At 40.1% G+C, this 57,671-nt stretch carries 51 protein-coding genes and 3 pseudogenes (1 of these 54 running past the window's edge); 16 read left to right on the forward strand and 38 right to left on the reverse strand.

All coding sequences use genetic code 11. The annotated features are described in order from the left end of the window. Positions 1-260 precede the first annotated feature (260 nt). Positions 261-731, forward strand: coding sequence for a tetratricopeptide repeat protein (locus A9Y75_RS19675; protein WP_071191239.1), 471 nt, complete (start codon positions 261-263; stop codon positions 729-731). A 234-nt stretch (positions 732-965) separates the two neighbouring features. Here A9Y75_RS19675 and A9Y75_RS19680 read toward each other — a convergent pair whose 3' ends face one another. After that, entirely contained in the window at positions 966-1,340 is a 375-nt protein-coding gene (locus A9Y75_RS19680; protein WP_071191240.1) for a cytochrome c, read from the reverse strand. Positions 1,341-1,548: 208 nt separating this feature from the next. Between A9Y75_RS19680 and petG the strand changes: the two genes are divergently transcribed. Beyond that, a complete protein-coding gene (gene petG / locus A9Y75_RS26820) occupies positions 1,549-1,662 on the forward strand; it encodes a cytochrome b6-f complex subunit PetG (protein WP_083389681.1) in 114 nt (37 codons plus the stop codon). Between the two features lie 82 nt (positions 1,663-1,744). Here the strand turns inward: petG and rsmD are convergent, their stop codons facing one another. Together rsmD and hisH are read right to left on the reverse strand one after the other, a co-directional pair. After that, complete coding sequence (rsmD, locus tag A9Y75_RS19685) at positions 1,745-2,305, reverse strand: 16S rRNA (guanine(966)-N(2))-methyltransferase RsmD (RefSeq protein ID WP_071191241.1); 561 nt, start codon at positions 2,303-2,305, stop codon at positions 1,745-1,747. 63 nt (positions 2,306-2,368) lie between these two features. Then, the gene (gene hisH / locus A9Y75_RS19690) at positions 2,369-3,004 is read right to left on the reverse strand and encodes an imidazole glycerol phosphate synthase subunit HisH (RefSeq protein WP_071191242.1); all 636 of its coding nucleotides are present in this window, start codon (positions 3,002-3,004) and stop codon (positions 2,369-2,371) included. 69 nt (positions 3,005-3,073) lie between these two features. On the opposite strand from hisH, the pseudogene A9Y75_RS19695 reads away from it, so the two are divergent. Beyond that, a pseudogene (locus tag A9Y75_RS19695) lies at positions 3,074-3,514 on the forward strand (peptidase C15); the annotation flags it as partial. A gap of 20 nt (positions 3,515-3,534) precedes the next feature. Here the strand turns inward: A9Y75_RS19695 and A9Y75_RS19700 are convergent. Continuing rightward, entirely contained in the window at positions 3,535-4,275 is a 741-nt protein-coding gene (locus tag A9Y75_RS19700) for an ISAs1 family transposase (RefSeq protein ID WP_236721476.1), read from the reverse strand. Continuing rightward, positions 4,244-5,251 (reverse strand): hypothetical protein, encoded by a 1,008-nt coding sequence (locus tag A9Y75_RS19705; RefSeq protein ID WP_236721477.1) that lies wholly within the window; start codon positions 5,249-5,251, stop codon positions 4,244-4,246. The genes A9Y75_RS19700 and A9Y75_RS19705 overlap by 32 nt, the downstream gene beginning before the upstream one ends. Positions 5,252-5,407: 156 nt before the next feature. On the opposite strand from A9Y75_RS19705, the pseudogene A9Y75_RS29810 reads away from it, so the two are divergent. The 3 genes and pseudogenes from A9Y75_RS29810 to A9Y75_RS19715 form a co-directional block, all read left to right on the forward strand. Next, positions 5,408-5,551: pseudogene (locus A9Y75_RS29810) on the forward strand (peptidase C15); the annotation flags it as partial. A gap of 40 nt (positions 5,552-5,591) precedes the next feature. Further along, on the forward strand, positions 5,592-6,959 hold the full coding sequence (locus A9Y75_RS19710) for a DUF3370 domain-containing protein (protein ID WP_071191243.1): 1,368 nt from the start codon (positions 5,592-5,594) through the stop codon (positions 6,957-6,959). A gap of 46 nt (positions 6,960-7,005) precedes the next feature. Next, a complete protein-coding gene (locus A9Y75_RS19715) occupies positions 7,006-7,590 on the forward strand; it encodes a Uma2 family endonuclease (RefSeq protein WP_071191244.1) in 585 nt (194 codons plus the stop codon). A gap of 26 nt (positions 7,591-7,616) precedes the next feature. Here A9Y75_RS19715 and A9Y75_RS19720 read toward each other — a convergent pair whose 3' ends face one another. From A9Y75_RS19720 to A9Y75_RS19755, 9 genes are all read right to left on the reverse strand, one after another. Continuing rightward, complete coding sequence (locus tag A9Y75_RS19720) at positions 7,617-8,510, reverse strand: ROK family protein (protein WP_071191245.1); 894 nt, start codon at positions 8,508-8,510, stop codon at positions 7,617-7,619. Between the two features lie 346 nt (positions 8,511-8,856). Further along, positions 8,857-9,018 (reverse strand): hypothetical protein, encoded by a 162-nt coding sequence (locus A9Y75_RS28755; RefSeq protein WP_177176251.1) that lies wholly within the window; start codon positions 9,016-9,018, stop codon positions 8,857-8,859. Positions 9,019-9,084: 66 nt separating this feature from the next. Then, on the reverse strand, positions 9,085-9,981 hold the full coding sequence (locus tag A9Y75_RS19725; protein WP_071191246.1) for an ABC transporter permease: 897 nt from the start codon (positions 9,979-9,981) through the stop codon (positions 9,085-9,087). Between the two features lie 303 nt (positions 9,982-10,284). Continuing rightward, on the reverse strand, positions 10,285-12,369 hold the full coding sequence (locus A9Y75_RS19730; protein WP_071191247.1) for a TonB-dependent receptor: 2,085 nt from the start codon (positions 12,367-12,369) through the stop codon (positions 10,285-10,287). A 148-nt stretch (positions 12,370-12,517) separates the two neighbouring features. After that, positions 12,518-14,077, reverse strand: a complete 1,560-nt coding sequence (locus A9Y75_RS19735; RefSeq protein WP_071191248.1) for an energy transducer TonB — start codon at positions 14,075-14,077, stop codon at positions 12,518-12,520. A gap of 267 nt (positions 14,078-14,344) precedes the next feature. Then, on the reverse strand, positions 14,345-15,262 hold the full coding sequence (locus tag A9Y75_RS19740) for a tetratricopeptide repeat protein (RefSeq protein ID WP_071191249.1): 918 nt from the start codon (positions 15,260-15,262) through the stop codon (positions 14,345-14,347). A gap of 247 nt (positions 15,263-15,509) precedes the next feature. Next, the gene (locus A9Y75_RS19745; RefSeq protein WP_071191250.1) at positions 15,510-15,842 is read right to left on the reverse strand and encodes a c-type cytochrome; all 333 of its coding nucleotides are present in this window, start codon (positions 15,840-15,842) and stop codon (positions 15,510-15,512) included. Positions 15,843-16,349: 507 nt separating this feature from the next. Then, positions 16,350-16,844 carry a GNAT family N-acetyltransferase gene (locus A9Y75_RS19750; RefSeq protein ID WP_071191251.1) on the reverse strand — a complete coding sequence of 165 codons (495 nt, stop codon included), beginning with the start codon at positions 16,842-16,844 and terminating at the stop codon, positions 16,350-16,352. A gap of 96 nt (positions 16,845-16,940) precedes the next feature. Beyond that, a complete protein-coding gene (locus A9Y75_RS19755) occupies positions 16,941-18,110 on the reverse strand; it encodes an RpoD/SigA family RNA polymerase sigma factor (protein ID WP_071191252.1) in 1,170 nt (389 codons plus the stop codon). A gap of 746 nt (positions 18,111-18,856) precedes the next feature. Between A9Y75_RS19755 and priA the strand changes: the two genes are divergently transcribed. Then, the gene (gene priA, locus A9Y75_RS19760) at positions 18,857-21,454 is read left to right on the forward strand and encodes a primosomal protein N' (RefSeq protein ID WP_071191253.1); all 2,598 of its coding nucleotides are present in this window, start codon (positions 18,857-18,859) and stop codon (positions 21,452-21,454) included. A gap of 212 nt (positions 21,455-21,666) precedes the next feature. Here priA and A9Y75_RS19765 read toward each other — a convergent pair whose 3' ends face one another. From A9Y75_RS19765 to kdpA (A9Y75_RS19785), 5 genes are all read right to left on the reverse strand, one after another. Further along, positions 21,667-22,788, reverse strand: a complete 1,122-nt coding sequence (locus A9Y75_RS19765) for a universal stress protein (RefSeq protein ID WP_071191254.1) — start codon at positions 22,786-22,788, stop codon at positions 21,667-21,669. 153 nt (positions 22,789-22,941) lie between these two features. Further along, positions 22,942-23,553: a K(+)-transporting ATPase subunit C gene (gene kdpC / locus A9Y75_RS19770; protein ID WP_071191255.1), complete on the reverse strand. Its 612-nt coding sequence runs from the start codon at positions 23,551-23,553 to the stop codon at positions 22,942-22,944. 92 nt (positions 23,554-23,645) lie between these two features. Further along, a complete protein-coding gene (gene kdpF, locus A9Y75_RS19775) occupies positions 23,646-23,867 on the reverse strand; it encodes a K(+)-transporting ATPase subunit F (protein ID WP_071191256.1) in 222 nt (73 codons plus the stop codon). 71 nt (positions 23,868-23,938) lie between these two features. Further along, on the reverse strand, positions 23,939-26,005 hold the full coding sequence (kdpB, locus tag A9Y75_RS19780) for a potassium-transporting ATPase subunit KdpB (RefSeq protein WP_071191257.1): 2,067 nt from the start codon (positions 26,003-26,005) through the stop codon (positions 23,939-23,941). A gap of 62 nt (positions 26,006-26,067) precedes the next feature. After that, positions 26,068-27,750 carry a potassium-transporting ATPase subunit KdpA gene (kdpA, locus tag A9Y75_RS19785; RefSeq protein WP_071191258.1) on the reverse strand — a complete coding sequence of 561 codons (1,683 nt, stop codon included), beginning with the start codon at positions 27,748-27,750 and terminating at the stop codon, positions 26,068-26,070. A gap of 315 nt (positions 27,751-28,065) precedes the next feature. Here kdpA (A9Y75_RS19785) and A9Y75_RS19790 point away from each other — a divergent pair, with 315 nt between their 5' ends. The 8 genes from A9Y75_RS19790 (at position 28,066) to A9Y75_RS19825 (ending at position 39,016) form a co-directional block, all read left to right on the forward strand. Next, positions 28,066-29,175, forward strand: a complete 1,110-nt coding sequence (locus A9Y75_RS19790) for a HAMP domain-containing sensor histidine kinase (protein WP_071191259.1) — start codon at positions 28,066-28,068, stop codon at positions 29,173-29,175. A gap of 10 nt (positions 29,176-29,185) precedes the next feature. Beyond that, complete coding sequence (locus tag A9Y75_RS19795; protein ID WP_071191260.1) at positions 29,186-29,857, forward strand: response regulator transcription factor; 672 nt, start codon at positions 29,186-29,188, stop codon at positions 29,855-29,857. A 520-nt stretch (positions 29,858-30,377) separates the two neighbouring features. Continuing rightward, positions 30,378-32,063 (forward strand): potassium-transporting ATPase subunit KdpA, encoded by a 1,686-nt coding sequence (gene kdpA / locus A9Y75_RS19800; RefSeq protein ID WP_071191261.1) that lies wholly within the window; start codon positions 30,378-30,380, stop codon positions 32,061-32,063. A 185-nt stretch (positions 32,064-32,248) separates the two neighbouring features. Next, positions 32,249-34,354 (forward strand): potassium-transporting ATPase subunit KdpB, encoded by a 2,106-nt coding sequence (gene kdpB / locus A9Y75_RS19805; RefSeq protein ID WP_071191262.1) that lies wholly within the window; start codon positions 32,249-32,251, stop codon positions 34,352-34,354. 110 nt (positions 34,355-34,464) lie between these two features. Continuing rightward, the gene (kdpC, locus tag A9Y75_RS19810; protein WP_071191263.1) at positions 34,465-35,067 is read left to right on the forward strand and encodes a K(+)-transporting ATPase subunit C; all 603 of its coding nucleotides are present in this window, start codon (positions 34,465-34,467) and stop codon (positions 35,065-35,067) included. A 303-nt stretch (positions 35,068-35,370) separates the two neighbouring features. Continuing rightward, on the forward strand, positions 35,371-36,546 hold the full coding sequence (locus A9Y75_RS19815) for an anhydro-N-acetylmuramic acid kinase (RefSeq protein WP_071191264.1): 1,176 nt from the start codon (positions 35,371-35,373) through the stop codon (positions 36,544-36,546). A gap of 90 nt (positions 36,547-36,636) precedes the next feature. After that, a complete protein-coding gene (locus A9Y75_RS19820; RefSeq protein ID WP_071191265.1) occupies positions 36,637-37,083 on the forward strand; it encodes a hypothetical protein in 447 nt (148 codons plus the stop codon). Between the two features lie 334 nt (positions 37,084-37,417). Continuing rightward, positions 37,418-39,016, forward strand: a complete 1,599-nt coding sequence (locus tag A9Y75_RS19825; protein ID WP_071191266.1) for a serine/threonine-protein kinase — start codon at positions 37,418-37,420, stop codon at positions 39,014-39,016. 591 nt (positions 39,017-39,607) lie between these two features. On the opposite strand, the gene A9Y75_RS19830 is transcribed toward A9Y75_RS19825, so the two are convergent. The 12 genes and pseudogenes from A9Y75_RS19830 to A9Y75_RS19885 all read right to left on the reverse strand — a co-directional run bounded on the left by A9Y75_RS19830 (position 39,608) and on the right by A9Y75_RS19885 (position 50,496). Then, on the reverse strand, positions 39,608-39,805 hold the full coding sequence (locus tag A9Y75_RS19830) for an NblA/ycf18 family protein (protein WP_071191267.1): 198 nt from the start codon (positions 39,803-39,805) through the stop codon (positions 39,608-39,610). Between the two features lie 576 nt (positions 39,806-40,381). After that, positions 40,382-41,116 (reverse strand): PP2C family serine/threonine-protein phosphatase, encoded by a 735-nt coding sequence (locus A9Y75_RS19835; protein ID WP_071191268.1) that lies wholly within the window; start codon positions 41,114-41,116, stop codon positions 40,382-40,384. Between the two features lie 18 nt (positions 41,117-41,134). Further along, a complete protein-coding gene (locus A9Y75_RS19840; protein WP_071191269.1) occupies positions 41,135-42,820 on the reverse strand; it encodes an AarF/ABC1/UbiB kinase family protein in 1,686 nt (561 codons plus the stop codon). A 174-nt stretch (positions 42,821-42,994) separates the two neighbouring features. Further along, positions 42,995-43,318, reverse strand: a complete 324-nt coding sequence (locus A9Y75_RS19845) for a DUF6825 family protein (RefSeq protein WP_071191270.1) — start codon at positions 43,316-43,318, stop codon at positions 42,995-42,997. Between the two features lie 152 nt (positions 43,319-43,470). Continuing rightward, positions 43,471-44,475, reverse strand: a complete 1,005-nt coding sequence (locus A9Y75_RS19850; RefSeq protein ID WP_071191271.1) for an aspartate carbamoyltransferase catalytic subunit — start codon at positions 44,473-44,475, stop codon at positions 43,471-43,473. A 230-nt stretch (positions 44,476-44,705) separates the two neighbouring features. Further along, positions 44,706-45,026, reverse strand: coding sequence for a thioredoxin domain-containing protein (locus tag A9Y75_RS19855; protein WP_071191272.1), 321 nt, complete (start codon positions 45,024-45,026; stop codon positions 44,706-44,708). A 220-nt stretch (positions 45,027-45,246) separates the two neighbouring features. Continuing rightward, a complete protein-coding gene (gene mgtE / locus A9Y75_RS19860; protein WP_071191273.1) occupies positions 45,247-46,596 on the reverse strand; it encodes a magnesium transporter in 1,350 nt (449 codons plus the stop codon). A 368-nt stretch (positions 46,597-46,964) separates the two neighbouring features. Next, positions 46,965-47,672 carry an acireductone synthase gene (mtnC, locus tag A9Y75_RS19865; protein WP_071191274.1) on the reverse strand — a complete coding sequence of 236 codons (708 nt, stop codon included), beginning with the start codon at positions 47,670-47,672 and terminating at the stop codon, positions 46,965-46,967. 296 nt (positions 47,673-47,968) lie between these two features. Beyond that, positions 47,969-48,613 carry a methylthioribulose 1-phosphate dehydratase gene (gene mtnB, locus A9Y75_RS19870; protein WP_071191275.1) on the reverse strand — a complete coding sequence of 215 codons (645 nt, stop codon included), beginning with the start codon at positions 48,611-48,613 and terminating at the stop codon, positions 47,969-47,971. Further along, entirely contained in the window at positions 48,610-49,200 is a 591-nt protein-coding gene (locus tag A9Y75_RS19875) for a cupin domain-containing protein (RefSeq protein ID WP_071191276.1), read from the reverse strand. The genes mtnB and A9Y75_RS19875 overlap by 4 nt, the downstream gene beginning before the upstream one ends. A gap of 185 nt (positions 49,201-49,385) precedes the next feature. Further along, a pseudogene (locus tag A9Y75_RS26835) lies at positions 49,386-49,727 on the reverse strand (magnesium transporter); the annotation flags it as partial. A 280-nt stretch (positions 49,728-50,007) separates the two neighbouring features. Then, positions 50,008-50,496 carry a hypothetical protein gene (locus A9Y75_RS19885; RefSeq protein WP_071191278.1) on the reverse strand — a complete coding sequence of 163 codons (489 nt, stop codon included), beginning with the start codon at positions 50,494-50,496 and terminating at the stop codon, positions 50,008-50,010. Positions 50,497-50,661: 165 nt separating this feature from the next. Between A9Y75_RS19885 and A9Y75_RS19890 the strand changes: the two genes are divergently transcribed. After that, positions 50,662-52,560 (forward strand): serine/threonine protein kinase, encoded by a 1,899-nt coding sequence (locus A9Y75_RS19890; RefSeq protein WP_071191279.1) that lies wholly within the window; start codon positions 50,662-50,664, stop codon positions 52,558-52,560. Positions 52,561-52,784: 224 nt separating this feature from the next. On the opposite strand, the gene A9Y75_RS19895 is transcribed toward A9Y75_RS19890, so the two are convergent. The 7 genes from A9Y75_RS19895 to A9Y75_RS19915 form a co-directional block, all read right to left on the reverse strand. Next, positions 52,785-53,438: a heterocyst differentiation related protein gene (locus A9Y75_RS19895; RefSeq protein ID WP_177176252.1), complete on the reverse strand. Its 654-nt coding sequence runs from the start codon at positions 53,436-53,438 to the stop codon at positions 52,785-52,787. 240 nt (positions 53,439-53,678) lie between these two features. Continuing rightward, on the reverse strand, positions 53,679-54,482 hold the full coding sequence (trpA, locus tag A9Y75_RS19900) for a tryptophan synthase subunit alpha (RefSeq protein ID WP_071191280.1): 804 nt from the start codon (positions 54,480-54,482) through the stop codon (positions 53,679-53,681). A gap of 3 nt (positions 54,483-54,485) precedes the next feature. Further along, positions 54,486-54,617 carry a hypothetical protein gene (locus A9Y75_RS30245; RefSeq protein ID WP_269086317.1) on the reverse strand — a complete coding sequence of 44 codons (132 nt, stop codon included), beginning with the start codon at positions 54,615-54,617 and terminating at the stop codon, positions 54,486-54,488. Between the two features lie 21 nt (positions 54,618-54,638). Further along, positions 54,639-54,938 carry a DUF3007 family protein gene (locus A9Y75_RS19905; RefSeq protein ID WP_071191281.1) on the reverse strand — a complete coding sequence of 100 codons (300 nt, stop codon included), beginning with the start codon at positions 54,936-54,938 and terminating at the stop codon, positions 54,639-54,641. A 25-nt stretch (positions 54,939-54,963) separates the two neighbouring features. Further along, the gene (gene ndhL, locus A9Y75_RS26840) at positions 54,964-55,173 is read right to left on the reverse strand and encodes an NAD(P)H-quinone oxidoreductase subunit L (RefSeq protein WP_083389684.1); all 210 of its coding nucleotides are present in this window, start codon (positions 55,171-55,173) and stop codon (positions 54,964-54,966) included. Positions 55,174-56,933: 1,760 nt separating this feature from the next. Further along, entirely contained in the window at positions 56,934-57,572 is a 639-nt protein-coding gene (locus A9Y75_RS19910; protein ID WP_071191282.1) for a hypothetical protein, read from the reverse strand. A gap of 63 nt (positions 57,573-57,635) precedes the next feature. Next, positions 57,636-57,671, reverse strand: the end of a protein-coding gene (locus A9Y75_RS19915) for a Uma2 family endonuclease (protein WP_071191283.1). Its footprint extends 546 nt past the window's final position; the window shows 36 of its 582 coding nt (coding positions 547-582); the start codon falls outside the window, past its right edge; the stop codon is at positions 57,636-57,638.

The raw sequence follows: 57,671 nt of genomic DNA on the forward strand, positions 1-57,671 counted from the left end.
CCCGCTTCACACCCGGGGGGTTTTGTTTTTTGTAAGATACTATTGCTAACAAAAGATGTAGCAGGGGATAGGTAACAGAGTGAAAAGTCTTTTGGTATCTAGGTTTGATAATAAGTTAGTGTCCTAACCACCTTGGCGATTGCTATAACATGAACAATTCTTAATTAACTTAAGAGAATTCAAGGATGACTTTACGTCCATCTTAGGAGATAATTTTGTGCAAAAGTTGTTCCTAAGATAAACTAACCTATCTGAAATTCATGGATTCTTTATCTATCAATTCACTACTTGACGACTTGAAAAATCCTGATGCTATAGTCCGTAAGCAAGCGACTCGAAAAATTTGGCGGCTCTGGTTTCAGGAAAAAGGTATATATGGACTGGAAAAAATTGACCACAGTCAAAAGTTGATTGATGCAGGTGAGATTAGTTCTGCTGAAAAATTACTAACTGAATTGATAAACATACAAGCAGATTTCGGCGAAGCGTGGAACAGAAGAGCTTTTCTTTACTATAGTATAGGTAATTATCAAAAATCTCTAGATGACTGCCAAATGGTTGTTCAGTTAAATCCAGTGCATTTTGGCGCACTTCACGGGATGGGGTTGTGTTATGCAGCACTGGGAAAGTATGGTGAAGCTATCGAAGCTTTTCAACAAGCATTAAAAATTCAACCCTATTCCTTGGTGAATCAAAAATTGATTCTGGAATGTACACTCAAACTGAGTTAAACAGATTACTGTAATTGATAAATGCAGGATAATTTAGAGTAAGGCGTAAAGGAACGCTGGTAATTGTCACCTATGCATTAACCTCCGCGCCCCTCTGCTTTCAAAAAAGTTTCAAAGCAAAGTTTTCTAATTAGACATCTCCAAAATCATAAATTCAACAAACATTCCATCTGTCAGGACTGATAGTGGTAGGAGAGCATTTTTCTGACTATCGTTGTTAATTTGTACTAACATTCAAAGACCTTCCAAATAGCTCAAAAGGTCCGCCATTTCTTGGGCGCTGGGCTGGAATTTTGGCATAGGAGGTGTTTCACCACTAATCACTTGGTGAATTAACCCATATCGAGATTTACGCTTGGGGACAGCTTGTAAACTTGGGCCTACTAGTCCATCTGCTTCTAAACCGTGACATCCAGCACAGTTGATTTGAAAGATAGCCTTTCCCTGTACTGGGTTTCCCATCAGCGATAGGACATTCTTGACATATGGATCGGAGGCTTGAGCCATCTGAACACCAAGAATGGCCAAAGGGATTACTATGAGTATCGCCAAAGCCGACAAAGCGATCCACTGAAACTTTGATTCAGGTTTGGTAAGCTGGTTATCCAAAAGGGTTGCTGTTACAGTCTAGGTGTACAAAAAACTTTTCATTTCCTACACATAGCTTAAAAGTTCTTGATTGTGTCTGCAAGTACAGATAATGATTTTTATATAGTATTTATATTCCAAAAACATTATAGGGCGCGGGATTGATGCTGGATTTGGTAAAATCAAAAACAGGAAACGAAGTTGAATAATTGCAAAGAGGAGATTTACAGTGGTTGAACCCCTGCTCTCAGGTATTGTGTTGGGTCTGATTTTCGTCACCCTTAGCGGACTGTTCTATGCTGCTTATAGGCAATATAAGCGCCCCAACGAGTTGGGAGGCTAAAACTGAGTGCTGAGTATTGAGTCCTAAGTTGTGAGTGGTGGGGAGTTAGAAAGAATTGGAATCCTATCAACCTAGCACCCCATCACTCCATCTCTTCTAATTCCATAGTTCTGTAAAAAGTTAGCGCTGTATTGCCATAAACTTTTTGATGGGAGATTTCCCAATTAGGGATTTCTGGTGCTTCCCAAGCTTGAGGACTATGTTCAACTGCTATTTCTCCATCAGCATCTAAAATTTGATAATGAGCGATCGCTTCTAAAACTGGCTCATATAACCCACTGGTATAAGGTGGGTCAAAATAGATTTTGTCAAATTGCTTACCTGATAAGTTTTTTAACTGCTGGAGTACATTTCCTCGCAATACCTCAAATTTTTGGTCGGTATTAGCTACCAGCTGCCAGTTTTGTTTGATCATTGCACAGGCTTTACTAGATTGTTCAATTCCTACGACCAATTTAGCTCCCCTACATAAAGCCTCTGCCCCCATTGAACCACTACCGGCGCACAAATCCAGCCAGCAACAACCATCAATTTGCCCTTGCCAAATATTAAAAACTGCCCCCCGTACTCGCGCACTGGTAGGTCTGGTTTCTTGCCCTGGTAAAGTTTTAAGCAGTCGATTCCCGTAAATTCTCAGACTCATTAGCTATTAGTCTTTGGTCATTGGTTGTGAGTTTTAGACAACTAATAAAATTGCAAATTTTTATTAAGCAGGAATCTTTTCGCGGACTTGAGCCACAAAATTCGATAAAACTTGCAATCCTATATTAGAGGATTTTTCGGGATGGAATTGGACTGCCATGAGGTTTTCATGAGCGATAGCAGCTGTCACAGTTTGGCTACCATGAGTAACTGTTGCCGCCAGAATTTGCGGATCAATGGGGTCAACATAGTAGGAATGGACAAAATAAACCCAAGGTTCAGAAGGTAAATGTTCCCACAAAATGCTTTTTGGCTGAGTGAGTTGTAGTTGATTCCAACCCATGTGGGGAATAGCAATACTTGGTTCTGAGCGAAATCTCCGCACTTTTCCGCGCACAATTCCTAGTCCTGGTTGAGTCCCTTCGTCGCTGTATTCAAACAAAATTTGCAGTCCTAGACAAATACCTAAGAAAGGTTTACCAGATGCGATCACATCTTTAATCGGTTGTTCTAAACCACGCGCTCGCAGGTGTTGCACTGCGGGATCAAATGCTCCCACTCCTGGCAGAACTATTGCATCTGCTTGTTCTAATTCCTTGGCAGAATAAGTTACTTTAGGAGTTGCCCCAGCTTTTTCTAAACCTTTGCAGACTGAGTGCAAATTTCCCATATCGTAATCTACGACTGCAATTACTGGCATTTACCTGCTCCTTGTAAATTTATTAGGGAGGGCATTTCATTTATATTCTAATTCTAATTAATATTTATTATGCAGAAAAAAATACTATTAACTTCTTTTGACACTTGGCTGAGTGAACAACTGTCAAATTCTTCTGATGATTTGTTACTTGAGTTAGCCAAAATGGCTTGTCTACCTCATGATTTAATTTTTTTGCGCCGACTACCTGTAGATGTTCAGCTTGCTAGTTCTCGCGTCATTGCCAAAATCAATGAACTTAAACCTGATTACGTTATTTGTTGTGGCATGGCAGCAAGTCGTACACAATTAAGTATCGAAGTCGTTGCTCGTATCTTGTCTGTACAGTCTACGGATATCTCATCTCTAGATTGTGCAGAAAGTTTTTGGCAAACAACTTTGCAAACTACTGTTAATGTTGAACAATTAGTGGAAGGAACAGAAGTTGAGATTAGTTACGACTGTGGTAAGTTCGTTTGTGAATCACTTTATTATTCAGGGTTAGCGCATCTCAAACCCTATTGACAGGGGAATTACAGTAGAGGAGAATAGTTTGCTATGGATGCTGCTAACACAGAAACCATGTACTGATCATTCATCGCAGCTCGTCTTGACTTTTGTCGAATACTACGACGAAAAGTTGTTTCTCGGTCTAAGGCATTGAGGGCAATGCGACGTAATAAAGCAAAGTTTTGTGGACTGTGCATAGAACGGATTCGAGATTCATCTTCATGGAAAGTGACATCTAATGTCCAATGAACAGAGTTTTCAATGCCCCAATGTTGTCGGATTGCACTACCAATTTTGTTAGCATCACTATCAAGACTAGTGATATAAAATTGCACCTCATGAGTAGTTTTATTCCAATGCTGAATCTTCCGAACTACCATAACTACTGTTGTTAATCCTGCCCATTGGTTTTGTTCATGAAGTGCTGGTAGTTGTGACACTGGAACAGTATAAACTGTACGATTCTCGATACGGTGATGTCCTTTTTCTACACGTTGACTAATACTGACATCAACATCTTTAAAGTTTAAGGATTGTGCCATTTCAAACCAATTTTTCACTTGTTGATGTAGCGTCGGATGATTATCTTTGAGGCTTAAAATATAATCAGCATTTCCGGCTATTATTTGTTCGGCAATGGATTTTTGCGTACCCATTGCATCAATGGTGATAATACAACCAGACAAGTTCAGAGTCTCTAATAGTGCTGGAATTGCCGTGATTTCATTTGATTTACAACTGACCTTTGTTTGCCCTAGAATCAACCTGTTCTAACATTTGTGTAGGAGGAACTTTAATTTTTATATCATGACTAGAATTGACAGTAAATTCCATCAGAGAATGAGAAAAGTTAGACAATTCATCACGCCGATGATGGATACTATACTTTTCACCTTCTTTTTTAATTACAAAAGCATCACTTCTATAAAGTCTAGAACCATCTGCTAATGTCTCTCCATAAGCCTTGAGAATTTCAACTGCTGTTTGAGCAATTTTGGCATTTTCAACTTTGAGATTATGCCGCATTTTCAACCAGTTTAAACCTAGAACCTTTTGCCAACTGGCTGCAACATCCTTCTTAATAGGAACTTCCACTTCCCGTATCCACTGCTGATTTTGAGAAGTTACTGTTGGAGATGAAACCACACCATTGTAGTTTGGTGTAAAAGCAACTTTTCTTTTTTGTGTTTCAGTTTCTTCCTCTGTTGTTCCAACAAATTTAGCTGACTTTTCTTCCCTAAAAGCATCAACTTCAGGTATTGTCTCTGTGACTGTTTCTTCAGTTTTTATTTCATTTATCGAAACTTGGTTATCAGTAAAATTATACTGATTTTCTTCTTTTGAATATCTCGTTTCAGCCATAGGTATATCCCTGGCATTATCCCATTCTGGTGAATCATCTACTGGTGGTTCTGGTAATGGAGTATCTTCATCCCAAAAGACGAAAGTTTCCTCTTCAAATGGTAAATCTAAAATAGGTGTAAATTCATTTTCTAATTCAATGTTTTCTCCAGAATTTACTGCTGCTGTTTGAGATTCAGATTCTGTAGAATTATCAACAACTTCACTCTCAATATCTTGATTTCTAAAAAGTTGACCTAGCAGTTCATCAACAATTTTTGTTAAATCTTCCTTTATCTCTCTTGTATTATCTGTGGTATTTTGACTAGGAGGTAAATAACGAATTATGGGTTCATAGACTACAGCAATAATTTCCTCAGTGTCTAAATTTTCCGTCACCCAGTTATGACGACATTTACCTTCAATATTTTGCTGGTAAACAGTTAATTTATCACCTCAGATGGGAGGTGAGCGTGGTTATGGTTGGGGTAATGTCGCAGTAAAAGAAATAAAAAAACTAACAGAATCTGAAAAATTATTTAATGCCTATACTTTTATTATTCAGTGTTGGACTACCTGAGTCAATTTCAACTCCCTATTCCTTGCATCTTTATTCATGTGCCGATTTTGAATCAAGAAAATTTGCACAGCATTCTTGCTAACTTTGTTTTAATTCTTAACAAACTGGCACTTATATAAGGTTGTCAGCGTCTCTTTAGAAAAATTTTCCTCAATATTTATGTTGCCACTCTTACTCGGTTTAACACTCGCTCAAGCAACTCAAGTCACACCACCAGTTGAAGAAGTGGTACAACCACAAGAAGTTCGTCCTTTACCAGGGCAGTTAAATAATGTGCCAGTATTTAATAGCAATAGCCCCGAATTGGTTTTAAAAGAGGGAATTTTACTTTCTACCTTTCCAGGAACTGGGAAAAAAGTACCAACGGCACATTTAAATTTTCCTTTTCGGGGACGGTTTGATATTTTTGCTCATCATGTTGCTAAAGCAGATCCACCAGAAAATTTACGTTCTCTTTACCAGGGAATAATGTTGCATAACCCTGGTTCTCAACCAGTGAAAGTCAATATATTGCAAGCAGCAAGTTATTTAAGTCAACCAGATGCACCATTTATTCAGTTAGATTCTTTTATTCCCAATAATTTGGGTACAGTTTTTGCAGGCCCTGGTAGTCGGGTGATGTCTGATGTGCTAAGAGGAAGAAGACAAGCAATTTTCCCTGCCCAAATTGTTATTCCTCCAGGGGCAAGTCAGATGTTATTAAATCTACCAATTCCCGTGCAAGGATTGACACCGCCACTGAATGGTCGCTCTACATTTATGCGCTTGTCGAGTAATGGAACTGTTTACGCAGCTAGTTTAGCTATGTTTGCTCGCACGAATGTTGATGGTAGTGAACGTGCGCCCAATTTAGCAGAGTGGCAAAATTTATTAGATAACGGTGAATTATCTACACCTAGAGATAAAGTCCCAACTCCCCTTGAAGAAACTGGTAAACCAAGGATTTATGGAAGGGTAGCAGGTGTAGCAAGTGGTTCTCAATGGCGATCGCTCTTAGTCGATAATCCTAAAGTTAATTATTTGACAATTCCTCAACCCGGTCAAGCTTTTTCTTACCCTTTAAGCACACTACATGGTGGAACTTTTGGTACCGGTCAAATTCAAAGCGCATCTATGTTAGTCCGCTATCCTGATACGGCTTATCGCGCTCATGGCAATTATGGAATTCAGTATAGTCTTAGGTTGCCTTTATACAATACAACTCAAAAACAGCAAACTGTAACTGTGTCGGTGCAAACTCCCATCAAAGAAGATCAGTTAAATAAATCAGGACTACGCTTTTTCACCACACCAGCGCGTCAAGTCTTCTTTCGAGGAACAGTGCGAGTACGTTATCAAGATGATCAAGGTAAACCAAAAACTGAGTTTGTACATTTAGTGCAAACCAGAGGTGAACAAGGGAAACCATTAGTATCATTAAATATGAAGTCAGGCGATCGCTCTTTAGTAGAAGTAGACTTTCTCTATCCTCCAGATGCTTCACCACCTCAAGTTTTAACTGTTTCAACTCAAGCTGAAAATAAGTAAAATTAACAGTGTTTAACAGCAGACAATATTAAAGAGGAGATTGTCAATGATTGCAAGTCCCAGTTATAGCTATATTTCTCCTGAAGAATATCTCCAAGCAGAAGAAACCAGTGCCATTAAGCATGAATACAGACATGGAGATGTTTATGCAATGGCAGGTGCAAGTAATACTCATGTGATTATTACTCTTAATATTGCTTCAATGCTCAGAAATCATCTGCGTGGGAGAGGCTGTCAGGCTTATATGGCAGACACGAAGGCGCATATTGAATCTATTGATACATATTACTACCCTGATGTCATAGTCAGTTGCGACGAAAGGGATAGAACCTTTAACAACTTTCTGCGTTATCCCTGTTTAATTATCGAGGTTTTATCTCCCACCACAGAAGGATTTGACAGAGGTGATAAATTTGCTGATTATCGAAATATCGAGTCACTTGAAGAATATGTGTTGGTGAGTCAAACCCGGATTAACATAGAAGTTTTTCGCCGTAACCCAGAAGGGCAATGGGTACTATATCCCTATGGAAAAGGGGATAATATACATCTAGCTAGTGTAGATTTTAAGTGTGATGTTGCAGATGTGTATGAAGATGTTACTTTTGAAGTGCCGCAAGTGACAGAGTGATATCATGTTCGCGTCAGCCCTAATTATCAGTCTTTAACCGAACACAATGTCATTGCTAATTTAGCTGCACCTGCCATTCCTGCTGAGTTACCAAGTTCTGCGGGCAAAATTTGTAAACCTAGACGCGATGTAGGTAAAACCCGCTTTTCAATTTCTGCCTGCACAGCTGGTAAAAAAAAGTCAAAACTAGCACTGATACCACCACCAATAATAATTGCTTGTGGTGTAAGTACATATATTAAACTCGTTAAACCAATTCCTAAGTCTCTGCCATATTCTTGCCAAAAACTCAAAGCTTCAGCATCTCCTGCTTGAGCAAGTGCGCCTAATTCTGCTGGTTCTTTACCAGTACGGCGACGAATAGCTGTCACTGATGCATACTGTTCTAAAGAACCTTGATTGCCACTATTACACATTGATCCGTTAGGATTTAAGGTAATTAAACCTAATTCTCCGGCTGCACCTTGATGTCCGACAAACAATTTACCATCAAGAATAATTGCACCACCAACCCCAGTCCCTAAAGTTAGCAGAATCAGATTTTGAAAGTGACGACCGGCACCTAACCAAGCTTCCCCCAACCCTGCACAGTTAGCATCATTAGCGAGGATGGTTGGTTTACCAGTTTTGGCTTCTAACCAATCTGCTAAGGGAACATCATGCCATCCAGAGAGGTTAATGGCAACTTTAGCAATGCGTCCAGTTGCGTCAGCAGGGCCAGGAGTTCCCACACCTATAGCTATGGTTTGATTATCTGGGTCAATTTGAGCTATGGCATCTACCATCTGCATCATTACCGCTGCCGGTGTTGCAGGTTGGGGAGTCGCTACCGTTAAAGATTGTAAACAAGTACCATCTGCTGTAAAACGCCCCAGCTTAATCGCTGTTCCCCCCAAATCAATACCAATTACTTGCTGCACAAGGCTTATTCCCAGATATTTATTTTAGATAAAACCAAAAAATCATACTAATCATACCAATTTTTGAATCATATTACCTACTAGGAATGGCATTGTTTAGAAGTGGGAATATAGAAGAAGCAATTAGTATTTTAAAAAAGCAACTACAAAAAGAACCGAATGCTCCTTTAACTTTATTTTATTTATCCTCAAAACTTTACTGAAGATATATTCATCAATAGTAAAAATTTATTAAACCTGCTGCAACTAGCAGGTATCAACTAAAAAGAGATATCTAAGCCAAAATACTTTACAGTTACGCAGAAAAAAGTGTAAATTGGGTTTTGTGGATGCCAATAATTCCTATTCATTTGTGGTTACTAATCATTTGCACATTAGCAACTCGGTAGGAATTATTGCTTACCTGTTCCCATTCTGTGACTGGTGTACCTCTTAAAATCCCAGAAAGGGCAACAGAAAGCATTAACCCACCAGCAGCAGCAGCAATTAAAGAAATGTTATCTTTCACACGAATCTCTCAGTTTGTTAGTTGTCTATTCTGAACATGACTAGCAAGAACCGGGTTTTTCTGCCCCTACTTGCGAATACTATTTTCTCTTCTCAGACGGGGATTGACAAATTCGTTTAACCCTTCACCAAGTAGGGATAACCCTACCACGAGGAATGTCATCGCTGAACCAGGGAAAAGAGTAGTCCACCAAATGCCTGTGGGTAGTGCTTCTAGGGCTTGTTTTAAATCGTATCCCCATTCGGGGACTTCTTCTGGTAATCCTAAACCCAAAAATCCTAAACCGCCTAAAACTAATATGGCATCTGCGGCGTTGAGAGTAAAGAGGACAGGTACGCTTTGAATGACATTAAAAAATAGATAACGGGATAATATAACCCAGGTAGAAGCGCCCATTGCTTGCGCGGCTTCGATGTAGACTTCGGTTTTGACGCTGACGGTGTGGTTGCGAACAACGCGATAATATTGGGGTATGTAGGCGATACTAATAGCGATCGCAGCATTCAAGATTCCTCTCCCTACCACAAATGCCAGTGTGACGGAAAGTAATAATCCTGGTAGGGTGTAAATGCTATCCATGAGAAACAGCAATATCTTATCTAATCTTCCACCCAGATAGCCACTCACCATCCCCAATGGTACACCAATCACCATACTTAGCGCCGTTGCCAAAATCACTACTTGCAGTGCGGCTTGGACACCAAATACAGTTCGGGAAAATACATCATAACCCAAGCGACTTGTCCCAAACCAATGTTTAGCTGAGGGTGCTTCGTGAATGGGGTTAGAGAGAAATTCTTTAGGATTTTGTAGCCATCCCCAAGCCTGAAATACAGGTGCGAAAAAGGCTAAAAAGATGAAAAACAGAGTAATTCCTAACCCAATCAGCATTAATCTCTGAGAAAGGCTAGGATTTTTGCTGAATTTGAAAAAATTAGGTAATTGGCGTTTTGTAATGGTCACGTCGCTTCCTACTAAAACCAGCCTATCGATTAGCAGATACTTTAGCAGATTTTGACAACGCTACATTAAATAATCAGATACCTGACTTGTCTAAAAATTCGGGTAGCTGCTGCTTTGGATGGAGGAGAAATTGTAAGTATTCAGGATAGAGAATACAGAAGACGCTACGCAGACCTGCGGTTCAGGAGAATAAAGGCTTTTTTAGTCAACTTTGATGATTTTGATAAAATCTCACCTCTCTCTATTCTTCATTTCATAAGCATTCTGACTCCTGACTCCTGACTCCTGAATTCTTACGAGAAATTAGATATTTGAAGTTAAACCCACTCGAAAAGTAAACCCAGGACTATAAATACGATTAACTCGCTCATATTGCTCACCGAGTAAATTTTCCAAATAAATAATCAACCCCAAATTTTTACTGACAGGAATCCGACCACTTAAATCAAAATTCACAAAAGATGCTGAGAAGTCTGTATTTTTATCACCACCAGCAGTATTGGTAAAAATAGAGCGACGGGAACCACTATTATAAGTCACATACATATTAGCTTGCCATCCCGCCTTTTCATAACCAATTCCAGCTTGAAGTAAGGAGTAAGGAATTAATCCTAATTGTAATCCTTTTTCAGTTCCAGTTTTAATTTGGGCATCTGTATAAGTGTAGTTGAGAAAAGTTGACCATTGACGAGCAATTTTTAATTGCAATGCTGCTTCTAAACCATTGGTATCTACTAAGCCGATATTTTCCCATCTTCCACTAATTATTCCTAACCGATTATCTAAACTACTGCCAAAATATGTAAACTGTCCCAGCAAATTATTAGACAATCTCACATCCACTCCCGCAGTCCAAGCAGAACCAGTTTCTGGTTTTAAATCTGGGTTTGGTTGCCAAGCATGAACCGTATCATAAACATATAACTGATCTAAACCTGGATTGCGCTGCGCTCCTGCCCAACTTCCACGCACAGCAACGGCTGGATTAACAGCATAACGTAAGCCAAAACTAGGGTTAAGATAATTACCAAACTGCTCATCAAAGCTTTGTCTTAGCCCTAAATCAACTAAAAAATCATCGCTAATATTCAAAGTATTGACAGCAAATAAAGCTGTATTTAAGAGGCTGCGATTTTCTTTTTCGTTGTTGGCAATTCTATTAGGTGCTGTACTAAAAACATCGCCCTTTAAATCAGTATTTTTTAAATCTAAACCCCAACGTAACTGATTATTAGGGCTAAGTTTCCAATCATGATCTACTCTGGCTGTAATTTGTTGAGTATCTAAAATACCGGTGCGGTAAAATGTGCCTGCGGTCGGACCATAAGTGCTAAAGTAATCTTGGTTATAACCAATAGAAGTTGTTAAATTAGAGTTTTCTCCTTTACCAAGTCGAGTTTTCCAAGATAAACCAATATTTAAACCATCATGATCAAGTCGGTCTTTTTGTAATGGAAAACCGAAATAAATTAAACCTCGACGACTACTCAGTGTAGTCACATCTAAATTGACAGAATTTTTGGAATCTAAATCTACACCAATGCTGCCAAAATAAGTGCTTGTAGCTGTATCTGCATTCGATAAAAACCCTTCGGAATCACGGTTTGCTGCTCCCACAGGTACACGATAACGGTTATCTATAAAGTATCTTTCAAAGCTAAAGTTGTATTTGACTGCACCAGATGAACCACCATAAGTTATCTGTTGATTATTTAAATTTAATGAGCCAAATTCTGCACTAGCATTTAATTTAGGTTTTCCATCACCTTGTTTAGTAATGATATTGACAACTCCCCCAAAAGCTGATGAACCATATAAAGAGGAAGCAGCCCCACTATATAATTCAACTCTTTCTATAGCTTCTATAGGAATACTATTTAAGTCAGTTGCACCATGATATGTATTGACATTACTATTAATTGGTCTACCATTAATCAGAAAGACAGATTGATTAATTGATGCACCCCGGTAATATGTACCTGTGTGAATATCTGCACCATGTCCGACATCATTAATCGCAAAACCTGGCATTCTTTTCAAAATATCAGCAACGCTGGTTGCACCCTGTTTTTGAATTTCTTCTTTTTCAATTACATAAGTAGGAGTAGATTCAGGTAAAGGGTCTTTTTCACCAATTGTTTCTATAGAGATATCTGCATCATTTGTGGGAGTTAAATCTGCTTCTGGCTGAGTTTCTTCCTTAACTTCAGTTGATGCTGGTTGTTGAGTTAATAATTCAGCATTTGTGGCGGGTAATTCAATTTCACTTAAACTAGGAATCTCAGAATTTACTACATTATTTTCAGTTCTATTATTATCAGCAACAGCAGGAAAGGCTACCAGTAAGCTCAATAAAGAAACTGGCAGGAAAAACAAATTCTTATTCATATTTCTGAACTCACACCCGGTAAAAACAATTACTATGTGAGATTTACCTTATTAATATAAAAACTGTCAAAAGACAAGCTGTCATATTTGAATTAATCAAAACTCAAATATCCAACTTCTCTAAAAAATCAGGTATCTTTAATGATGACTAATTACTAATTTCTGAATCACTATTAGACTCAGTAGGTGATGTAGTCGCAGGTTTTGGTGGTGTGGGTGCTTCTGCTGGTGCTGGTGAGTCAGAGGATTTTTGACGACGACGGAGGATTTCTTCTAACCGTCTCCGGCTTTTTTGAACTCTTTCGGCTCTACCTTCATCAGATTTTACGGATTGTGGTGAACGACGACGGGGTGTAGATTCTTCTATTGGCTTAGGTTTTTCAGGTTCTACACGCTGACGAGGAGATGAGACTGGTTTACTCTCAGAAGGTGGAGATTCTTGTCTACGTCTAGTTGTATTTTCGGGGGAAATATCGGTAATAATAGGAGTTGTTTTCCGTTGATTGTGTTGAGGTGATTCTCTGAAAGTAGAAGTAGAAGCTTCTTTTTCAGGTTTTTTCTGGGCGGCTTCTCTTTGTTTTTCTATTTGACGTTCTTGAAGTTGGCGATGACGCTGTGATCCTTTAATAGCAAAATTAACTGAGGCTCTTACTCCTTGTCTTCCTGCTTCTGTAGGTGTTAATTTCCACTCTTGTGCTGCTTGTTGAGCAGCTTGATCTAGTTCGCTATCACCACTGGAACGGATTAACCGTACCCGCGTGACATTACCTTTATTATCAGTATCAATAGCAACTTCTGGATTTCCTTCTACGCCTCGCCGTCTGGCTCTATCTGGATATCTGATTTGACACTGTAGACAATCTGCGCGATTCAATTTAGAACTATTTTCTATAGGAGGTTTCGGTGCTGTAGCTACTGTTGTATCTTCTGTTTTTGGTTTATTTCCAACCCCGTTACCAACGCCATTACCAGAACCGTTACCAACGCCATTACCGAAACCGTTACCAATACCATTACCAGAACCTTTACCCAAACTATTTCTCAATCGATTACCTAAATTACCGACAAGATTTCCACTTGTTGAAACTACATTCTGTGACGCTTGTGTGGAAGAAGTGGAGGTAGTTGAGATATTTTTGGAACTAGAATTTGGTTGAATTTCTAAGTTTGATGATTGGATATTTTGGGTTTTTGAGTCGTTTGTCACAGTCGCATCTGGTTGAGGTTGATTAGATGCTGGGGTGTTTGAGTTTTCATCTAACCTCTGTATTGGTTTAGTTTCTACCGGGGGTTGTGTTGTCGCAGGTTCAGGAATAGTTGGCGCTTGGGGTTGTTTGGCGATAAAGTTATTAGTGGTTTTCGGTTGGTGCTGTTTGGCTACAGGTAAAAAAGCCGGAGTTATGGCGCTGATAGAAGTTGCTGCTGGGATCAAATTTTTCACGTCGTTACCACCTCCACCAGAGTTTATATTGACTGGAGAATTTTGATCTGCTTGTGGTTTGGCTATTTCCTGGGGGATGGTTTCGAGAATTGTCACTTCAATAGGTTGATCTTTAACTTCAGGTACTCTCAGTAAAAATTTGCTTATACATAAAGCTAGTACCCCCAGATGTAATGCTAATGAACCAATGAGACTGTAGATGAGAAAAGTCTTCAGAGCTTCAGCTTCTTTTTCTCTTTGTTCTATAGCAATGTTGGAAAAGCCCATATTTTATTACTAGTTATGATAATTTGTTATTATTTACTTCATTAGGATACAACAAAATTTGATTTTATTAATTAATAAAAATGTATGATTTTTTGCAATTTTATTTCCCAAATAAATATTTTTAATTATATCTAAATCATTAAAAATGGTTATATGAAATTAGCTGAAATTTCCGAGGAATTTTACCGGAAAATCCAGTTTTATTTGTGAAGAAATCTGTTTCCTCCCCTAAATATGCAATTTATTTTGCACGACCACTTATGAGAGTTAAGCAATTTCTATAACTGATGAGATTTCTTGTTGAACAGTTTTCAGCAAATTTAAGATTTTTGCTTGGGCAAGTTTCTGTCCTTGCTTTCCAAAGTATGCTGATGCTTGTTGTAAATCAGCGATCGCTCTTTGGTAGTACCCTAAGTTATAGTTGGCTACTCCCCGATTAACGTAAGCTAGTACATTACTGGGGTTCAGCCTGATAACTTGGGAAAAGTCATGCATTGCTCCCAGGATATCACCGCTACGCTCACAGGCACAAGCTCGGTTAAAATATGCTCTGTCATCATCAGCGTTGAAATGAATTGCTAAATTAAAATCCTTCATAGCCGCTGCTAGATTTTGCAATTCTAAATAAGCTAAACCTCTGTCATTGTATATATCTGCTAACAGTAGTGTGTTAGTGGGGGAAATTTGAGTTAATGCCAGGTTATAATCAATTATCGCTTGGGAGTAATTACCTTCTTCAGCCAAAGCTATCCCTCGGTTGTAGTGAGCGCGAAAATTAGCCGGTGTTAGCGCAATTACTTGATTGTAATCAGCAATAGCATTAGGATAATTCCCTTGTCTGTAGTGTGCTAGTCCCCGGTTGAGATAAGCTTGAGAGCTATCAGGTGCTAAACTCAGCGCTTGGGTACAATCTGCGATGGCCGCATGGTAATCTTGTAGCTGTAGATAAGCCAAACAGCGATCGCTATAAGCTGCACTCAAGTCACTCTGCATTTGAATCGCCAAAGTCAAATTCTCAATTGCTGATTGGTAATTACCTTGCTGCATTTGGTTTACACCCAATTTAAAAAAATCACGGGCTGAAATTTGGGTGTTAGCAAGAAGTGATGAATTTGCACTTGGGGCTAAAAAAGCTAGAGAAAAAGCTATAATCATACTGAAAATTAATCGCCAGAAATAAGTCATACACATCTCCTTTGATAATTTCAGAATTACAAAAATTTGCGGGACAAAAAGCCCCGCCAATTATTACTCACATCTTGCACCTGGCGACTGGAAGTCGCGGCTAGACAGACAAAACCCGCCTACGCGGGTTTGAAACCACTGATTTTCCGTGAGTCCGCGCAGGCGGACTTAGTTTGTGTAGCCACGAATTCTATTCGTTAGGGCTTGGTGCAAGATATGTGATTAGTTAATCACCTTAGATATGGGATTACTTCCAATCTTTATCTGCTTGTTCCAGTACGTAAGCTGCTACATCTTCAGCCTGGGATGGTTTTAAACGACCGGTGAAAGCAGGCATAGCACCTTTACCCTTGCTAACTTGGGCAATAATTGCCTCTGCTGAGTACATATTGTACTTTACCAAATCCGCCTTCTTGAGGCTTTTAGCAGCGTTAACCAAATTCTTGCCACCTGCGTGACAAGAAGCACAGTTAGCACTAAATACTGCTTTTCCCGCAGCAGCATCTGCCAAAGCTGGACTACTGAAGGCAAAGGTGAAGATAGCTATGCCTAACAGTAATACTGAAATTATCTTTTTCATCTCGTGTTCTCTCTACAACAACGGCTAATTCTGTCAAATCTCCTCCATAATTGTGAGTTGAGCAGTTGCTTGTGTCAAACGACAGGCTGTCAAACTTGGCTCTGACAATTAAGGGTTCAAGATTGACTGAGTTAGAAGTAAACTGCGGTGGAAATCCACCTACTATTTAAAATAGGCGAAAAGCTGATCAAACAAGTGTTTTAATGTTTAAATTTTAATTTTTCAATTTTTAATTTCCGTCCTGCGCTACTAATTTGAGGATGGATGAAAAATGTAAATTTATATAAAATTTATATATAGCCGTGGACAGGGTGGTTAGGACATCAATTGATAATGAAACTCCCACTAAAAGAGGGTTTTACTCCTGACTCCTGTACGGGCGTATTGCAATACGCCCCTACTCCTGCTATAAATGGAAATTTAAGATTAGCAAGAATAAATTAATAATGAAGAATAAAAGGAAAAGTGGATCAAAAACTTTAAACTTTATCCTTTATTCTAAAAACTTCATCCTTTATCTGCTAAATTTTTTATTGCCTCTTCAGTAACGCGACAAATTCGCCAATCATCTAAAATATCTGCTCCCATGCTGCGGTAAAATGCTTGTGCTGAGACATTCCAATCCAAAACACTCCATTCTAAGCGCCCACAATCCCGTTCTATAGCTATTTTGGCTAATTTAGCTAGAAGTGCTTTACCAATACCTTGGCGGCGAAATTCTGGTAAAACAAATAAATCTTCTAGATAAATTCCTGGCTTAGTCAGAAATGTAGAATAATTGTGAAAGAATAGGGCAAATCCCACAGCTTGACCCGCAGATTCCACTAAAATTGCCTCTATATATTTTGGTGAGCCAAATAAATGCTCCTTCAGTAATAGAGCATTGCCAGTGACAGCATGAGATAATTTTTCGTATTCTGCAAGCGCCTGAATTAATGCAAACAGTGTAGTGCAATCACTGGGTTCAGCAAACCTGACAATTAAATTGCTATGAGAAGTCATTAGTCTTTAGTTCATACTCTATAGTCCATAGTTTATAGTTAAGTGCGTAAATTTTCTTAACTAATGACTAATGACCAATGACTAATGACTAATGACTCATATTAACCAACCTTTTAAACGTTTAGCAATGTGGGGACGGCGTAATTTTCGCATGGCTTTACTTTGAATTTGGCGGACTCGTTCACGGGAGAGGTTGAACATATTTCCCACTTCTTCCAAAGTGCAGGGTTCGCTGGTTGTCAGTCCATAGCGCAGAGAAATTACGTCTTTCTCCCGTGGGGTGAGGACATCACCTAAGACTTCCCAAATCTCCTGACGCATCATGTTTTCATTCATTTTGGCTTCTGGAGATTGGTTATCTTCATCTTCCAGCAAGTCCATTAATTCCGTGTCTTCTTCCTTACCGACGCGGTGATTGAGAGATAATGCTTGACGGCGTAGTTGTTGGAGTTGACGCAGTTGTTGAACGCTAATTTCCAAAGCTGCGGCCATTTCCGCTTCCGAGGGGTTGCGAGCAAGTTTTTGTTTAAGTTCTCTTTGGGCTTTTTTAAGTTTGTTAAGTTTTTCAACAATATGGATTGGTAGACGGATGGTTCGCGCATCATTAGCGATCGCTCGTGTAATCGCCTGTCTAATCCACCAATAAGCATAAGTAGAGAACTTATAGCCTTTATCAGGGTCAAACTTCTCTGCGGCGCGATTTAACCCCATTGCGCCTTCCTGAATCAAATCTAGAAAAGGAACTCCCCGGTTGAGATAACGCTTGGCGATAGATACCACCAACCTCAGATTCGAGCGAATCATTTTCCGCTTCGCTACTCTTCCTTGATACAAGCGACTTTCCAGTTGTTTCTCTGTCATGTCAAACTTGGCGGCTACTTCGCTTTTGCTCGGTTGCTGTCCCTGTTCTAATTCCAAAGCAGCTTGTAAGTCTTTTACTTCTTCTAAAAACCTGACTCGACGAGCTAACTCTACTTCTTCATCAGGTTTTAAGAGAGGATAACGCGCCATTTCTTTAAAAAACGCGCCTACAGCATCATCATGTTCGGTTTTATTGTATCCCGAAGGACGAGCGGCTGCCATCTCATCGCCATCCCGTTCATCTGACTCCAAATTTTCTACAATTAAAGAGTCTTCAAATACCACTGCCTCTAAACTATCAAGTGATGGTTCTTCATGATCAGCCGCGTTCTCCAGTATTTCCATTGTTCCCAATTCAGCAAGATTCATAGTTTCCTTTAGGGATTGTTGCTTTGTTTGGTACATAAATTAGTGACAGATGCTCGTTTGAGGATTGGTAGTTTTTCTGAAGAGATAAATACATTCATTTACCTAGACAAATACAATCTTCTCAAAAATTCCTGATTTGGAACGAAAATCTGTACCTGTTTGTCATGTTTTTCGGTTATGTTTAGATACAACCTATATGGGCTTTGCACCCAAAATACCATCTTCTCAGAGTACCAGCAGACATATTCCTCATTTTTTTATTAATCACCAAATATGTCAAACCCCCCTCAAACATTCTCAACCTTAACAAATATAAAAATTCCATCTAAAGATCCCTAGGTCTTAAATTTTCATGTATTTTCCTATATTTTTAGTGGGTTTAGGCGATGGAAGTGGACGGTTAGTAAATGATACAAATTACGAAAATGCTGAATGAAAATCCGGAAAATATTAATTGTATAAAAGCATCTCATATAGCTGAAATATTGAATATCTATCAATGGGCGGAAAAAATAATATTCCCTATTTCGTACTTAAGCAATTGATTCTTTAATATCTAAGAGGATGTCATTTGTGTAGTTAGCATTAAATATTTATTGCACGTACTGTGGAAATTAAATTGTCTAGTAGATTACATCAGTTAAAACTTATCAAGTATGATTGGTAATAAAAGTATTGCGAAATACCGTTTGCTTGTAGTAATCCAACAAGTTAAAGTTAAGTAAGCCTGGTTAATTTGATCAGGGTATGTAAGTAAATATTGGTTGAAAAAGTCGGTAATCATGTATATTCAGAGCGTAAAATTATCTTCTGTAGCTGTGGCGGAACCTGGGGAGTTATACCAGTCAAAAACAACTGTTTATCGATGGATTGAAGTACTCGTAGATTGTCCAGGAAGCTCAGACCTATATACATACAAAATACCACCCCAGTTAGAAATAAAACCAGGGGACATTTTAACTGTTCCCTTTGGAACACAACAGGTAGGAGCGCTCGCAATTCGCTTACTGACACAGCCTAATGTTGATCTACCAGCAGACAAAATTCGGGAAGTAGAAGATGTAGTCAGCAAAAGATTTTTCCCTAGCACCTATTGGGAATTACTCAATCGCATCGCCGCTTATTACTATACGCCTCTAATTCAAGTAATTCGGGTGGCTCTACCACCAGGATTATTAGGGCGATCGCAACGTCGTTTGCGTCTGACATCTTTAGGAAAAGATCAAGATGTCTCTAACAATACTTCTGTTTTCATGTCACCTACAGCGCAACAAGTTTTAGCACTATTACAAAAAACTCCTACAGGTGACTACAGTTATTACTATATTCAACAAAAAGTTAAATCTTCCTATCGGGGAACTCGTGAATTAATCCGCTTGGGATTAGCAGAAAACTACCTAGAACCGCCACGACAAAATCAACCCAAACTGCAAAAAGCGGTAACACTGATAGAAAATAATGACCGAGATTTAACCCCCCGTCAAAGAGAAATTGTGGAAGTGCTACGACGACAAGGTGGAGAATTATGGCAAAGTGAATTATTACAAATTTGTAGCGCCAGTACTTCTATCCTCAAAGCTTTGGTAGAAAAGAGCTATATAGTAATTGAAGAACGAGAAATATTACGCAGAGAACAAAGTCCCCTCATGGCTGGGGATCAAGCAAAATCTTTAACAGATGCTCAAACTAGCGCCCTAGAATTAATACAATCTTTAAATGGATTTGCTCAAGTATTGTTGCACGGGGTAACAGGTTCAGGGAAAACAGAAGTATATTTACAAGCGATCGCACCTCTGTTGAACCAAGGTAAATCCGCTTTGGTATTAGTTCCCGAAATCGGACTCACTCCCCAACTCACAGATCGTTTTCGCGCCCGATTTGGAAACCGAGTTCAGGTTTATCACAGCGCCCTCTCTGACGGTGAACGCTACGACACTTGGCGACAAATGTTCACGGGAGAACCTCAAGTAGTAATTGGGACTCGCAGCGCCATTTTCGCCCCTTTACCCAACTTGGGTTTAATTATTTTAGATGAAGAACACGACAGCAGCTTTAAACAAGATTCCCCCATTCCCACCTACCACGCCCGCACCGTCGCACAATGGCGGGCTGAATTAGAAGATTGTCCGTTAATTTTGGGTTCCGCGACTCCTTCTTTGGAAAGTTGGGTGAGTGTGGGAGGAACCCCACCCCCTAGCCCCCTCCCCGCAAGCGAGGAGGGGGGACAGGATATTTCAACCTCTATCCCCGCAAGGGAGGAGGGGGGACAAGAGATGAGTATTCAGAAATCAGTTCTTTATTATTTATCACTTCCTGAACGGATTAATTCTCGTCCGTTACCACCTGTGGAAATTGTGGATATGCGTCGAGAGTTACAGGAGGGAAATCGGTCTATTTTTAGTAGGTCTTTACAAGAAGCTTTAGAACAGCTACAGGAAAGGAAACAACAGGGAATTTTATTTATTCATCGTCGGGGACATAGCACATTTGTTTCTTGTCGCAGTTGTGGTTATGTGCTGGAATGTCCACATTGTGATGTTTCTCTGGCGTATCATCATGTAGAAGAGGGTGCGCCGCAATTATTAAGGTGTCATTATTGTAATTATGGGCGATCGCATCCCCCACATTGTCCAGAATGCAGTTCTCCCTATTTAAAGTTCTTTGGAAGCGGAACTCAGCGAGTAGCACAGGAATTAAACCGCCAATTTCCTGCTCTTAAATTAATTCGCTTTGATAGCGACACCACCCGCAACAAAGGTTCACATCGTAACTTACTCACCCAATTTGCGAACGGTGAAGCAGATTTATTAGTGGGAACACAAATGCTCACCAAAGGTTTAGACTTACCCCAAGTTACGTTAGTAGGTGTTGTTGCTGCTGATGGATTATTGCATTTATCAGACTATCGCGCCAATGAACGCACATTTCAAACCTTAACCCAAGTTGCAGGACGTGCGGGAAGAGGAGAAGATCCAGGAAGGGTAATCGTGCAAACATACACCCCAGAACATCCAGTAATTGAAGCAGTTAAAAGTCATGATTATCAATCTTTTTCTGATGCAGAATTAGAGCAAAGACAAGCACTTAATTATCCTCCTTATGGCAGATTAATTTTATTGCGTTTGAGTAGTCTTGATCCCATTCAAGTCCAAAATACAGCCCAAATCATTGCTACCAATTTCAGTGATACAGAAGGATTTGAAATATTGGGGCCAGCACCAGCTAATATTTTACGAGTAGCTAATCGTTATCGCTGGCAAATATTACTGAAATTTACTGCTGACGCATTACCTCATTTACCAGATTGGCAAGAAATCAGGGCGCTTTGTCCTTCCTCAGTTAGCTTAACAATTGACGTAGATCCCATTAATATTATGTAATAGACATCTGGTGAAAAAGATTGTAGAGACGTTCCATGGAACGTCTCTACAAGGGTTTCAAGTCACGCAGATTTAATTCTCGGAGATGTCTAATTGATTAGTTAAGCATCTGGTAGGGTGTGTTATGCCGGAGGCTAACGCACCATCTGAGATTTTCGGTGCATTACCATACGAGAAGTCGTCCTCAGTTGGTGTCTATGCGCGAAACAAAATTATTTATCAGTAGCGATAATATGTAAATCTATTTTTTGCTCTCTGATTAACTCCATCAATCGTTGCGTAAAAGAACCTTTAAAAAATCTTTTCCATCGAGGTTGCTGACTTTCACCGATGACTATTTGGGTGATATGATGAGTTGCAGCAACTTGGGCAATTGCTTGAGGAACATTATTACTTTTAACGTGGATAAATTCACCACCAAATTCTTGGCATAGTTTCTCACAAGTATGAATATGTAAACTTTCTTTTTTGGTGAGAAAACGTTCAGGATCTGCAATGAATACAGTATACAACCTAGCATTCATATAACTAGCAATCCGCGCCCCACGACGCAATAATTGAATAGAATTTGGATAAGTAGATACACATACTAAAACTCGTTCGTGGATATTACAACTGTGTCCAGTAGAGATAGAAGTATTTGCTTCTTCTTCAACAGTATCAGCTACTTCTCTTAATGCCAATTCCCGCAAAGCAATTAAATTACGCCGCTGAAAAAAGTTTTCTAAAGATTGCTCAATTTTATCATTAGCATAAATTTTACCTTCCCGCAAACGCTCTTCTAAAGTTTCTGGAGTGACATCAATCACAACAACAGCATCAGCTTCATCTAAGAGAATATCGGGAATGCGTTCTCGCACCACAACACCCGTAATTCTTGCTACCAAATCATTCAAACTTTCCAAATGTTGAATATTAACAGTAGAGTAAACATCAATACCGGCTGCTAAAATTAATTCTACATCTTGATAACGTTTTTCTCTCAGTGAACAAGGTATATTTGTATGAGCCAATTCATCAACTAAAACCAGTTGAGGAGAACGATTTAAAATTGCCTCTGTATCCATTTCTTGAAGGTTGATATTCTTGTGAATAATGGTTTTTTTAGGAATTACCTCCAATCCTATAGCTTTTGTAGCCGTATCTTTGCGTCCATGAGTTTCTAAAACGCCAATTACAACATCAATCCCTTCTTGTTTAAGTTGGTGTGCTTCTTCCAGCATTTTGTAAGTTTTACCCACACCGGGAGCCATACCAATGAATATCTTATGCTTTCCCCGTTTGGCTGTGCGAATATAAGAATTGTCGGGGGATAGGTTATTGGGATTAAACATGAACAAATTCCTACTTAAGTAGAACGGCCTGAATAATTCAAGGTTTGTAGTCAGGACTTTAGTCCTTATTTGAGGGCTGAAGGCCTCACTACAAAATTATTTCCAGATTTTTTACATTACTTAATCTACTTTAATTTATTTTCGTCTAGTTACTTATTTGCTAATTTTATCCACTGCGAGATTTAGCTTCAAAACATTCACACCAGGTTCACCAAATATACCCAAAAAGCGACCATCAGTATTTTGATCAATTAAAGTTTCCAGTTGCTTAGAATCAACTCCTCGCGCTTTGGCTACTCGTGCAACTTGCGCCTTTGCACCTTCAGGAGTAATGTGAGGATCAAGACTAGAACCAGAAGTATAGACTAAATCAGCCGTAGGTTGAATACCCGCTTTTTTTAAACGATTAATTTCACCATCATTCCCATTAATGCGTTCTAACAAAACTGGATTACTGGGAGCTAAATTACTAGCACCAGATACACCAGTTTTCAAAACACCAGCTTCATCCTTTTTTGGGTCTGCTGTGCTGTAATTAGTAGTGCTAGGACGACTCCAAAAATACTTTTCACTTGTAAAAGGTTGACCGATTAAAGCTGAACCAATAATCACACCTTGAGAATTTGTAATTAAACTACCATTAGCTTGATAAGAAAAAGCAACTTGTCCCGAAATCAACATAAATAAAGGATAGATAAAAGCCGTTATCACCCATAAAACCAAAGTCGAACGAATCGCTTTACTAACTTGGTGTCTCTGACTCATTTTCAAATCTCCCTAGTTAAAAAATATTAAAGTTAAAGTTTTTGTTGGGTTGCGCTGTTGCTTAACCCAACCTACGAATTACAAATTAGTAATTAAAACCTCTCAGGTTGAAAAATCACAACAAATAAATAAACACAAAGACACAGAGTAACAAGTCCCAACAAAGTAATTGTGTAAGCTGAAAAACGCGATTCTGTTACTGGTGTGGCTGCTTGTACTGCTGGTGCTAGTAATAAGTTAAAGCAAAGCAGTAAAAACAGACTCAGAGGAACGCGATTGCGTTTATAGTTGATGAGTTCTGATAGTTGGTTCATAATTTAAGAGGGTGAAGGAGTTTAAACGCAGAGGTACGCGAAGGTTAGCGCAGAGGTACGCGGAGTTTTGATTAGGCTAGTCCTACAGATGCAATGAAAATGTCAATGATTTTGATAGCAATAAAAGGAGCAATCACGCCACCTAATCCGTAAATAAAGATATTTCTTTGCAGAAGTTGGTCAGCGGTGAGAGGACGAAATTTCACACCAGTTAATGCTAAGGGAATCAAGGCGGGAATAATTAATGCGTTGTAAATTAATGCTGATAAAACCGCAGATTGGGTACTTACTAAACCCATGATATTTAAACCGCTAACACCAATACCTGGGAAAATTGCCGGAATAATTGCAAAGTATTTAGCGACATCATTAGCAATTGAGAAAGTTGTTAAAGCCCCACGAGTAATTAGTAATTGTTTGCCAATAGTGACGATATCAATTAATTTGGTAGGGTCTGAATCTAAGTCAACCATATTTGCAGCTTCTTTCGCTGCTTGTGTACCAGAATTCATTGCCACACCCACATTTGCTTGAGCTAAAGCTGGTGCATCATTAGTACCATCTCCAGTCATAGCGACTAATTTTCCTTGAGCTTGTTCGCTACGAATTACTTCAATTTTATCCTCTGGTGTTGCTTCCGCAATAAAGTCATCTACACCAGCTTCTTCGGCAATTACCGAAGCAGTGAGACGGTTATCTCCTGTTAACATTACAGTTTTAATTCCCATTCTTCGCATTTGATCAAAACGTTCTTTAATCCCAGGTTTAATAATATCTTTGAGATAAATTACACCGTAAATATCATCATTTTGACAAATTGCTAATGGTGTTCCTCCTAATTTAGAAACTCGCTCGTAAGCTGTATCAAGTTCTGGCGTTAATTGTCCATTGCGAGAACGCACAAATCCTTTAATTGCATCTACAGCACCTTTGCGAATTTCTACACCATTTGGTAAATCAATTCCACTCATTCGCGTCTTTGCTGAAAATTCAATTCCCTCGGCAATTTGGGGATTAAAATCTAATTTTGCGCCTAATGATTCGGCTAATTTAACAATTGATTTTCCTTCGGGAGTTTCATCAAAAATACTCGATACTAAGGAAATTTGGGCAACTTCATTGAGGGAATGACCTTTAACAGGAATAAATTCCTCTGCCATGCGGTTTCCTAAAGTAATTGTTCCCGTTTTATCTAAAACTAAAGTGTTAATATCTCCACAGGCTTCTACAGCCCTTCCAGATGTGGCTATGACGTTAAATTGAGAGACTCTATCCATCCCGGCAATGCCAATTGCACTTAATAATCCGCCAATTGTGGTGGGAATTAATGCTACTAATAAGGCAATTAATACCGCAATACTTACAGGCGATTTAACATAAACTGACACTGTAGGTATAGTAGCAATTACCACTAAAAAAACTTGAGTTAGCACTGCCAAAAGTACAGTTAAAGCAATTTCGTTGGGGGTTTTAGTGCGAGAAGCACCCTCAACTAAAGCAATCATTCTGTCAATAAAACCTTGACCTGGATCTGATGTTACTCTAATTGTTAATTCATCCGAATTAATGCGCGTTCCTCCAGTTACAGAACTAGCAATATCAGTTCCTGGTTGTTTTAAAACGGGTGCAGATTCTCCAGTAATAGCAGATTCATCTACAGCGGCCACTCCAGCAATTACTTCTCCGTCTGCGGGAATAACATCACCAGCGATAACTTTAATTTGGTCACCACGACGCAAAGTAGTAGAATTAACTTCTTGAATAGAACCGTCAGGGAGAAGTTTTCGGGCTGTGACATCGGATTTTGTCGCCCGTAATGAATCAGCTTGCGCTTTTCCTCTTCCTTCAGCAACCGCTTCAGCAAAATTCGCAAAAACAAGAGTGAAGAACAAAATTATCGTAATTAGACCATTAAAAAGTCGAGGGTTATTACCAGGAATAACCCCAAAAAGATTCGGTTCAATAGTTACTAAAGCCGTAATAATCGTCCCCACCCACACCAAAAACATCACGGGATTTTTTAGCATATTGCGTGGGTCTAATTTAACAAACGCTTGCTTAAAAGCTCTAGAATAAATTCCAGTCTTTATAACCTTGGGAGTATGTTTACGTTCTTGTCGAGTTTTTGTAGTTTTCATGAAAATTTAGTTATAAAGAAAGACCCCACCCCCCAACCCCCTCCCCGCAAGCGAGGAGGGGGCTATGATTTAGCAAGTAAAAACCATTCAGCAATGGGACCTAAAACTAATACGGGAAAGAAAGTTAGCGCCCCCAAAATTAAAATTACTCCTCCTGTAACTCCAGTAAACAAACGAGTATCAGTTCTGAGAGTACCGGAAGTCATGGGAACTAGTTGTTTTCTAGAAATACCATCTGCTAGTAATAGTAAAGCGGTGATGGGAATGTAACGACCGGCTAAAATGCTGACGCTGGTACTAAGATTCCACCACAGGGTATTATCTCCCAATCCTTCAAAACCAGAACCGTTATTTGCAGCCGCAGAAGCGTATTCATAAACTACTTGAGAAACTCCATGAAAGCCAGGGTTACTAATACCTGAAAGCACATCAGGAAAGGCAAAAACTATTGCCCAAGGAATCAAAACTGCGAAAGGATGAACTAATAAAACTACGCTGGAAAGAACTATTTCTTGTTTCTCAATTTTGCGTCCTAAAAATTCTGGTGTTCTTCCTACCATTAAACCAGTTAAAAATACTGCCAAAATCAAGTAGATAAATAAATATGCTGTGCCGGTTCCCTGTCCTCCCCAAATAATTTGTAAAAAGAGATTTGAGAGTGTGGAAAATCCACCAGGTGGCATTAAGGAATCGTGCATTCCGTTGACAGCACCACACATTGTTGCTGTTGTCATAACTGCCCAAAGTGCTGTTTGCACCCAACCAAATCTGACTTCTTTTCCTTCTAAGTTGGGTTGCTGTGATCCTAACAAAGAATTAACGAGAGGATTGCCTTGATATTCACCAATTGCTGTTATTACTACCAATAAAATAAAGATGATAAATACCATCCAAAATACTAACCAAGCTTGTTTGAGATTATTAGCAAATACTCCATAGGTGTAAATAAAAGCTGAAGGGATAGAAATCATCGCCCAAGTGGCTAATAAATTAGAAAACCCGTTGGGATTTTCCAAGGGGTGGGCTGAGTTAACACCAAAAAAACCGCCGCCATTTTCACCAATTTGTTTGATAATTTCTAAGTGGGCAACTGGTCCGCGAGAAATCGCTTGAGTAGCACCTTCTAATGTTGTGGCTGTGGCTACTCCTGCAAGGGTTTCGGGGACACCAGCCATGATTAATAATAATCCCCCCACAATAGACATAGGTAGTAAAATTCTGGTAATTGCTTTAGTTAAATCACTGTAAAAATTCCCTAATCCTCTCCCAGTTAAACCGCGAATAAAGGCAATCCCCACTGCTAAACCTGTCGCTGCTGAGGTAAACATTAAAAAACCTAAAGCAAAGGTTTGACTGGCATAACTAAAGGTTGTTTCTCCAGAGTAATGTTGTTGATCTGTGTTAGTTAAAAAAGAGAGGGTGGTGTGTAATGCCAAATCCCAATTTGGTGCTTTTAATCCTGTAGGATTAAACGGTAAAAATCCTTGAGTCATCAAAATGATAAATACCAAAATCGCCATGACAAGATTACTATAAAGTATCGCTTTGGCATATTGCCAACCTGTCATTTCATCTTCTGGACGGACTCCAATTAATGCGTAAATTATTCTTTCTAAGGGATTTAAAACGGAGTCAAGCATTGTGCTTTCTTTGAGAAAAACACGAGCAATATACTTCCCTAATAAGGGAGTAGTGGCAATGACGATAATTAATGTCAATGCAATTTGCATCCAACCTTGTAACATGAATTATAAAAACTCCTAATAGTATCAGTCAAATTCAGTAAAACCAATTTTTGAATTATTCAGCCATATCGTCGTCTGGATGAATTTATATCATTGATGATTTTCGCAATAAAAACAAGCAATACAAGGATATAAAAACTGTTTATTTTTTCTATTTATCTGTCTACCTAAAGATATATATCAGTGTTTAGTAAAGTTTAGGGAAAATCTAAACGCTAGTAAACAAGATACAACAAGATCCCCGACTTCTTGAAGAAGTCGGGGATCTGAACCTTGAGCTATACTTATATAAGTCGAGAAAGGGTAATTTAGTAAATGGCATATTTTAAAAATAAATTAATAAACAATAATTTACGCATTAGTAAAATATTACTGATTGTGACTATATTTATCTTTCTAGCAGTTTTAGAATATTCCACCCCAAAAGACTATGTTTTTGGATATCTTTACAGTGGAGCAATTTTATTAGTCAATTCTTGGTTTGGGGGAATGGCAACAATAAGTGCAACATTTATTGCTGTTTTTCTAACTATGTTAAATGCCTGGATACCTGGAGGTGAAGTAATTCGGGCTTCTACTGTTGCTAGTCGAGTAATTGCCGCAATAGCTTTGATAGTCACCGGATTTTTAAGTCAGCGATTAAGAAAATCTCAAAAAGCCATTGCCCTTACTCAAACTAAACTCGAATCTCAAGCGCAATTAGTGAGACTGCGAGAAGATTTTGCTTCCACACTTACCCATGATTTAAAAACACCGCTTTTAGGAGCAATTGAAACTATTAAAGCTTTTCAACAAGAAAAATTTGGTGCTGTTTTACCAACTCAACAGAAAGTTTTAGCAACAATGGCACGCAGTCATGAAACTTCTTTAGATTTATTAGAAACTTTGTTAGATGTTTATCGCAATGATATTGAAGGCTTAAAACTGGATTTAGCTCCTGTGGATTTAAGTATCCTAGCAGAAACAGCAACGGCTACTTTAATTGAATTAGCGGCAAATCGTCGGATTCATCTATCATTAAACTATGGTAACTCTGATTGGAAGCGATCGCTCTGGGTTAATGGTGATGCTTTGCAACTGCAACGAGTTTTTAGCAATTTGATCATTAATGCTATTAACCATTCTCGACGCGGTGATCATGTTGAAATAGTTTTAGAACCTCAAACTTCCTATCAAGTTGTGAAGATTTTAGATACAGGTGCAGGTATCCAACCTGAACAATTTTCCCACTTATTTGAAAGATTTTACCAAGGAAATAGCTATAGTGGTGGGCTTTCCCAACGTCAAGCTAAAGGTTCGGGATTAGGACTTTATTTATCTCGACAAATTATTGAAGCTCATCAGGGTATAATATGGGCAGAAAACAGAGTTCCCAATGGCGCTATTTTTGCTTTCAAGCTCCCCGTTTTACCATTTAAGTCTTAAATAATATCAGATGTCTTCTACCCCTATAAAAATCCTCCTCGTAGAGGATGATGAACTTTTCCGTTTAGGTTTGCGTGTGCGATTGCAGCAGGAAACTGGTTTGGAGATTATTGCTGAAGCGGAAGATGGTGAAACAGCCATTGAGTTAGTCAACCAGCATTCTCTCGATATCGTTCTTTTAGATGTAGGATTACCAGGAATTGGGGGAATTGAAGCCTGTTACGAAATTAAACAAAAATATCCTAATTTGCCAGTTTTAATCCTCACTTCCCATGCTGAAAAATCCCTGATTGCGCGGTTAATTGCAGCGGGCGCTCAAGGCTATTGTCTCAAAGGAATTATCGCGGAAAAATTGGTTTTAGCTCTCCGTTCTGTAGCTGCTGGAGCATCTTGGTGGGATGAAACTGCAACTAAAGAAATTCGTTCTTCTTTTGCTTTTGATTCATCCCAGAGTCGTTCAGAAAACATTTTAAAAGCCTCCAATCCTCTTACCCACCGAGAAGAGGAAATTCTCAAACTTCTAGCCGCCGGCAAAACCAATCATCAAATAGCTGAAACTCTTTACATTACAGATGGTACTGTCAGAGTTCATGTTCATGCAATCCTGCATAAGTTGGGAGTCGGTAATCGTCAAAGTGCTGTTGTTGTAGCTTTACAAAAACAGTTAATTAATCCCTTGTAACTGAAATAGTCTTTAATTACGATTTACGAATTATTTTAATTCAACCCTGCGCTACTAGACTTTTACAGCTTTAATCTGCCAATATGTCCTGGCATAACTCTGGCATAACTAATTATATTCACCAAAACTCGAAAATATAGAATATAATCATCAGCTAATCTCGGTTATATTTGGCATGAGATATGTAAAAGGGTGTAATCTTATACTAGAAATCAGTAATAGTGTAAAAAAGTTATCATTGGTTTCTATATCTTGAGAGGCAGGAACGATAATGTGTTGTATAAATATAGGAATCCTATAGATAATGCTAACTAGCGAAAAAATGAATAAGAGTAAGATTGAAATATTTTTAACATCAACTTCAACAAACATCTAGAAAATAGTAAATTCAGATTTACTCTCTTGAGGTGATTCAGAGCAATCACCCAATTCTTAACCATCAAATTTACGAGTAATTCATTCATCTGTTATCTCTAAGTATTGACAGGCTAAAACTTCAGTTTAATTGAGTACAAACTAAATGGGACAAGGTTTTTTACAAATTGCGTTAACGCTGTGTATCGTCATATTCATTACTCCCAAATTGGGACAATACATAGCCAGTGTATTTTTAGGAGAAAGCACAATACTTGATCCTATGATGAACCCAATAGAGAAAATTCTCTATATACTAGGGGGTGTCCGCAGAAAAGATGAAATGACAGGTTGGCAGTATATCCGGGCAGTAATATGCACCAATCTAGTCATGGGTATTTCTGTATATTTACTAATTTCTTTTCAGAGACTTTTACCCTGGAATCCTAACGGCTTTGGGGCGATGAAATGGGATACCTTACTGCACACTACTATTTCTTTTCTGACTAATACTGACCAGCAACACTACATAGGAGAAACAAGCTTAAGCTATTTTAGCCAATCTGCTGCTTTAGGTTTTTTAATGTTCACCTCAGCAGCCACAGGTTTAGCGGTAGGAATTGCTTTTATTCGTGGGTTGACAGGGAGAAAGTTAGGGAATTTTTATGTGGATCTCACTCGTGCAATTACGCGCATCTTACTACCTCTTTCCATTATCGGTGCGATCGCACTCATTATCTTAGGTGTACCGCAAACATTAAAAGAGACTCTAGTTCTCCAAACCTTAGAGGGAGGAACTCAGTATATACCTAGAGGACCGGTTGCTTCCTTTGAAATCATCAAAATGTTAGGTGACAACGGCGGCGGTTTTTTTGGTGCTAACTCCGCCCACCCCTTTGAAAATCCTAATGGTGCTTCTAACTTAATAGAAATTATCGCCATGATTTCTATCCCCACATCCTTAATTTACACCTACGGCATATTCGCCAATAACCTCAAACAAGCTTGGTTACTATTTTGGATGGTGTTTATTATCTTTGTAATTCTAATTTGGGTGACTACCGTTGGCGAACTGCAAGGAAATCCCATCATTAACAAAAACCTGGGGGTAGAACTACCGAACTTAGAAGGTAAAGAACAGCGATTTGGCTGGGCAGAAACTGCATTATGGGCAGTCACAACTACTGCTACCATGTGCGGTGCTATCAACGGGATGCACGATTCCCTCATGCCTCAAGGAATATTTTCCACCTTATTCAACTTATTTATACAAATCATTTGGGGAGGACAGGGAATAGGCACAGCATACTTATTTATTTACCTAATTCTGACCATGTTTATCACCGGGTTAATGGTAGGACGCACCCCGGAATTTTTTGGGCGCAAAATAGAAAAACGGGAAATCTTTCTGGCCAGTGTAGTGCTGCTGATTCACCCGGTTATAGTTTTGCTTCCTAGTGCGATAGCTCTAGCCTATCCTATCTCCCTAGCAGGAATCAGCAACCCAGGCTTTCATGGTATTTCTCAAGTAGTTTATGAATACGCTTCAGCCTCAGCAAATAATGGTTCTGGCTTGGAGGGGTTAAAGGACAACAGTCTCTGGTGGAACTTGAGTACCAGTTTTAGCATTTTAGTAGGGCGTTACATTCCCATTATTGCCATCCTCCTCTTGGCTGATAGTATGTCTCGCAAACCGAAACAACCAGAAACCCGTGCTACCCTCAGAACCGATTCTCTCCTATTTACAACTGTCACCGCCGGCGTAACCATCATTTTAGGACTACTGACTTTCTTCCCAGTTTTAGCTTTAGGCCCCATAGCCGAAGGTTTTAAATTAGCTTCGGGAAGTTAGGGGACGGGGAGATGGGGACGCGGGGACGCGGGGACGCGAGGACGCGGAGACGCGGAGAAAATGAAGAATAACTTAATTACCTATTCCCAATCACCAATGACCAATGACCAATGACCAATGACCAATCACCAATGACCAATGACCAATCACTAATCACCAATCACTAATCACCAATTACCAAATATATGAATCCAGCTGCAACTACCCCAAAACCTAAATCTTCCCGTCCTCGTCCTAGCGATCGCCGTCAAAAACGCCAAAAAAAACGGATAAGTACCCAGGGACTATACACTAGGGCAATTAGAGATACCTTTGTCAAGCTACATCCCAAATATGCAATTAAAAATCCCGTCATGTTTGTGGTCTGGTTGGGAACAATCATCACTCTAGCTGCAACGATATATCCCCCACTATTTGGGATAGTTAACCAGAAAAACCCGGCACTTTTCAACGGCTTGATCACAATAATTTTGTTCTTCACGATTGTGTTTGCCAATTTTGCCGAAGCTGTAGCCGAAGGACGCGGTAAAGCCCAAGCCGATGCTTTACGATCAACAAAATCAGAAACCATCGCCAAAAAAATCGTCGTCGATGGCACAATCACAGAAGTCTCTTCTACCAGCCTGAAACAAGGTGATACTGTCTACGTCGTAGCAGGTGATATCATCCCTGCTGATGGTGAAGTGATTTTGGGTGTTGCTTCAGTAGATGAATCAGCAATTACTGGGGAATCTGCACCAGTTCTCAAGGAATCAGGTTCAGATGTTGCCAGTTCCGTTACTGGTGGTACTCGCATCATCTCCGATGAATTAATTATCCGCATCACCGCTGACCCCGGTAAAGGCTTTATTGACCGGATGATCGCCTTAGTCGAAGGTGCAGAACGCCGCAAAACACCCAATGAAATAGCCTTGACGGTACTGCTGGCAGTTCTCAGCCTCGTATTTTTATTTGTGGTCGCCACAATACCTGCCTTCGCTTATTATGTGAACAGTCCAGTCAGCATACCCACACTCATTGCCCTTTTAGTCGCCCTGATTCCCACTACCATTGGCGCTTTACTCAGCGCTATTGGCATCGCAGGTATGGATCGCGTCGCCCAATTTAACGTTATTGCTACTTCCGGAAGGGCAGTGGAAGCCTGTGGAGATATTAATACTCTTATACTAGATAAAACAGGTACAATCACTATCGGCAACCGTCTCGCTGAAGCTTTTATCCCCATTAACGGGCATACAATGGACGAAATTGCCAATATCGCCTTAGCCGCTAGTATATTGGACGATACTCCAGAAGGTAAATCTATCATCCGACTAGCAGAAAGGTTAGGCGCAAAGTTTGACTTAGACCGCAAAAAATCACAAGGAGTAGAATTTTCCGCCAAAACCCGCATGAGTGGCACTAATTTACCTGGCGGGAGGGAAGTCAGAAAAGGCTCAGTTGGTGCAATTAAAGGGTTTGTCGCTTCCCGCAATGGACGCGTAGCCCCAGAATTAGATACCGCTTACGAACAAGTTTCCCACCAAGGAGGTACACCCCTAGCAATTTGCCTAGATAATGAAATTTACGGTGTTATTTATCTCAAAGATATTGTCAAACCTGGTATCCGCGAACGATTTGACCAAGTGCGGCGAATGGGAGTGCGTACCGTGATGCTCACTGGAGACAACCACATTACTGCTGCTGTCATTGCTAAAGAGGCTGGAGTCGATGAATTCATAGCCGAAGCCACACCAGAAGAGAAAATCAGCGTCATTCAACGGGAGCAAGCTGAGGGTAAACTGGTGGCGATGACGGGAGACGGGACTAATGATGCTCCCGCCTTAGCACAAGCTAATGTAGGCATAGCCATGAATACAGGCACTCAAGCCGCCAAAGAAGCAGCTAATATGGTGGATTTGGACTCTGACCCCACAAAATTGATTGATATCATTACTATTGGTAAACAATTGTTGATTACTCGTGGGGCTTTAACGACATTTTCTATCGCTAATGATATTGCTAAATATTTTGCCATCATCCCAGTAATTTTTACGGCTGCTAATCTAGAAAGCTTGAATATTATGAGGTTAACCAGTGCTAATTCGGCAGTACTGTCGGCACTGATTTATAACGCTTTAATTATTCCGGCTTTGATTCCTTTGGCATTAAAGGGTGTAAAATTTAGACCTTTAACAGCTAATCAACTTCTGCAACGCAATATCTTAATTTATGGATTAGGTGGTGTGATTGCTCCATTTATTGCTATTAAATTATTAGATATGCTAATTACATTGGTAGGATTAGCTTAAATACAGCAGGAATTGAAGAAGAGATAGGAGACACGGAGAACCTTTTAAATCGCGATTCAAATCCTACTATCCAGATCCCAAATCTAAAATCTAAAATCTAAAATTCAATTATGGTATTTATTCAAGAAGCTATCCGAGCCATACGGATGACTCTGTTGCTTTGGTTATTGACAGCAATTATCTATCCTCTGATCATCCTGGGAATGGGTCAGTTTGCTTTCCCATTTTCCGCCAACGGTAGCATTATGTTAAACATTGATAATCAACCCATTGGTTCGGCTGTGATTGGTCAACTTTTTACATCAGAACGATATTTTCAGGGTCGTCCTAGTGCAGTGAGATATAGTCAAGGCAGGAAAGCCAAGCCAACGGGTATATCTGGAGCTAGTAATCTCGCTCCTAGTAATCCAGATCTGATTAATAGGATTCGGGAGCAAGCAACTCAATTCCAAGATGAGAATATACAACCACTGGCTGATTTAATTTACACATCTGGTTCTGGTTTAGATCCCCATATTTCCTTGAAAGCAGCGCGACAGCAGTTAGCAAGAGTAGCACGGGCCAGAGGTATCAAAGAAGATGAAATAATACCTTCAATTAACAAGTATACTGATGGCAGGTTTTTAGGAATATTTGGTGAACCTGGAGTAAATATTTTACGTTTAAATTATGCTCTTGATTTACAAGATGTGAACCGTAAGCAAAATCAATAATTCGTCCCATTTCTTTGTGAGCCAGCGCCGAATTTTTTGATCTTTTATCTAATTTGGTGCATCTACCCGAAAATCTCTGTAATTACCGCGTATAACCTACAAGATGTTCAAAATTTCGCAATAAATAATTGCTACAGCACTTGCCAGTATTCTAAAGATATTTATTGATAAAAACCTGAGACACAAACAGACTTTCAACTCTGTCACCTGCCATAACTTTGTGATCTAGTGAGTTTCTGGTTTTGACATCGGCAATAGTTATGAATTAAACTACTCTTGCAATCAAAATCAAAATCTCTACCAATGCACCCGACTCGCGTTATCGGCTTAATGAGTGGCACATCCGTAGATGGCATAGATACCGCGTTGGTAGAGATTTGTGGCACAGATTTGGATCTAAAAGTTCAATTACTAGCCGGGGAAACCTATCCCTACCCCAGCCAACTCAGAGAACGCATTTTAGCAATTTGCGCTGGTGCGGCCATCTCAATGGCAGAATTAGCAGAAATAGATGATGCGATCGCTCTAGCTTTTTCCCAAGCCGCCCAAAATATTCAAATTGGTCATCCACCAGCTACCTTAATCGGCTCCCACGGTCAAACAGTTTACCATCGACCACCGCAAATAAAAGGGGAGAAAACTTCTCTCCCTCTCTCTTTGGGCTATAGTTTGCAACTTGGTCGGGGTGCTTTAATTTCACGCCTTACAGGTATTACTACTATCAGTAATTTTCGTGTGGCTGATATTGCGGCTGGTGGTCATGGTGCGCCTCTTGTTCCTAGAGTCGATGCCTATTTACTCAGTCATCCACAAGAAGGGCGTTGTATTCAAAATATTGGTGGTATTGGTAATGTTGCTTATCTACCTGCTCGGTGTGACAACTGGCTTTCTCAAATTCTTGGTTGGGATACAGGCCCAGGAAATAGTTTGTTGGATCTAGCTGTGCAACATTTTACAGATGGTGCTAAAAGCTACGATGAAAACGGAACTTGGGCAGCTAGTGGTACTCCCTACCAACCATTAGTAGAAAAATGGCTCAGTCAAGATTATTTTCATTTACCACCACCTAAATCTACCGGACGAGAGTTATTTGGTGTCACTTACTTCAATAATTGTTTACAGGATGCCCAAGTCTACCAACTCAGCCCCGCAGATGTGTTGGCGACAATCACAGAACTGACAGCAGCTTCAATTGTTCACAGTTATCGAACCTTTTTACCACAAATGCCACAAAGAGTATTAATATGTGGCGGTGGTAGTCGAAATCTTTACTTAAAACATCGGTTAGAGTTGTTATTGGCATCAATTCCAGTTTTAACTACAGATGATGTCGGCTTAAGTGCGGCTTTTAAAGAAGCGATCGCCTTCGCCGTCTTAGCATACTGGCGAAAACTAGGTATTCCTGGTAACTTACCCGCTGCAACTGGAGCGAAACAAGAAGTGCTTTTAGGAGAAGTTCATAGTCATAGTACTGCCTGAAAAATATCTTTTGCTGATTTATCCTTAAGAGACTATGTTATATATATATATCTATTTTTACGTATTGGTTCAAAACAAGGACTATATTCGGTGACGCACACTTTTTTATTAGAACCAGGACGCTGGATCATGCAAGGAAGTTGGTTAGAACGTAATGGTATGCCAATCAGCTTTAAGGGCATGACTTTAGTAGTTTGGAATCGTGACAACTGGTTTTCTATGGCCACAAAGTTGGTATTTCCAGGCAGCGATCGCTCAGAAATATCTTGCCAATATAAAGGAAGACTGCATGATGGCGATCGTCAATATACTTTTTTACTCCAGCACAATCTTTTAGGACAGGTTGAAGGTGAAGGTTGGATTTGTCCAGATACGATCGTACAGCGTTACTGGGTATTGGGCGATCGTGAACGTCGTAGCGGTTTTGAAACCTTACACCAGGTTTCAGATGATCATTACTATCTGACTAGCGGTATCCTCGCCGGTCATTTTTTAACCAGTACAATGGAAGCAAGCCTGGCGCGTCAGCCTACATAGGGAACCATTACCTGAAAAAGTGAATCTTGTCTGTTTTTAGTTAATTAAAATTAACTCACAGGACTTCAGAATCTCCAGTCTTTGAATTTACCCATAGAAAAGTCAAAAAAAGACAATTGCACAAGAGATTAGACATTTAGTTTCTATGTAATCAGCTGATAGAGCAACAAAAAATTATTGACAACCTTCAAAATTATATGTGTGAATATACTTAAATAGCCGGATAATTCTATTAACACCCTACTGGTTTTTAACTCAAATCAAGAAAAATGCAAAAATTAGACCCTTATTAAGGTTTAATCCACGATTGTTGAACATTGGAGTCGAATTATCTATGTCAGACCCCAACATTGGTCGTTTACTCAGCAAACGCTACCAGCTTCAAGAGCTAATTGGGACTGGAGCAATGGGACGGGTTTATCGTGCTAAGGATATTTTGTTGGGAGGTGTACCCGTTGCTATTAAGTTTCTCGCCTTATCCATGCAAAACGAAAAAATGCGTTTGCAAGAACGTTTTGAGCGAGAAGCAAAAACCTGTGCCTTACTAGGTCAAAAAAGCATTCATATTGTCCGCGTGATGGACTATGGCGTAGATGAAAATAACACTCCATACTACGTAATGGAATACTTGCAAGGAAAAAGTCTCAGTACTGAAATCCGCGACCAAAATATCTCTGTATCTAGATTTCTCAGTATGGCTCGGCAAATTTGTCTGGGCTTGCAGTGCGCTCACAATGGTATCCCAGTCGATGGGGTAATTTGCCCAATTATCCATCGTGATATTAAGCCTAGCAATATGCTGGTGATTCAAGATGCCAGTTTTGGGGAATTAGTCAAGGTGTTAGACTTTGGAATTGCCAAGTTAATCATGTCGGATAGTGATCAGACGAAATTCTATTTGGGTACTCTGGCTTATTCTTCTCCAGAACAAATTGAGGGTAAGGAGTTAGATAATCGCTCGGATATTTATAGTTTGGGTGTGATGATGTTTGAGATGCTCACAGGTAAAATGCCACTGATGGCATCAACTCACACTTTTGGCGCATGGTATCAGGCTCATGTGTTTCAACAACCACTGTCATTTGCTCAAGTTAATCCTAAATTACAAATACCAAAGCCAGTCGAAGATTTGGTGATGAGTTGTTTAGCAAAAAAAGCCAGCGCGCGCCCTCAAAGAATCAATGATATCCTCACTGTCTTAGTAGCAGCAGAACAGGAGGACAGAATACGTAAAAAGAATAGTCAAAATCTGCCTTTAGTCAAACAAAGTTTCACAATTCATCCTGATATTGAACAAAAGACCAAATCTGAACAGCTTGTAACCCCAGCAATTGAAAAAAAAATCAAAACTGAACTGCGGTTATCCCCCATTAGCGATGAGATTGCTCGTCTCGCTTCTTGGCCAGCAAATAAACCAATCGCTGATATTTTTTTTCCCCAAACTATCTATAATCATGGTGAAGCTTTACCAGCCTTGTGGGTGATGCTACCTCTACAAGAAATTCGTAAGCGCTTAGTCTGTACCCGCTACAATCAATTTCTTTTTATTTCCCTTCCTCACCCCATGTTGTTGTGGATTACAGTCATCTATAACCGCCAACATGGAGCTAAATGGTTACCTTACTACATTGATCTCAAAACCACCTTTGGACAGGAGATCGTCCGCTTACTGCAATATACAGGTAATTATCGCTTGTTATTCTTTGCACGAGAGACACCCAGTCGTTGTACTCATGTTCTACCTTCCAATATTGCCTCCAGTCAATGTGAGCGACTGCAAGAGTGGTTGCAAATGAGCAAGATATTGGCATCATCTAGGGACGCACAATACAGTAAGGAGTTACTCAAAAAAGAGTATGAAAAGATTAAACCGCTAATCCTAGCCAAGCTAGAAGCCATGGATACCGATTCACCATTTGATTTGTCTGGTTAAAGTTAATCTCATTATGTTACAAGAAATATATGTATTTTTAGAGCGCTCAATCCTAAAAAGTAAACTTTTATAAACAAAATATCTCAAGGTTAGGAAACTATAGTTATATAAATCTTGGAAGTGAAGAATACTATACCAGGAGTCAGGAGTCAGGAGTCAGGAGTAAAACCCTCTTGTAGTGCGAGTTTCATTATCAATTGATGTCCTAACCACCCTGTCCACGGCTATAAATATCTAATCCAGTATGATTCTAGTATAGAAGCTGAGAATTTATACTAAAGATATACATAAAGCTAATGTACAAAAAGTTGTGAAAGTTTATTTAGCCAAATAACCGGATCGTTGCTGCGTCAAATACGCCAATCTAATGTAAAGGCTAATTATTGATTTGAGTGAGCAACTGACAACCTACGCTCTAAAAGACTATTGAACGTTTGATCGCAGTGCGAATTAATTTACTGATACAAGTTTTTGGATTCAAGAAAGTAGCAATCGCTGATCGAAGTTGACGCCCCAGCATCCCCAGCTGTTTTCCTCCCTGGAACCTAGCAAGAGAAGGAGGTCGCCCACTGCGACACAAGAATATTTACTCTATGCCATAGTGGAGCCGGGATCTAGTCCCCACTGATGCTTGAGAAGTTCTTTATAGGTTGCCTCCCGCACAACCATTTGCTCATAAAGCCTAACTAAAAAGTCTTGGGCTTGTTCATGGCTCATGTGCTGAACTTGTGTAGCAAATGAGCGGATGTTAAATTGCTGTTCTAAGGAAAGCTCAACTGGTTGATTCATAGTTAAAACCAAAAAACAACGCCTAAAAGTGATATTGCTTACATAAGAGCCAAAGGGATCATACTTGGGACAGTATATGCCTGACATTTGTTGATCCGTATTAAGAAAGATAACAATTGTTTGACAAAAAGCCTTGTTCCCTAAGATTGGTTTTTATGCTGATATATTTTGAACCTAGACATACTAATCTACAACTCAAGTCTGCTAAGTTATATTTCGAGTAAATAAACTAGCGTTACAACTCAAGTGGGCTTTAGCATGGGCTTAGGGTTGGCTTAATTACTCTCCTTACAGTTAAGACTGGCAAGGGTGAAAGGTGCGAGATGTTTATTTTTGAGATTATGTAAATTTAGCCTCGTCAGGTAAATTTAGAGGTTAAAGATATTTTTATCAATTTGTAAATAAGAAAAATGCTCAAATTGAACAAAATGTTGAGTATATTTACTCGATTTGTCAATGGTCATTGGTAATTTGTCGGTAATTTGTCAATTGTTGATAATTTAACCATTGACTGAAAATGGGGGAAATCGTATCAGTCCCTCATTTCCAATGACCAATGACTATTGAGCAATGAAATTAAGAATTGGACTCTACAGCAACAAGGACGATGGTGATATTGTCGTGACCACCTTCTTCCTTAGCAGCTTCAACTAGAGAGAAGGCTGCTTTATCTAACCAAGGTGTATCTTGGAGGTAGCTTCCAATCTTTTGGTCAACAAGTTCCTCTGTGAGTCCATCACTACATAACAACAAGCGATCGCCAACTTTAAGTTCTAGTGGTTGTACATCAACATGATGCACATCTTCACGCCCCAAACAGCGGGATAAAACATGGCGATAGGGATGCAACCTAGCTTCATCGACAGAGAGATCACCAATTTTGATTGCTCTGGCTATCCAAGTATGGTCTTCTGTGATTTGTTGTAGTTGCGAGTCACGAAAGCGGTATAATCTCGAATCTCCGATGTGAGCGCACCAAGGTTGTTCTTGTGAAGGAAACAGTACGACTACAGCCGTTGTCCCCATGTCAGACCGTTCAGGGTGATTTTGCTGATCCTGCAAAATAGCTGCATTAGCTGCCAACAAAGCTTGTTCTAATAATTCTGGTGCAGATTGGGAAGATTGCCAATGTGCTGCCAAATAAGCCTGAATTTCCTGGGTAGCAATGCGACTAGCTTCTTCACCGCCTGCATGACCACCCATCCCATCAGCAACTATGAAAAATCGCCCTTCTGGGTCTATGTGGTAAGCATCTTGATTATTAGAACGAATAAGTCCCGGATCGGTACAACCGGTAAAGTTAAGTTTCATAAATTTTTTTGGAAACAATTAATACATACGATCATAACGGTCGAGGCGTAAAAGCAAACGAATTAGTATGACTGAGACTGCTGCTGCTATCAAACCAGCCAGAATTGCCAACCATAGTTCATGATTCACTAATAGAATCGTAGCGGAAAGTGTAAATCCACTGATTATTAGAGCGTAGCTTGTTCCTAGTTGAATGTTACTCTGCCTGCGTAGCAATCGTTCTGTTTCTACAGAGCGAACCCGCACGCGGATATCTCCACGTTCTAGTTTATCTAGTGTATCCTCTAATCTTCGTGGTAATCCTAAGGCGGTACTACTGACTTGCACTGCTTGACGACTTAATTCATTCAAGAAACTATTCCCCTCTGAGCTATTGTTGTCGGTAATCAGCTGCATTGCATAGGGCTGGGCAACTTCCATAAAATTAAATTCTGGATCTAGTCCCTTGCCTACCCCCTCTAGGGTAGAAAAAGCCCGCATCACAAAGGTAAAAGTTGCAGGAAATCTAAATGGTTGATCGTAAGCTATTTGGTAAAGGTCTTCACTAATAGCGGCAACTGATTGATTTTCAAAGGGCTTATCCATGAAATTGTCCAGCATATACTGGACAGAACGTCGTACAGGCCCCATATCGTCTGTTGGTGCGATCGCACCCAAATCTATGAGAGACTGAACCACACGATCGCCATCTTTTTGAGCGATACCAAACAGCGTTTCCATGAGTCCTTCGCGGACATTGGATTTAATCCGCCCCATCATCCCGAAATCATAGAAAATCAAAGCCCCATCTGGGCTAACTGCTAGATTACCAGGGTGGGGATCGGCGTGGAAGAAACCATTATTAAGTAGCTGGTGTAAGTAAGCTTGAGCGCCATAACGAGCGATCGCTTTTCTATCTACACCCGCAGCCTCTAAAGCTTCATATTGGCTAACTTTAATCCCTGGAACATACTCCAAAGTAATGATTTTAGAGGTGGTATAACGCCAGTAAACCCGTGGAACCTTCACCCAGTCATAAGTACGAAAGTTGCGGCGAAAAGTATCTGCATTGCGACCTTCATTGAGATAATCGATTTCTTCCCAAAGAATGCGACAACATTCTTCATAAATGCCCATCCAATCTCTTCCCCGTCCCCATTTGGGATGGCCTTGAAAATAACGAGCAATACCTTTGAGAATTTGCAAATCGATTTCAAACAACTTCTTCAGTCCAGGACGCTGCACCTTGACAACTACTGATTCCCCAGAATGTAACACAGCCTTGTGAACTTGCCCCAAACTAGCAGCAGCTAGGGGAATCGGTTCAAAACTCCCGAAGAGTTCGGGAATTTTTTTACTAAGTTCTTGCTCAATAATCGCTTCTACTTGTTCATAGCTGAATGCTGGTACTCTATCTTGTAGCTTAGATAGTTCTTCCACGTATTCACCAGGGAAGATATCCGCGCGGGTAGAAAACAATTGCCCTACTTTAATAAAAGTCGGACCTAAGTCCAAAAACGTATTTCTAATCCAGATCGCTTGGGCTTTGCGTCTAGCAGCTTGCTTCAACTCAGTCACACCGCCAGGGTAACTCCAAGCTTTGTTAAAGCGCCACAGTTTAAACATTAAGGTCAATACAAAAGACCAAATGTCTATAAAGCGCCTTTTTCTAGAATAGCTTTCACGATTCCAACGGTATGCCTTATCTGAGTAACCTTGTTCCATATTTTTCGCGTACCGTTGGGTTTTAACCGAATATCCCGTAAAAAAAGACACTCTGAATTTTAAACTCTTTTTATCAACTTTGAGCAAAAGCCAATGAAGGGTTAACTGGGGACTGGTGATTGGAGACTAGAAAAAATTCTTGCCAATTGCCAATTACCTTTTTCCCAGTTACTCCTATTTTGAACTGGTACGATATTTTTGCAGTTCAGTTCGCAACAAGGCAATTTCTGCCCGTAATTCATCGATATCTGCTTGCAAGTCACCTGAACCTGAACCAGTGGGAGTAGTACCTGTGGTTGTACCAGTTTGCGCCGCTTCAGCCGCCCGATTAGCTCGTGCTATAACTTCATCTGTAAACTGGCGCAGCTGTTCTCTGGCTTCGGCATCAAATTTGCCCAATTCACTCAAAGCATCGGTCAAAGCGACCTCTACCCGCTCATTAATCACTTCAGCTACTGCTCTGCCTACAAAAAAGGCTTGCACAAGGGGATTACTCATAAATTTTTGTAAAGTTGCTCCGCAAGAAAATTATAGCTTGCCTGGATACGGGAATGCTTCTCTCTGTGAGTTTTGAGTGGGAGCAACTTGCTCAAATCCACATCTAGCAGTTGCTAGATAGGTTAGGACACAATACTGAAGGTCTGGAACTATTAAATTCCTGAAACCTTACCACTACCGATAAAATACAACAACGCCATCCGCACCGCTACACCGCTGGTAACTTGCGATTGAATTAAACTAAATTCAGGATCATCCATTAAATCAGAACTAATTTCTACACCCCGGTTAACTGGCCCTGGATGCAAAACTTTAACGTTTGGTTTACAGAGTTTTAACTTGGCGCGAGTAATGCCAAATAGTTGATGATATTCTCTTAAACTGGGTAGTAAATGCGCTGTCATGCGTTCTTTTTGTAAACGCAAAGTCATGACAAAATCAGCATTTTCCAAAGCAGGTTCTAGTTGCCAATGGGTAAATAACCGTTGAGAATTTTCTGTGGCTCCTAAATATTCAGCAAAGAATTTAGGTAATAATGTGGGAGGTGCGGCTAGATGGACTTCTGCACCACTGGCAATTAAACTCCAAATATTAGAACGGGCTACACGAGAATGTAAAATATCCCCAACAATAGCAATTTTTTTACCCGCTAATAATTCGATGCGGGGTTGTGCAGGGTCAATTAAGCTAGAAATAGTAAATAAATCAAGTAATCCTTGAGATGGATGTTCATGTTGTCCATCACCAGCATTGAGGACGCTAACTTTTACACCTAAACGATCCATTTCTTGTGCGATCGCTTGGGGAACTCCTGCATCTTTATGGCGTATAACCATAATATCAGTTCCCATTGCCAAATAAGTCTTCGCTGTATCCAGAATTGTCTCTCCCTTTGTCATGGAAGATGTAGCAGCAGCAAAGTTTAATGTATCGGCACTTAGTCTTTTGGCCGCAATTTCAAAACTGCTGCGAGTGCGGGTAGAAGGTTCAAAAAATAAATTTGCTACCACTTGTCCCTGTAAAGTTGGGACTTTCTTTGTGCGTCGTGATAGTACTTCTTGAAACGAGGCCGCAGTTTGTAAAACGGCGTTATATTCAGCCGTTGTGAAGTCAGCTAAGGAAAGAATGTGATGACGATTCCAGGTAGTAGTAGGCATAAATGGCTATTAGTTCTCGGAGTAGAGGCGCGTTAGCCGAAGGCTTTAGGGCTGCTATTGCTCGCACCTCTACAGCTTTTTAATTTAGTTGGCAGCCAAAATAATAGCACCTGTCTTTGTATCCAATTGACACCTGTGAAGGTTAATGGTAAACAGATGGCGCGAAAAAAATGTTTAAAGTTACACAATTTTGCTATTTGTCTAGAAGATTCAAACACAGTTGCTATAACTTAAATATGCTTCTCAACAGCAGTAGTATAATCTTCGTAAGGTACAACGCCCACTATATTTTCTACCACTTCTCCACCTTTAAAAATTAATACCGCCGGAATACTTTTGACTCCATACTTTCTGGCGTTAACTTTATTTTTATCGATGTCGATTTTCAGAACTTTAACGCGACCTTGATATGCTTCAGCCAGTTGTTCTATTAAAGCAGAAATTTTCCGACAAGGGCCACACCAAGGAGCCGTAAAATCAATGACAAATATTGGTTCTGATTCTAGAAGTATATCGAATTCGCTGTCTTCAATTTGGGATACTGTAGTCATGGTTATTCCGGAAAGAGAAGTTAGTAATTTTGTTAATCAGGGACCGATGTTAAGCTAAAAAGTGCAATTTTGTCAAGTTTTGGCAGTTTAAAGACAGCGATTGTACTTTTTCGAGAGCTAGGCAATTTGATTATCTCTTGCTGTGTTGTAGGAGGCAATTAAACTGTTAATAATCTCTCCAAAAAACTCAGCATTTATCAGCTTTTGGGAGAGATTTTGATTAAGGTTGTAAATGAAAAATATTTAAAGCAATAGAAATCATACTGAGGAAAGTTAAAAAGCCAATTGTATCCAGGAGTGTGGTTACTAACGGACCACTCATTAAAGCTGGATCTAGTTTGAGATGCCTTAAACCCATTGGTAGCAAAGTTCCTAGAGTAACAGCCACCATTGTATTAGTGGCCATAACTGCCCCGGCAATCAAAGCTACCCATCGTTCTTGGGGTTTAGCCCAAATTAGGGAAAGGGCAATCATCGTTATCCCTAAAGCTACTGCTGTTCCTAAACCGGCTAAAAGTTCTTTGCGGAGAATTTTTCCAGTATCTTCGGGTGTGACTTCACCTACACCTAAACCGCGAATGGTGACTGTGAGGGCTTGTATACCAACAGTTCCGCCTGTGTTAGAAAATATGGGCATGATCACAGCCAGGACTGGTACAGCAGCGATGACTTGTTGAAAAGGAGCGATCGCACTGGCAGCACCAATATACAATCCCATAATCCCCAATAACCAAGGCAACCGTTTACGAATCGTGATGTGTGCGGGAGATAAAGCTTCTTCATCACCACTTACCCCTGCCAATTTTTGGATATCTTCTGTGGCTTCTTCTTCTAAAATATCGACGACATCATCAATCGTAATAATACCGACTAATCTATCTTCCCTGTCAACTACAGGCATAGCGATTAAGTCGTAACGCTGCATAATGCGGGCGACTTCTTCCTGTGAGGTTTCTGTTCTGACTTTGACAACGTGGGAACTAGCAATATCTTTAATTAAGACATCGGGAAAAGTAAATAACAGCTGACGCAAAGAAACAACACTGACTAAAGTACGGTTATCATCTGTGACGTAGGCATAATAAATTGTTTCCTTATCTTCGTCTTGCAGGCGGATTTTACTTAAGGCTTCACCTACAGTTAATCCTCGTCGCAACCGCACATATTCAGTTGTCATTACCCGCCCAGCAGTGCCTTCTGCATAGCCGAGAATCGTTGCTGTTGCTTGTCTTTGTTCTGGACTGAGTTGTTGTAATAGCCGTTTAACTACTCCTGCTGGTAGTTCATCAAATAATTCTGCTCTTTCATCAGGACTCATTTCTTCCACTAGATGTACCACTTGGACATCATGGAGAGAATTAATTAGTTCTTCTTGTACTTCTGTAGGTAGATATTCAAAGACATCTATTGCTTGATCTTTGTTGAGTAACCGGAAAGCGATCGCTCGCTGTTGTTCAGGTAATTGTGAGATGTATTCCCCCACATCCACAGGTTGTAAACAGTTTAAATCACATTTCAATTGGTTTAAGTCAGCAATGTCTAAGGAATTGCGAACGTCTTGTGTCAGCATTATAAATACCTCCTATAGTCTCCCCCGCGCCGGGAGACTATCTCGCCAGCTTAGAGGAGGTTGCTACTGCCATCTGGTGGACATTTGTCCATAAAATCTCAACAACTCAATATCGATAATTTAATCAAGGCATTGTCAGTTTATCATCCTAACCCAGAATGGTTTTCTCGGATAGATGTCTGATACTAATACTCATGCTAGTAGTACTTTACACGAGAATGGCTTTTGCTACCTTGATTTCTGTTTAATTTAGAAATTTAACTATTGTGATCATCTGTGTCAAGTCTATCAGCCTATTTACTGTCAAACTTCACATAGATTCGTAGAGAGTTTACTGTAATTAAGTGATTACCAAATACCATTAATTTTCAGAATAATTCTAAAGGAATTTGCGAGAACTTTGTCACATACATAAAGTTAGGATCTACATCTGTGGTTTGTCTATTTAACCCACAAACGTTGAAATTAGCAGCCCTGGCCGCAGCTAACTCTTTGGAAGAGTCAGACAGGAACAAAATTTCCTGCGGGAGGACAAGTAATTCATCTGCAATGGTAAGGTAGGACTGACTCTCTGTCTTGTTGCCTGTAGTTGTATCGAAGTACATGGAGAATAATGGAGTTAAATCCCCCATTAAAGTGTTTTTAAACAATAGTTTCTGAGCAGCAACAGAACCGGAAGAATAGATAGCTAGTTTTAAACCCGCAGCATACCAATGTTGAAGACATTCAACAGCGTCAGGATACACATGAGCCTTTAGCTCACCGCTGTCATACCCTTCTTGCCAGATTAAACCTTGCAGGGTTTTTAATGGAGTAATTTTGCGATCTTCAGTGTGCCAAATCATCAAGTTACTCAGGCAGCTTTCCACATCAAGATTTGATTGGCCACTGATTTCTCTGACTTGTTGCAGGATATCCTGAATAATCGGCAATTCTAAGTGATTATGTACCCAGCCTGATAAATGTTTTGCAGAATACGGAAAAAGAACTTCATGCACAAAACTAATATCGGTTGTCGTACCCTCAATATCGGTCAGAATAATTTTAAGTCGGTTGCCTTGGTAAGTAACTGTCATAGCTGGGAAACTTTATTGCAGTCAAATCACGATTGAAATACTTTACTCGTTTTATTTCTCACCTAAGCTGTTACGCAGCTAAATTTAATAACTCTCACTCGGAAAAAGATTCTTGGTATGGGAAAGTCAGGTATATGGCGAATTAACGCCCTCAAATCCATAAGCTTGTGATGGATAAATAAGCTGTTGGACATTTAACTTGCATATTACTTAGAACTAAAACTCTTGTGGGGTGGGCAGGATGCCCGCCCTAATTATGTAAATTAAAGGTTTATCAACGTAAGACTACCGATAATTTAACCAAGTTCCATGCCAATTTTTTGACCAGCTACCATGTAGCGAAAAATATACTCCGCTATCTCCAGATAGTTGCTCACACCTTCTAGTGAAGAAGCCCATACAGTAACTCCGTGGTCGCGAATGAGCAGAACTGGCACCTGGGGCATTGTGGTCTTAAAGCGAGCATAAATCTCATCGGCAATCTGGGATACTTCTAGATGATTGGCAAAAATCGGTATTACCACCTGTGGGTTTTCTTCCCAAACTCCTAGACCTTTAAGCATTTCCAGAGGCGGCAAAGGCAGAGCATCACCGATTATAAAGCGAGAAACCAAGTTGTTCTCAATGGAATGGACGTGGTAGCAGGCTTGGGCATCTGGAAATAGGCTGTAGATTGCTGCGTGAATGCTCGTCTCAGCTGATGGGCGTTTTTGAGGATGAGACTGCGTAGGGGCGAGGTACGCCTCGCTCTTACAGGTATCCAAATTCATAAGCACAAAATCATCAGTGATTAGCTGGCCTTTGGGGCATCCACTGGCCGTAATCCAGAAGCTACCATCCGGCATTCTTGCCGAAAGATTGCCAGCTGTGCCTATCATCCAGCCCATCTGATAGAACTGACGGGCAGCAGCGATGAGAGTAGGGCGCGGATCACTACTCATAGGATTTGGGATTGTAGTATAGATTGCGAGCGCAAATCTACTGAAGCGGGGCGCAAGCGAATTTCCGTATCAGTGTACTCAGGTACCCAGCCCTCTCTACTTGTGAAGTAGCGCACAGCTTTAATCTGCCGTAATGCTGTTAGATAAAACCAGTGTTCGGTGCCAGCAGGCACGTTGATATAATCCTCAGGCTGCACCGTCAGTTCTACCTGGCTACCGTCAGGACGCACAAACCCAAAGATGCCCTCACCGGCAATGATGTAACGCACTTCGTCATCGGCGTGAGTATGGACTCGATCAAATTTGGACAGCATAGTGTCAAGATTGGGGACGCTGGGATGCAGCGCAATCAGGTCGCGCTCCTGATAGCCAGCATTTGTGGCCAACTGCTGGAAGTAGATGTCAAGTGCTTTCAGTACCTGCTCTTTTTCGACATCACTAAGCATATCCTGAGCCAGCAAGGCTCTCAGTTCCGGATCTCGCCCTATCTGCCAGCAATTGATCTGGACATTCAGAGGAGCAAGCTCACGTACAATGTCACTCAGTTGAGTGTATGTAGTACCGTCTTCAAGTCGCAAGATAGCCATAGGAAACTTCCGTTGTTATAATTTCTGCATTGCTCATGTTTCTGCAACAATCTTTATCATGCCCAATTCCGTTTTACAAGTCATCGATAATACTTTTAATGCTAATTATTTCTTTTAGCATTAATGCTATGGTTAGCTCCATAATCAAGTCCCTGTTAAGTAGGTTGGCGTTAAAAATTGTCGTTACGGATTTTACTTAAGGCTTCACCTACAGTTAATCCTCGTCGCAACCGCACATATTCAGTTGTCATTACCCGCCCAGCAGTGCCTTCTGCATAGCCGAGAATCGTTGCTGTTGCTTGTCTTTGTTCTGGACTGAGTTGTTGTAATAGCCGTTTAACTACTCCTGCTGGTAGTTCATCAAATAATTCTGCTCTTTCATCAGGACTCATTTCTTCCACTAGATGTACCACTTGGACATCATGGAGAGAATTAATTAGTTCTTCTTGTACTTCTGTAGGTAGATATTCAAAGACATCTATTGCTTGATCTTTGTTGAGTAACCGGAAAGCGATCGCTCGCTGTTTTCGGTTTTTTTCCGTTCACCTACTTAGTTGATGTTATTACTCCTATAATTCAGACTTATTAGCTCCAAGAAGTTCAATAGTCACAGGTAATTAGTTGTATTTTATTAAATTTAGTCTTGCCTATGATTGCATGGATAGGATCACTCTCTTTATCTTTATAAATAGCAACTTCAATTAATTTTTATTTTCACTGTGACGCTGTAGAAAGCTGTAAAAGACGCTTCGCTGTTGACCATCTGTATCATCCCACACAGCACCTGCAACACTACACCCCCCAGCTTCACACCTCTGGTAAACTATCAAATACCTGCTTAACTAACTCCTTAGTCTTATCTTCCAAATTCTGCCAATCCACTTCTCCCGATTCATCGATTAAACTAGTGTCAATATCCACTGCGGAATTTTCACAACCGTAATTTAAAAAACATACTTGGTAACAAATATTCCACAAATCTACATTAATTTGCTGCTCTTGACGTTGCAAGCGCAGATGGTATCCTGGATGGGGCATAGGCAAATGAGTCAGAGTCTCCTTAATTTCCTCTACCTGTTCCGGTGTAGCAGTTTCCATAGCTGTCAACAACTGATTTATCAAAGCTTTTGTTTCATCAGTAATGTTAGATGGCCAAATCAGCACATCATGGTAAGTTCCTTTCCAGGAAGATGTATCTAGATGCTTGCGAATATTATCGACAACGCGAATAAAAGCAGGTTGCATGAGGATTTCAGCTTGCTGCCATGTAGTGTAGTTTGTTATCTTAGGTGGCATTGCTAATTAACAGAGATACTAAACAAAAAGTAAAAATTTGTTGGTTTTCTTCAAGAACTGTGTTGTTAGTCTAAATCTTTTCTCAAGATAGCGGATTTCCTAGAAGAAAATTTGGAGATATTGACTACCATCTGGAAAATTAGGTGTTAAAACTGGGGAGGGAATATGATAGGCAAATTATTAGACCATCGATACCAAGTCATACGCATTTTGGCAACTGGAGGATTTGGTCAAACTTATATTGCCCAAGATACCAGACGGCCTGGTCATCCCATCTGCGTTGTCAAACACCTCAAACCTAACAGCACTGACCCCACAATTTTTGAAACTGCTAAACGGCTATTCAACAGCGAAGCCGAAACTTTAGAAAAACTGGGTAATCATGACCAAATACCCCGACTGCTGGCTTATTTTGACGAAAATCAAGAATTTTTCTTAGTTCAAGAATATATTGACGGACATACCCTGAATGAGGAACTCATACCCGGCCAACCTTGGAGTGAAAGCCAGGTTATGCAACTGTTGCTAGAAGTTTTGGGTATTTTGGAGTTTGTCCATCAAGAAGGTGTAATTCACCGCGACATCAAGCCAGATAATATCATCCGTCGCACTGCTGACTATAGACTAGTTTTAGTAGATTTTGGGGCAGTCAAACAATTAAGCTCTACATTAGTTACCGCTGGGGGACAACTCACAGCTACAGTAGCTATTGGTACACCTGGCTATATGCCTACTGAACAAGGACAAGGTAAACCCCGTCCTAATAGTGATGTTTATGCCCTTGGTATTATTGCTATTCAAGCATTAACAGGAGTCCCAGCCAAGCAATTACAAGAAGATCCGAATACAGGTGAAATCCTCTGGCAACATTTTATTCCTGTTAATTACCGCTTGGCAGAAATCCTCAGTAAGATGGTGCGTTATCACTTCAAAGACCGCTACCAAACTGCTACGGAAACATTGCAAGCCTGTAGAGAGTTGCTCAATCTTACTTCTGTATCTTTCATACATTCAGAGTCTCCCAAACAAATTAGCTACCAACCCCCCAAACCTCTGTCTCAAGTATTTTCACAGCAGCATACAGTGGCTATTGCTCCCGCTAATCCAGTGGTTAGCAAACCGGTTCATAACGACTCTTCTAGCCAACCAGATCCATTACCTTTATTAATTGGCATCCTATTAGCAGGTGGTGCAGCTGCTTTGGTCACAAATTTGTATCCCAATGTGAAAAATATAGCTGCTAATTGGACAGGGAACAACAGCACATCAGCTAAAAACTGCTCGGCCATGGTGGCGGCTAATTCTAATATCCGTTCTGAACCAAGTGCGATTAATTCTGATAATATTTTGAAAACTGTGGGTGAGGACAGTGGCTTTGATGTGACTGGTAAGCGGACAAAACGAGGTTGGATACAAGTTAAGCTCAAATCAGGACGTTTGGCTTGGGCGCACTCGGATGTGATCACCAATGAAGATCTATGGATTGCTTGCTTACGGGATCAAGGGGTTTCTATTCAAACTGTAGAAGATAGTCCCTTAATTGCATCTCGACCAATTCCCAAACCTCAACCAAAACCTATTCCTGTAGTGACTCCTGCGCCAGAAACTTCCGCACAATCAACTTCTGAACCGGAAACAGCCAGTGCTAATGCGGATCAGGAGAAAATTGTCGAAAAAGCCAGACAGAAGTTTGAGTCAGGAGATTTGCCCGGTGCGATCGCTATACTCAGATCAATTCCTGCTAATGCTGCTTCAGGAATCAAAGAAACAGTCCAGACAATTAATCAATGGCAACAAGATTGGGCAAAAGCAGAAGCACTAGCTAATGAAATTAATCAAGCTATTGATAATGGCCAATGGGATAAAGTTCTAGCTTATCGAGATCATCCAGAAAAGTTACCCAATATCAAATACTGGCAAGATAAATTAGAACCCATGTTTAAACAAGCCGCAGAAAATGTCGCTAAACAGGCTCTGACTAAGAAAAATAACCAAAGTAATCAAACTACTTCCCCAGAAAAACCAGCTAAGACTAACACACCAACCACAGCAGGGGAAAATTAAAAATTACAAATTACAAATTAAAAAAGCAGATTACACAAGCTTTTTAGGAATTTTTAATGGCTCAGTTATTTCTGTCAGCCTATACTAGTACAGCTTCGACAAATTTCAAAACCCAAAAATATGGGCGGGTTGACAAAATATCTACTATCTACAGATATTTTGTCTAAAGCCGCTTTTAGCTGATGGTTATAAAATGCAACTTTCAGTTTTGAATTTTAAATTTTTCAGTGTAGTTCGTCGTATTCTGCTGTTTCCATTCGTCTAGCTTCTGTGCGGGTGGAAGGTAAAAACTCAGCCCGTCGAACAGTCGCTAAGGGTGGTGTAGGTCCGTTGTAAGGGTGAATTACCTGCACAGTGCGGGTAGGACGATGCTGTTTTGGAGAAAACAAAGCCAAGACACCAGCAACCACAACGCCACCACCAATAGTTAGTGTCGCCCCACCAACGGCCCAAACTATGGGTGAAGACCACCAAGGATTTTGTTCAGGTGGTAGTGCAGCTACTTTTTGTTGATTAAACTGTTGGGCTGATTCCCACTGCTTCTGGGTTAAATTTTGGGCTTGCAGCTGAAGTTGTTGGTTTTGCAACACTAACTGTTGGTTGTCGCTTTTCAACTTCTCCATTTGCATATTCAGCTTTTCCATTTCTAGACGCTGGTCAGAATTGGGAGCAATAGGTTGTTGATTGGGATATACTGGTTGCCCGTAAGGCGGATACTGCATCGGTTGCTGCATTAACTGAGGCGCTACAAACGTGGTGGGCATTTGTGGGGCAGCAGCGAAGTTAGATTGTATAGGGGTATTTGTTCCTTTTAGTAATAGGAGAGCCGCCAGACCAGCTACAGCAACTCCGCCGATAAATGCCATACTTTCACTCATCGCTTTTACCCCTTAACCACGACGGCAGCATAAGTTAACTTTGACTGACTTACTCTCACACTCATAATTGATTGCCTATTTCAACTTATATAAGACTCAAACTATAAGCAAATTGATCAGGTAGTTTTTTTAAACCTGGGATGTGCTGTTAACATTCAAGACTATATCAGTCAAATTGTCCACTAATGGATGATAAAAAAACTACCCTGTTATACTTTTTAATCTACTTTCCCCAAATCATCAAGAGGTAGTTTTGATAGCTGTCTTCAGATTTTGGCAAAATTGAGCGATCGCACTGAGTCCCTCTTCCGGTGTCCCATCTGCTAATCGCTTGACAATAGCACTACCGACAATTGCGGCATCTGCGCCCCATTCCCGCACTTGACGAGCTTGTTCAATGTCAGAAATACCAAAGCCTACGCCGATAGGTTTATCTGTAACGTTGCGAATTTGTGTGAGTAAATCGGAAACTCGGCTTTCCATTTGCGATCGCATTCCTGTTACCCCAGTCACACTGACCAAATAGATAAATCCTTGAGAAGCACGAGCGATCGCTTCTATCCTCTGGGCAGAACTTGTGGGAGCCACCAACAAAGTTAAATCTATTCCCACCTCACTCGCTGGTTGCAACAACCCTCCTGCCTCTTCTAAAGGTAAATCAGGAACTACTAAACCCGCTACACCAGCCGCCTTAATTTGCTGGAGAAACTTTTCAATTCCTCGATGTAAAATTGGGTTGTAATAGGTAAATAAAATAATTGGTGCTTTTAAGCTGGGAGTAGTTGCTTGTAGCATTTCCAGCACCTGATCCAATGTAGTCCCCCGTTCCAAAGCGCGGGTAGCTGCTGCTTGAATCACAGGCCCATCTGCCAAAGGGTCAGAATAGGGAACACCTAACTCAATAATATCCGCTCCAGAGCGATCTAAAAGTTCCAAAGCCTTAGCTGTGGTTTCTAAATCTGGATCACCGGCAGTAATAAACGGAATCAGAGCGCACTCTTGATTCCGTCTCAGGGTTTCAAAACAATGGGAAATTGCAGTCATTGGTCAGAAGAAGGGAATTGGGAATTGGGAATCGGGAATTGGGAATTGGGAATTGGGAATAGTTAGAAGGTTATTCTCCGCGTCCCCGTGTCTCCCCATCTCCGCGTCTCCCCATCTTCCCATTTTCCCTGTCACCTGTCACCTGTACCCTGTTACCTAATTTCCTGATTCTATTTCAGCTTGAATTTTTGCTAATTCTTCAGGAGTTAGTTCATCTAGTCGCTTTTGCAGGAAAGCTTTTTCATACTCTTCCCGTTGTTGATGGTAGGTCATTTTTTTACTACCTGCTCGGAAAAGATATGTGGCTAACCAGCCTATTAAGCCAACAACCAGTAAGAATTGGCTCCAAATACCAGCATTCTGACCGTCTAAACCGATTAGCTGCAATCCTGCATAAGCCAAGCCACCAGCCACAAAAACACCCAAGCCAATTCCGATTGCATCAATGCGTCGCATGAGAATGATGACCTACCAATCTAAATTAAACAATTTGTCTACGCCGGGGTCGCAAATTCACAATCGGGGAGAGCAGTAACAAACCCGGAAAGAAGAAGAACACTAAAAAGTACATAAACCCACGCTCTACAGAGCTTGCTGTGTACCAACGCAGCTTTAGATAAAGCATTACAACCATTGGTACTACCAGAAGATAAGCTCCGGCCAAAATCAGATACAGTAGCGCTACAACCATAATTCTTTGTCGGATTATATGAGACTATTTGGTGCGTCCACTCCTCATGATATGCTGAATGGCTGAAGCAAGGGAAGTATCATTCTTGGGTTTTGCCAGGAAAGCAAATAAATTTTCCAAGTACTTGTCATAATTGGAAAAAACAGCTAAGATTATGATATAATGTGATTTCGCAATCAAACGCGGCTGAGTAGCTAAGTTAAAAAACTCATAACATGAGTAGTTAATTTAGGTGCTAAATAAAAAAAGTAGTATTTGAAAAAAACTTTTAAAACTACTTGCACAAAAGACGCAATTGATGGTGGAATAGATGAGGAGGTTTTTTTACCTCCAGATTCAGAAACCCTTGGGGGTGTGGCGGAATGGTAGACGCTACGGACTTAGAAAACTGAGCCTTGATAGAGAAATCTTTCAAGTGGAAGCTCTCAAATTCAGGGAAACCTAAATCTGTTTACAGATATGGCAATCCTGAGCCAAGCCCAGAAAATTTATAGTTGAGATTTTATTTTGGAGTTAAATCTAAAATTCTAAATCCAAAATTCGGGGAAGGTGCAGAGACTCGACGGGAGCTACCCTAACGTAAAGCCGAGGGTAAAGGGAGAGTCCAATTCTTAAAGCCTAAAGTTGCTCAAGTAACAAGGCAGCAGTGAAAGCTGCGGAAGAATGAAAATCCGTTGACCTTAAACGGTCGTGGGGGTTCAAGTCCCCCCACCCCCATCAAAATAATTAAAAAAAATTAGCTGATGCAAATGCCACAGCAAATATTTTAAGAAAAGTAAAGGCAACGTTGGGATTAAATCTCGATATAGTCTATAGGGGCGCTTTGACTACGCATTTAAGAGTCCGTTTTTGGGCTTTTTCAGAATCCCCGTGTCTTTAGACCGGGGAGTGTCAACTATTTCTCGCCTTTCATGATGAAATATAGCTAAATCTTATTATAAAGTTTTATCTGTTTAAAAATTTATATTAAACAAAATTTTTGCTTTATATTTTCTTAATAATTAATTGAGAATTATTTTTAATTAGCAACGCTATTGCAATACTTTCAGCGATCTGCTATGATTTAGAGGAATTCGTAAAATCCATTATTATGTCTATTTTTAGTATTTAGTTGTAAGCATGAGATAGAAAGCCTTAATATATAAGTCTTTCAGGAATCATCAAAAATAAACTATACAAAACTTAACCAATTAATCAGGGGTTACAAAAACAAATTTTGCCAAACATTCGATGCTGTTTTTTGATGGCTAGAAGTTTTGATATTGACAAAAAAGATAAATTGTGGTAGTTAAACCGCCTGAGCATTTAGTAACTAGCTGGGAAAACGTTCGTCGAGGGAAGCTAAGGTAGCGCCGGCGATTTCAGCTAAGATGCTAATGAGACGATAGAGAGCGATACCTTTTATGTGGAACGCTACGCGTTGGCGCAGCCTGTCCGTAGGACTTACGGTCAATCAATTTTGGATTTACGATTTTGGATTTTGGATTTACTCCACCCTCAAGTGTGGAGCTTGAGGATTTTAGATCGGCGATTTTGGATTAATTCCGCCCTGAAGGGGCGGGGCTTGTACCGAAAATTCCCAATCCAAAATCTAAAATTTAAAATCTAAAATTTTCGGTTAGCTATCTCTTCGAGTCCCGTAAGGGATACGCTATCGCTTATATCACATCGAAGTTTTTTATCGTTTGCGGGTGAGCGATAACATTTTTATGACTCCTGATTTTTGGGTAATTCTTAACCCGGAAAACAACAGTAAAAACTTAGACAATATGCTCCCTGAACTCGTTGTGCAGTGTTTGAAGAGCGATTTCTAGGTATTTCCAGTGTATCCACCCTACATATCCTCCATAGACACATTTTCCTGAACGATCAGTAATAAAAACATGATCAACGCCTGCATGGTTTTTCCAGGTGTTAATGGTTACGCCATTTTTGAAAACGAGATGAGGATGAGACTTAGAAAAATCTGTTTTGTTCGCATCAGTTATGCCCTGCACTCTTTGTAGTTGATTGATAAGCTGCATAACTGTGGGTTTACTTGCATCCCTTACAACGTTTACCTCTATTGATGCAATGATATATTCCTTTCCCCCTATGATGTACAGACCTCGTTTTGAATACGAACCAGCGATCGCTCCATCTACATAAAACTCGAATCTTCCCAGCCACTCATACTTTCCATTCACCAACCTTAAGGGATCATCTTTGATAGAGTTTGTGTTAACAACGAGTGTGATGATATTAATACCCTTACAAAGGGATGGAGTAATATCAATGCTTGCTCCTGCTTTGAGTGCAAAATGCCGATCATTTACATTGATATGTCCTGTATCCCGTACCTCAACTAAACTTACTTGTACAAAACTTATATCGCTTATCGAGATAGTGTTGGTTGCCATATTTCATACCTTAAAAGGGTTAGTTCTAGAGTATTTTCTGCTGGTGTTTTGTTTTATGTTTTATTACCCGTTCTCTGGTTCAAGGGTTAAACCGCGATA

It is taken from the genome of Trichormus sp. NMC-1 (assembly GCF_001858025.1).
Lineage (GTDB): Bacteria > Cyanobacteriota > Cyanobacteriia > Cyanobacteriales > Nostocaceae > Anabaena.

What these genes read in the sequence shown, in the direction of transcription:
- A9Y75_RS19675 (WP_071191239.1), top strand. Translation starts at nt 261, where the DNA reads ATGGATTCTTTATCTATCAATTCACTACTTGACGACTTGAAAAATCCT.
- rsmD (WP_071191241.1), bottom strand. Translation starts at nt 2,305, where the DNA reads ATGAGTCTGAGAATTTACGGGAATCGACTGCTTAAAACTTTACCAGGG.
- hisH (WP_071191242.1), bottom strand. Translation starts at nt 3,004, where the DNA reads ATGCCAGTAATTGCAGTCGTAGATTACGATATGGGAAATTTGCACTCA.
- A9Y75_RS19710 (WP_071191243.1), top strand. Translation starts at nt 5,592, where the DNA reads ATGTTGCCACTCTTACTCGGTTTAACACTCGCTCAAGCAACTCAAGTC.
- A9Y75_RS19715 (WP_071191244.1), top strand. Translation starts at nt 7,006, where the DNA reads ATGATTGCAAGTCCCAGTTATAGCTATATTTCTCCTGAAGAATATCTC.
- A9Y75_RS19730 (WP_071191247.1), bottom strand. Translation starts at nt 12,369, where the DNA reads ATGAATAAGAATTTGTTTTTCCTGCCAGTTTCTTTATTGAGCTTACTG.
- A9Y75_RS19735 (WP_071191248.1), bottom strand. Translation starts at nt 14,077, where the DNA reads ATGGGCTTTTCCAACATTGCTATAGAACAAAGAGAAAAAGAAGCTGAA.
- A9Y75_RS19740 (WP_071191249.1), bottom strand. Translation starts at nt 15,262, where the DNA reads ATGACTTATTTCTGGCGATTAATTTTCAGTATGATTATAGCTTTTTCT.
- A9Y75_RS19745 (WP_071191250.1), bottom strand. Translation starts at nt 15,842, where the DNA reads ATGAAAAAGATAATTTCAGTATTACTGTTAGGCATAGCTATCTTCACC.
- A9Y75_RS19750 (WP_071191251.1), bottom strand. Translation starts at nt 16,844, where the DNA reads ATGACTTCTCATAGCAATTTAATTGTCAGGTTTGCTGAACCCAGTGAT.
- A9Y75_RS19755 (WP_071191252.1), bottom strand. Translation starts at nt 18,110, where the DNA reads ATGTACCAAACAAAGCAACAATCCCTAAAGGAAACTATGAATCTTGCT.
- priA (WP_071191253.1), top strand. Translation starts at nt 18,857, where the DNA reads ATGTATATTCAGAGCGTAAAATTATCTTCTGTAGCTGTGGCGGAACCT.
- A9Y75_RS19765 (WP_071191254.1), bottom strand. Translation starts at nt 22,788, where the DNA reads ATGTTTAATCCCAATAACCTATCCCCCGACAATTCTTATATTCGCACA.
- kdpC (WP_071191255.1), bottom strand. Translation starts at nt 23,553, where the DNA reads ATGAGTCAGAGACACCAAGTTAGTAAAGCGATTCGTTCGACTTTGGTT.
- kdpF (WP_071191256.1), bottom strand. Translation starts at nt 23,867, where the DNA reads ATGAACCAACTATCAGAACTCATCAACTATAAACGCAATCGCGTTCCT.
- kdpB (WP_071191257.1), bottom strand. Translation starts at nt 26,005, where the DNA reads ATGAAAACTACAAAAACTCGACAAGAACGTAAACATACTCCCAAGGTT.
- kdpA (WP_071191258.1), bottom strand. Translation starts at nt 27,750, where the DNA reads ATGTTACAAGGTTGGATGCAAATTGCATTGACATTAATTATCGTCATT.
- A9Y75_RS19790 (WP_071191259.1), top strand. Translation starts at nt 28,066, where the DNA reads ATGGCATATTTTAAAAATAAATTAATAAACAATAATTTACGCATTAGT.
- A9Y75_RS19795 (WP_071191260.1), top strand. Translation starts at nt 29,186, where the DNA reads ATGTCTTCTACCCCTATAAAAATCCTCCTCGTAGAGGATGATGAACTT.
- kdpA (WP_071191261.1), top strand. Translation starts at nt 30,378, where the DNA reads ATGGGACAAGGTTTTTTACAAATTGCGTTAACGCTGTGTATCGTCATA.
- kdpB (WP_071191262.1), top strand. Translation starts at nt 32,249, where the DNA reads ATGAATCCAGCTGCAACTACCCCAAAACCTAAATCTTCCCGTCCTCGT.
- kdpC (WP_071191263.1), top strand. Translation starts at nt 34,465, where the DNA reads ATGGTATTTATTCAAGAAGCTATCCGAGCCATACGGATGACTCTGTTG.
- A9Y75_RS19815 (WP_071191264.1), top strand. Translation starts at nt 35,371, where the DNA reads ATGCACCCGACTCGCGTTATCGGCTTAATGAGTGGCACATCCGTAGAT.
- A9Y75_RS19825 (WP_071191266.1), top strand. Translation starts at nt 37,418, where the DNA reads ATGTCAGACCCCAACATTGGTCGTTTACTCAGCAAACGCTACCAGCTT.
- A9Y75_RS19830 (WP_071191267.1), bottom strand. Translation starts at nt 39,805, where the DNA reads ATGAATCAACCAGTTGAGCTTTCCTTAGAACAGCAATTTAACATCCGC.
- A9Y75_RS19835 (WP_071191268.1), bottom strand. Translation starts at nt 41,116, where the DNA reads ATGAAACTTAACTTTACCGGTTGTACCGATCCGGGACTTATTCGTTCT.
- A9Y75_RS19840 (WP_071191269.1), bottom strand. Translation starts at nt 42,820, where the DNA reads ATGGAACAAGGTTACTCAGATAAGGCATACCGTTGGAATCGTGAAAGC.
- A9Y75_RS19845 (WP_071191270.1), bottom strand. Translation starts at nt 43,318, where the DNA reads ATGAGTAATCCCCTTGTGCAAGCCTTTTTTGTAGGCAGAGCAGTAGCT.
- A9Y75_RS19850 (WP_071191271.1), bottom strand. Translation starts at nt 44,475, where the DNA reads ATGCCTACTACTACCTGGAATCGTCATCACATTCTTTCCTTAGCTGAC.
- A9Y75_RS19855 (WP_071191272.1), bottom strand. Translation starts at nt 45,026, where the DNA reads ATGACTACAGTATCCCAAATTGAAGACAGCGAATTCGATATACTTCTA.
- mgtE (WP_071191273.1), bottom strand. Translation starts at nt 46,596, where the DNA reads ATGCTGACACAAGACGTTCGCAATTCCTTAGACATTGCTGACTTAAAC.
- mtnC (WP_071191274.1), bottom strand. Translation starts at nt 47,672, where the DNA reads ATGACAGTTACTTACCAAGGCAACCGACTTAAAATTATTCTGACCGAT.
- mtnB (WP_071191275.1), bottom strand. Translation starts at nt 48,613, where the DNA reads ATGAGTAGTGATCCGCGCCCTACTCTCATCGCTGCTGCCCGTCAGTTC.
- A9Y75_RS19875 (WP_071191276.1), bottom strand. Translation starts at nt 49,200, where the DNA reads ATGGCTATCTTGCGACTTGAAGACGGTACTACATACACTCAACTGAGT.
- A9Y75_RS19885 (WP_071191278.1), bottom strand. Translation starts at nt 50,496, where the DNA reads ATGCCACCTAAGATAACAAACTACACTACATGGCAGCAAGCTGAAATC.
- A9Y75_RS19890 (WP_071191279.1), top strand. Translation starts at nt 50,662, where the DNA reads ATGATAGGCAAATTATTAGACCATCGATACCAAGTCATACGCATTTTG.
- A9Y75_RS19895 (WP_177176252.1), bottom strand. Translation starts at nt 53,438, where the DNA reads ATGAGTGAAAGTATGGCATTTATCGGCGGAGTTGCTGTAGCTGGTCTG.
- trpA (WP_071191280.1), bottom strand. Translation starts at nt 54,482, where the DNA reads ATGACTGCAATTTCCCATTGTTTTGAAACCCTGAGACGGAATCAAGAG.
- A9Y75_RS19905 (WP_071191281.1), bottom strand. Translation starts at nt 54,938, where the DNA reads ATGCGACGCATTGATGCAATCGGAATTGGCTTGGGTGTTTTTGTGGCT.
- ndhL (WP_083389684.1), bottom strand. Translation starts at nt 55,173, where the DNA reads ATGGTTGTAGCGCTACTGTATCTGATTTTGGCCGGAGCTTATCTTCTG.
- A9Y75_RS19910 (WP_071191282.1), bottom strand. Translation starts at nt 57,572, where the DNA reads ATGGCAACCAACACTATCTCGATAAGCGATATAAGTTTTGTACAAGTA.